This is a genomic window from Actinosynnema sp. NPDC050801, from assembly GCF_040673975.1.
Taxonomy (GTDB): Bacteria; Actinomycetota; Actinomycetes; order Mycobacteriales; family Pseudonocardiaceae; genus Actinosynnema.
Genome location: NZ_JBFAQZ010000001.1, coordinates 169253 through 225941 on the forward strand (window position 1 = coordinate 169253; position 56689 = coordinate 225941).

The following is a 56689-nucleotide window of genomic DNA, read 5'->3' on the forward strand; positions in this document are numbered from 1 at the left end:
CCAGTAGGCCAGCGCGGAGCGCCGCAGCGTCCACAGTGGCCAGTGGCGCACGTTCGGCCCTCCCTCGCCACGGCCTTCGGGCATGATCTTCACCCCCGGAGAGAATCAGACTCCGCGAGATCACGCTCGGTGACTCCCCGCCAGCCTCCCACATGTGTCGGTATCGGAACAGACGGCCACCTGGGGGTTAGCCAGACCACTCCGACACGGCAAGATTGGGCGCGAAGGGGGCACGCCGTGCAGACGAAGCCAGCCGACCAGGGCACATCGGTGATGGAGGACCCCGTCGCCCACCTCTGGCGGGGGACGGTAGCGCTACGGATAGTGACGTTCCTGTTCGCCCTGGGCAACGCGATCGACCAGCGGAACGAGTACGAGCGGCCGTGGCTGGCCTGGGCGACCATCGCCGCGATGGCCCTCTGGTCGGCGTTCACCATCCAGGCCTACAGCCGGGAGGACGGCCGGCGGACCTGGATCGTGGTGGCCGACCTGGTCGTCTCGTGCGGGCTGATGTCGCTGTCGCCGCTGATCATGACCGATGCCCAGTTCCTGTACGACGTCCCGCTGATCACCACGATCTGGGCGTGCGGGCCCGCGGTGGCGGCGGGCGCGCTCGGCGGGCAGGTGGCGGGCGCGGTGGCCGGGTTCGTCGTCGGGTTGAGCACCTACCTCAACCGCGTGGAGCTCACCGTCGACCTGGTGCGGGACGTGGTGCTGCTGTCGGGCGCGGGCTTCGTGGTCGGCATGGCGTCGTCCACGGCGCGCCGTTCGGCGGTGCGGCTGGCGCAGGCGTTGCGGACCGAGGCGGCCACGGCGGAGCGCGAGCGGCTCGCGCGGTCGATCCACGACGGTGTGCTGCAAGTTCTCGCGCGGGTGCGCAAGCGCGGCACGGAGCTCGGCGGCGAGGCGGCCGAGCTCGCCGAGCTGGCGGGCGAGCAGGAGGTGGCGCTGCGGTCGCTGGTGGCCGCCGCGCCGACGGAGTCCACCGTGGACGGTGACGCGGACCTGCGGCCGGCGATGCAGTTGCTCGCCACGTCGCGGTTCCAGGTGTCCACGCCGGCCACGCAGGTGATGCTGCCGGCCGCGACGGCGTTCGAGCTGACCGCCGTGGTGCGCGAGGCGCTGTCCAACGTGGACAAGCACGCGGGCGCGCAGGCGCGGGCGTGGGTGCTGGTCGAGGACCTCGGCGAGGAGGTCGTGATCAGCGTGCGCGACGACGGCCCCGGCATCCCCGAGGGCCGGCTCGCCTCCGCCGAGGCGGAGGGCCGGATGGGTGTCGCCCAGTCCATCCGGGGTCGGGTCGAAGCCCTGCGTGGCACCCTTGAGCTGCAAACGGGGCCGGGGGAGGGCACCGAATGGGAGGTGCGGGTATTCCGATGAGCGTTTCCGTGATGGTGGTGGACGACCACCCGCTGTGGCGCGACGGCGTCGCGCGCGACCTGTCCGAGCGCGGTTTCGAGGTGGTCGCGACCGCCGGTGACGCCGCCTCGGCGGTGCGGATCGCCCGCGCGGTGCGGCCCGACGTGGTGCTGATGGACCTCAACCTGGGCGAGACGACGGGTGTGGAGGCGACCACCATGATCACCGGGGCGCTGGAGGGCACCCGGGTGCTCGTGCTGTCCGCGAGCGGCGAGCACAGCGACGTGCTGGAGGCGGTGAAGGCGGGCGCGTCCGGTTACCTGGTGAAGTCGGCGTCGGCCGAGGAGCTGGTGGAGGCGGTGAACCGGACGGCGGCCGGTGACGCGGTGTTCACCGCGGGGCTCGCGGGGTTGGTGCTCGGCGAGTACCGGCGGATGGCCGCCACGCCGGACGAGGACAAGCCGCAGCTCACCGAGCGGGAGACCGAGGTGCTGCGGCTGGTGGCCAAGGGGCTGACGGCGCGGCAGATCGCCAACCGGCTCGTCATCTCGCACCGCACGGTGGAGAACCACGTGCAGTCCACCCTGCGCAAGCTCCAACTGCACAACCGCGTCGAGCTGGCGCGCTACGCGATCGAGCACGGGCTCGACGTCGAACCGGAGGGCTGAGCCATGACCGACCCCAAGGACTTCCGGGTGTCCGACGCCGAGCGGGAGCACGTCGTCGGCCTGTTGCAGAAGGCGATCGGCCGGGGGCTGATCACGCTGGACGAGTTCACCGAGCGGACCGACACGGCCCTGGCCGCGCGCACCCGCGGCGAGCTGAACGCGGTGCTGATGGACCTGCCCGGCATGGTGCACAACGAGCAGGTCCTGGCCGTGCCGCAGGACCGGCAGGAGCTGAAGGCCACCATGTCCACGGTCAACCGCAAGGGCAACTGGACGGTGCCGCGGCAGCTGGTCGTGCGCAACCGGATGGGGTCGACGGACCTGGACTTCCGCCAGGCCTCCATCCCGCACGCGGTGGTCGACATCGAGCTGGACGTGACCGCCGGGTCGGTGAAGCTGGTGCTGCCGGAGGGTGCGACGGTCAACGCCGAGGGCGTCGAGCTGGCCGCGAGCAACCTGAAGGACAAGGTGGGCACGGGCCTGCACGGGCGGCCGCACTTCGTGGTGCACGGCCACGTGCGCGCGGGCAACGTCGAGATCAAGATGAAGAAGGCCCGCTGGCTGCGGCACGCGTGACGTGCCCCGTCGTGCGGGACGCCTCCCGGCCGACGAGGATCGCGGTGTGCACTGCCTCGTCACCGGAGCGACCGGCTACCTCGGCGGACGGCTCGTGCCCCGGTTGGTCGCGGCGGGTCACCGGGTCACCTGCCTGGTCCGCGATCCGCGCAAGCTGCGCGACGTGCCGTGGGCCGGGCAGGTCGAGGTGGTCCGCGGCGACGTGCTTGACCCGGCGTCGCTGGACGCGGCGATGCGCGGCGTCGACGTCGTGCACTACCTGGTCCACTCGCTGAGCGACCCCGACTTCGCCGACGCGGACCGGCGTGCGGCCGAGAACACGGCGCGCGCCGCGGAGGACGCGGGCGTGCAGCGGATCGTCTACCTGGGCGGGCTGCACCCGGCGGGCGCGGCGTTGTCGCCCCACCTGGCCTCGCGCAAGGAGGTCGGGGACGTGTTCCTGCGCAGCGCGGTGCCCGCCGCGGTGCTCCAGGCGGCGGTGATCATCGGGTCCGGGTCGGCGAGCTTCGAGATGCTGCGCTACCTCACCGAACGGCTGCCGGTCATGGTCACGCCGCGCTGGGTGCGCAACCGGGTCCAGCCGATCGCGGTGCGCGACGTGCTGCGGTACCTGGTCGACGCGGTGCGGCTGCCGGCCGAGCTGAACCGGGCGTTCGACATCGGCGGCCCCGACGTGCTGACCTACCTGGAGATGATGCTCCGGTACGCGCGGGTGGCCGGGCTGCGGCGGCGGCGCGTGCTGCCGGTGCCCCTGCTCACACCCCACCTGTCCGCGCACTGGGTCAACCTGGTCACGCCCGTGCCGCGCTCGATCGCGTCGCCGTTGATCGAGTCGCTGGTGCACGAGGTGGTGTGCCGGGAGCATGACGTCGAGGCGTACCTGCCGGGCCGGAACACCGGTTACGACCGGGCGGTGCGGCTGGCGCTGGCGAAGGTCCGCGACGCGGAGGTGGAGACCCGCTGGTCGGGGGCGTCGGTGCCGGGCGCGCCCGCCGACCCGCTGCCCACCGACCCCGACTGGTCGGGCGGCTCGTCGTACGTCGACGTGCGGGAACGGCGGACCGGCGCCTCGCCCGAGCGGCTGTGGCAGGTCGTGGAGGGCATCGGCGGCGAGCACGGCTGGTACTCGTTCCCGCCTGCCTGGGCGGCGCGCGGGTGGCTGGACCGGCTGGTGGGCGGGGTCGGGCTGCGCCGCGGTCGGCGTGATCCGCGGCGGTTGCAGGTCGGCGAGGCGCTCGACTTCTGGCGGGTGGAGGAGCTCGACCGGGGACGGCTGCTGCGGTTGCGCGCGGAGATGCGGGTGCCCGGTCTGGCGTGGCTGGAGCTGCGCGTCGCGGCGGCGGAGGGCGGTGGGTCGACCTACCGGCAACGCGCGGTGTTCGTGCCGCGCGGGTTGGCCGGGCACGTGTACTGGTGGCTGGTGTGGCCGTTCCACGGGTTGGTGTTCGGCGGCATGGTCCGCAACATCGCCAGTGAAGCTGAACTTACGAGTGAATTCAGAAAGTCCTGATGGACTGCACTAGGGGGCGGGGGCACACTCGCCCGCATGAAGGCACTGGTCAAGACGACCGCCGGACCGGGTCTGTCGTTGACCGACGTCCCGGACCCCGCCCCCGGCCCCGGTGACGTGGTCGTGCGCGTGCTGCGCACCGGCATCTGCGGCACGGACCTGCACATCGACTCGTGGGACGAGTGGGCCGCGCACAACATCCACGCGCCGCTCGTGCTCGGGCACGAGTTCGTCGGCGAGGTGGTGGAGACGGGCGGGTCGGTGACCGGCGTGCACGTCGGTGACCTGGTCAGCGGCGAGGGGCACCTGGTCTGCGGCACGTGCCGCAACTGCAAGGCGGGCCGGCGGCACCTGTGCGCCAACACGCGCGGCCTGGGCGTGCACAGCGACGGGGCGTTCGCGCAGTACGTGGTGCTGCCGGAGCAGAACGCGTGGGTGCACCGTGCACCCGTCGACCTGGACGTGGCGGCGATCTTCGACCCCTTCGGCAACGCCGTGCACACCGCGCTGTCGTTCCCGGTCATCGGCGAGGACGTGCTGATCACCGGCGCCGGCCCGATCGGGATCATGGCGGCGGCCGTGGCCAAGCACGCGGGCGCGCGCAACGTGGTGATCACCGACGTCAGCGAGCACCGGCTGGACCTGGCTCGCAAGGTCGGGGTCGACCTCGCGCTGAACGTCGCCGAGCGGACGATCTCCGAGGCCCAGTCCGAGCTGGGCATGTCGGAGGGCTTCGACGTGGGCATGGAGATGTCCGGCAAGCCGATCGCGTTGCAGGAGATGATCGGCAACATGGCCCACGGCGGCCGGATCGCGATGCTCGGGCTGCCGGCCGAGGACTTCGCGGTCGACTTCGGCAGCGTCGTGCTGAAGATGCTGCACATCAAGGGCATCTACGGCCGGGAGATGTTCGAGACCTGGTACTCGATGTCCGTGCTGCTGCAACGCGGCCTCGACCTGTCGCCGGTGATCACGCACCGGTTCGCCTACACGGCGTTCGACGAGGCGTTCGCGACGGCGCGCGCCGGCAAGTGCGGCAAGGTCATCCTCGACTGGACGGGAGCTCACTGATGTACGGCGCGATGCGCGAGGACCTGCGGACCGGCCTGGACGAGATCCGCGCGGCCGGGCTCTACAAGGCCGAGCGGGTGATCGGCACACCGCAGAACGCCGTCGTCCGGGTGGGCGCCGGCGCCGAGGTGCTGAACTTCTGCGCCAACAACTACCTGGGCCTGGCCGACCACCCGCGGCTGGTCGAGGCCGCGCACGAGGCGTTGGACCGGTGGGGCTTCGGCATGGCGTCGGTGCGGTTCATCTGCGGCACGCAGGAGCCGCACAAGGAGCTGGAGTCCCGGCTGTCGGCGTTCCTGGGCACCGAGGACACGATCCTGTACAGCTCGTGCTTCGACGCCAACGGCGGTCTGTTCGAGACCCTGCTCGGCGCGGACGACGCGATCATCTCCGACGAGCTGAACCACGCGTCGATCATCGACGGCGTCCGGCTGTCGAAGGCACGGCGGTACCGGTACCGCAACCGGGACGTGGACGACCTGGAGCGGCAGCTCAAGGACGCCGCCGACGCCCGGTACCGGCTGATCGCCACCGACGGCGTGTTCTCCATGGACGGCTACCTGGCGCCGTTGGACGAGATCTGCGACCTGGCCGACCGGTACGACGCGCTGGTGATGGTGGACGACTCGCACGCGGTCGGCTTCACCGGGCCGAACGGGCGCGGCACGCCGGAGCTGTTCGGCGTGCAGGACCGGGTGGACATCGTCACCGGCACGCTCGGCAAGGCGCTGGGCGGCGCTTCCGGCGGCTACACGTCCGGGCGGGCGGAGATCGTGGAGATGCTGCGGCAGCGGTCGCGGCCGTACCTGTTCTCCAACTCGCTGGCGCCCTCGATCACGGCCGCCGCGATCGCCGCGCTGGACCTGCTCAGCTCGTCCGGCGAGCTGCTGACCAGGCTGCGCGAGAACACCGCGCTGTTCCGCTCGCGGATGACCGAGGCGGGCTTCGACCTGCTGCCGGGCGAGCACCCGATCATCCCGGTGATGATCGGTGACGCGGCGGAGGCGTCCCGGATGGCCGACCTGCTGCTGGAGCAGGGCATCTACGTGATCGGCTTCTCCTACCCCGTCGTGCCGCACGGCAAGGCGCGGATCCGGACGCAGATGTCGGCGGCGCACTCGACCGAGGACGTGCACCGGGCGGTGGACGCGTTCGTGGCGGCCCGGGACCGGATGTGACCTGGCCCGCGCCTGTGCCTGTGCCTGTGCCGGGGGTGGACGTCGTGACAACGGGCCGGTGATCGATCCGCGGCGGTTGCGGGTGCTGCGCGCGCTCGCCGACCACGGCACCGTGACGGCGGCGGCGCACGCGCTGCACCTCACGCCGTCCGCGGTGTCGCAGCAGCTGGCCGCCCTGGAGTCGGAGGTGGGGCACCCGCTGCTGCGGCGGCGCGGACGGCGGGTGTCGTTGACCGCGGCCGGTGAGCTCCTGGTCCGGCACGCCAACGCGGTGGCCGCGGAGCTGGAACGGGCGCAGGCGACGTTGGCCGCGTTCACGTCCGGCACCACCGGCCGGGTCGAGGTCGGCAGCTTCGCGTCGGCGATCACGCAGGTGGTGGCGCCCGCGTTGGCCGCGCTGCGGGTGTCCGCGCCGGGCGTGACGCTGCGGGTGCGCGACGTGGAGGGGCACGCCAGCGTGCCGCTGCTGCTCGACGGCGAGATCGACCTGGCGATCACCGAGGAGTACCGGCTGCGCACGGACGACCGGCGGCTGACCCGGTTCCCGCTCTACACCGAGCCGTTCGACGTGGTGCTGCCGCCCGCGCACCCGTTGGCCGGTGCGGCCGACGTCGACCTGGCCGACCTCGCGGACGACGACTGGGTCGTGACGCTGCCGGGCAACCCGGTGCGGGACGTGGTGCAACTGGCCTGCGAGCACGCCGGCTTCGCGCCGCGGATCACGCACACGTCCGACGACTTCCGGGCCGTCGACGCCTTGGTCCGGGCCGGGGCCGGCGTGGCCCTGGTCCCGCGCAACGCCGTGCCGGGCGTGCCCGTGCGCGGCACGGCTCCGTTGCGACGGGTGGTCGCGGCGGTGCGCGCGGGCAGCGAGGACCACCCGCTGATCAGGTTGGTCCGCGACGCCCTGCTGGACGCCGTCGGTTAGTGCGGCGCGCGCGCCGCCAGCTTCGCCGAGGCGGGATCGGCGGCGGCCGCCGCACCGCGGGCGGCCAGTTGGCACAGGTCGAAGCTGGTGGAGGCGAGTTTCGCGCCGACGCCCGCCAGCGCGGTGTGGTTCATCGACAGGCTCGTCACGCCCAACCCGGTCAGCACGCACGCCAGCAGCGGGTCGGCGGCGGCCTCGCCGCAGACGCCCACCGGCTTGCCCAGGGCCGTGCCGGCCTCGCCGACCAGCTTGATCAACCGCAGCAGGGCGGGCTGCCACGGGTCGTTGAGCGCGGCCACCGCGCCGACCTGCCGGTCCGCCGCGAACACGTACTGGGCCAGGTCGTTGGTGCCGATGGAGACGAAGTCGACCACGGCCAGGACCTCGTGGGCGACCAGCGCCGCGGCCGGGATCTCGATCATCACGCCCGCGCGCCGGAGCCCGGCCGCACGCGCCCGTTCCACGAACCACGCGGCCTCGGCGGCGGTGGCGACCATGGGCGCCATCACCGACACCTCGGCGTCGGTGTCGGCGGCGGCCAGGGCGATCGCTTCGAGCTGCCGTTCCAGCACGTCGGGACGGTCGAAGGCGACCCGCAGGCCGCGCACGCCCAACGCCGGGTTCGGCTCCGGCTCGGGCGCCAGGAACGGCAGCGGCTTGTCCGCGCCCGCGTCCAGGGTGCGCACCACCACGGGCTTGCCCGCGAACGGCGCGAGCACCGCCGCGTAGGCCTCGCGCTGCTCCTCGACCGAGGGCTCCGACGACGCGGACAGGAAGCAGAACTCGGTCCGGAACAGGCCGACGCCCTCCGCACCACCCGCGGCCGCGGCGACCGCGTCGGCGGGCGAGCCGACGTTGCCGAGCACCTTCACCCGGTACCCGTCCCGCAGCGCGCCGACGCCGTTCCACTCCGCCCGCCCGGCGACGTGGGCCGCGCGGACCGTGCCGTCGGAGGCCTGCACCACGCCGGTGTCGCCGTCCACGAGCAGGGCGGGCGCGTCGAGGTCCAGGATGCCGCGGCACGCGACCACGGCCGGGATGCCGAGCGACCTGGCCAGGATCGCGGTGTGTGAGGTCGGGCCGCCCTCCTCGGTGACCAGCGCGAGCACCATGGCCGGGTCCAGCCCGGCGGTGTCGGCGGGCGCGAGGTCGCGGGCCACCAGGACCGACGGCGAGGACAGTGACGGCACGCCCGGTGCGGCCACGCCGAGCAGTTCGGCGACCAGCCGGTCCCGGACGTCGCGCACGTCGCGGGCGCGTTCGGCCATGTACCCGCCGGCTGCTTCGAGCGCGGAGATGAACCCGGCGGCGGCCTGGTGCACGGCCCGCGCGGCGGGCAGGGACTCCGACGTCACGAGCTTCTCGGCCTGGGACAGCAACGCGGGGTCGGCCGCCATCGCCGCGGTCGTCTCCAGCACGTCCTTCGCCTCGCCGCTGGTGGTGGCGGCCCGTTCCTGCAACCACGCCACGACCGCCTGCGCGGCGGGCCTGATCCGCGCGGCCTCCGCGGCCGGGTCCGCGGGCGCGGGTCCGGCCGGTGGTTCACCCAGGGGTTCGGCCACCCGGACCACCGGACCGGAAGCCCGACCGGAACTCACCCCGACACCGCTCAGCCGCGCGCTCGACATGGTCTAGACCATACCCTTCGGGTCGGCGGGACGTAAGGACAGCCAACGCCACCGGTCCCGAACCCGCTACCCCGGTCCTTGCTCACCCTCACGCACCTGCTCCAGGGTCGGGTACGACGGCTGCGCCCCTGGCGACGTCACCGACACCGCGGCCACGCGCGCGGCGAACCCGGCGGCCTCCACCAGCGACGAGCCGGTCGACAGGCCGAACGCCAGCGCGCCCGCGAACGCGTCCCCGGCGCCGGTGGTGTCCACAACGGACACCTCGGGCGCGCCCACCTCCACCACGCCGGAGGCCGTGACGACGGCCGCGCCGCGTGCGCCCAACGTGACCACGGCCGACTTCGGGCCCAGCTCCAGCAACCCCTCGAACGACGACGCCAGCGACGCGGCCTCGTGCTCGTTCACGATCAGCGGGTCGAGCCCGGCCAGCGTCCACGCCGGCACCTCGACCACCGGCGACAGGTTCAGCACCACCCGCACGCCCCGCGCCGCGGCGGTCCGCACCGCGTGGGCCACCGTCGACACCGGCACCTCCAGCGAGCACACCAGCACCGACACGTCGTCCCAGGTGAGCGCGTCCACATCGGACGTGCCGACGTCGGAGTTCGCGCCGGGGGCGACGACGATCGAGTTCTCGCCGTCCGGGGTCACGGTGATGTACGCCAGGCCGGTGGGTCGCGACGACGTGCGGACGAAGTCGGTCCGCACACCCGACGACGACAGCGAGCCCAGCAGCAGCTCCCCGTACTGGTCCGCGCCGACCGCGCCGACGAGCGCGACCGGCGCGCCGAGCCGGGCGGCGGCGACGGCGGTGTTGGCGCCCTTGCCGCCGGGCAGGACGACCGTGTCGCCGCCGAGCACCGTCTCACCGCCGGCGGGGCGGCGTGGCACCGACACGACGAGGTCCGCGTTGGCCGATCCGAGCACGAGAACAGTCACGGTGGAACTCTGCCAGGCCCCGGTGCGGCCGGCGGCGTGACCAGTTCGGTACCAGCTTGAGTAGTGGTACGGATTCCGGATACACCCGATCGGGGCGACGCTGGTCACATGACCGGGACTGCGCAGGACCCCCTGACGAGGTTGGCCGACGAACTGGGCCACCTGGGCCGCCGCCTGGAGGCGGTGGGTCAGGAACTCCACCGGGTCGGCAGCGTGTCGACGGTGGCCACGGCGACCACGCCTCCCGTCACCAACACGCCCATCACCAGCACGACGGCGCCCAGCACGACAGCAACCACCACGGCGTCAACCACCACGGCAGCGCCCAGCGCGGCGGCACCCAGCGCGGTGACCAGCGCGGCGACCAGCGCCTCCGCCGGTGCACCGAGCGCACCCGCCCCGCGGCCGCACGTCGAGGACCAGGCCGGGGCCCGGCCGACCGGCCCCACCCCGCCGGTCACGGCTTACCCGACCAGCCCGGGACCGCAAGCCCCCACCTACACCGCGGCGCGCGGACCCGCGGTCTACCCGGGTGCTCCGCCGCCGTACGGCCCCGGTCAGCCCACCGGCCCAGGCGCGCCCCCGCCGCCACGGACCGACCAGGGCTGGGGTGCGCCCACGCCCTACTGGACGCCCGCGCCACCGCCGCCGCCCGGCCCCACCCTCTTCGACCGCCTCAGCAAGGACGGGGCGGGGAGCAAGCTCCTCGCCTGGGTCGGTGGCGCGGTCACGCTGCTCGGTGTCGTGCTGCTCCTCGTCCTGGCCGTGCAACGCGGCTACCTCGGCCCGCTGCCCCGCGTCCTCGGCGGCGCCGCGCTGGGCGGTGCGCTGGTGGGCCTCGGCCTGTGGCTGCACCGCACCCCCACCGGCCGCACCGGCGCGTTCGCCCTCGCCGCCACCGGCATCGCCGTGCTCTACCTGGACGTCATCGCGGCCACCTCGATCTACGAGTACCTGCCCGAGGGCGGCGGTCTCGCCGCCGGGCTGCTCATCGCGGGCGGCGGCCTGCTGCTCGCGCTGCGCTGGGACTCGGCCGTCCTGGCCATCGGCGTGGTGGCGGCCTGCGCCCTGTGCGCGCCCGTCCTCACCCAGGGCTTCACGCCGCTGCTCGTCGCGTTCCTGCTGGTCCTGAAGATCGCGGCCAGTCCGGTGCACCTCAAGCGCGACTGGCCGTGGCTCGCGGTCACGGCGGGCGTTCCGCCGCTGATCGCCGCGGTCCTGGTGATCGGGCGCACCGACCAGTACACGTTGGCCGGGCTCGCCCTGCTGGCCGCCGTGATCGGCGTGGCCACCGCGGTGCTCACGATCAGGGCCCGGCCCGGTGACGTCACCGCGCTCGCCCTCGCCGTCGGCTCGCCGATGCCCGCGCTGCTGACCACCGCGGTCCTCGACCCCGACCTCGCCGCCGGTGTGGCCGGTGCGGTCGCGGTGATGATGCTCGCGCTGTGGGCGGCCGGCCGGCGCTCGTTGCCGAAGAACTTCAGCGCGGCGGTCGGCGCGGTCGGCGTGTTCGCGTTGTTCCAGGCGACGGCGTTCGCCCTGGACGGCAGCACGCGCGCGGCGGCGGTGCTGGCCGAAGCGCTGTTGCTGGCGTTCCTGGCCAAGGTCCTCGCGTCACGCGGTCCGCTGCTCGGGTCGCTGGTGTTCGGCGCCATCGGGTTCCTGCTGACCGTCGCCCAGGCCGTGCCGCCGCGACTGCTGCTCGACGAGCCGTGGCGGGCGGAGACCAGTGGTTTCCTGGTGTCCGGCATGCTGACCGCGCTGGTCCTCGGTGTCCTCATGGTCGTGCTGCCGTGGGCGGCCACCAGCCTGGGCGTCCTGGGCAGGCACCCGTTCCCGTGGATCTTGACGGGTGTCGTGCTGCTGTACGCGGCGGCCGGGGTCGTGTTGTGCGGTGCGCTGCTGGTGTCGCAGGACGTGACCGGATTCCTCTTCGGTCACTCGATCGTGACGGTGTCGTGGACGGTCGCCGCACTGGTGCTGCTGGTGCGCGGCATCGACCGGAAGTCCCTGCGGGTGGCCGGATTGGTGCTGGTCGGAGCGGCGGTGGCGAAGTTGCTGCTGTTCGACATGGCCGCACTGGACGGGATCGCGCGCGTGCTCGCGTTCATCGGCGCGGGCCTCGTCCTCCTGACGGCGGGCACCCGTTACGCCAAGCTGGTGGCAACTCGACGAATTTCGGCTGATTCGTAGCTCTCGGGATCCAAAACGCAGCGGACTGCGTCAACCTGGTGTAGAGGTCTACGTCGTCGGGGTTCGACCACCGGTGCTCCGGCACCGGCAGGAGTCCGGCGTCGGTCGTTTCGCCCCCCGAGCGACCGGCGCCGGGCGCACCGCCGCCGATGCCGCCCGTCCCGCCGCCGCGGGCGGCACCCGGGCCGAGACCGCCGTCAGCCCGGCCACGATCACCCGGTCCGGCACAAAAGGCACTCGTCCGTAGGACGAAGGTGGAATCCGACCGCATCGCGGTGTTCCCATCCCAGCCATGTGGGGACGACGCCGCACCGCAGCCCTGGGCACCGCCGCTGTCCTCGTCGCCGCCGCGATCTCCGCCGCGGGGCAGGAGCGCTCGCACGTCGTCACGGTGGCCGGCACACCCGCGCCCAAGGCGTACGTGGTCGCGCACGGCGGGCGGGTGCAGGTGCTCGACACCTCCGACGGCCGGGTCGTGGCGAGCGCGAACACCGGTGCCTGGACCACGGGCGCGGCGGTCGGACCGGGCGGCCACCGGGTGTACGTGGTCAACGGCTGGGCGGGCGTCATCACGGCGGTCGACCCGGTGGCGGGCAAGGTCGTCGGCCGCATCCACGTCCGCGCGCAGCTGGCGCAGGCGGTGCTGCGCCCGGACGGCAAACGCCTCTACGTCACCGGCGGTGGCGCGGTGGCGGTGGTGGACCCGGCGTCGTTCCGCCTGGTCGCCGCGATCAAGGCGGGTGGTCAGCCGCAGGGCATCGCGGTCACGCCCGACGGCCGCCGGCTCTACGTGGCCAACGCCCAGGACGGCACCGTCAGCGTGCTCGACACCGAGACCGCCAGCCCGAAGACCACGATCACCGTCGGCGGCATGCCGCAGCACGTCGCGATCAGCCCGGACGGCAACGCGGTCTACGTCAGCTCGCTCGACCTCGGCGAAGGCCGGGGGACCGTCTCCATGATCGACCCGCGCACCGACGAGGTCCGCTGGTCGACGCCGGTGGGCAAGGGCGCGGGCAGCATCGCGGTCACCCCGGACGGGCGGCGCGTCTACGTCGCGCTCGACCGCCGGGTCGCCGTGGTCGACACCGCGACCCGGGCCGCGAAGACGTTGCGGTTCAGGGCGAAGACCCTCGCCGTCGCACCCGGCGACCGCCGCGTGTTCCTGTCCGGCGGCAACACCGCGACCGTGCTGGACAGCGCGGACAACAGAGTGCTGAGCACGTTCCAGCTGGGCGGCCTGGAGGACGATGGCCGCGGCTTCACGGCCACGGCCATCGCGTTCGAACCGGTCGACCTGTCCTAGGCGGGCTGCGTCACCCGGGCCCGGTCCGCGTCGGCCGTCCCGTCCTCCGGCGCCTCGTCGTGGATCGCCATCCGCTCCTGGATCCGCCGCAGCGGCCCCGGAGCCCACCACGCGGCGTCGCCGAGCAGCTTCATCACCGCGGGCACCAGCAGCATCCGCACCACGGTGGCGTCCAGCGCGAGCGCCAGGATCATGCCGACGCCGACGAACCGCATCATCGTGATCTGCGAGAACGCGAACGCGCCGGTCACCACGATCAGCAGCAGCGCCGCCGCGGTGATCACGCGCCCGGTCTTGGCCAGGCCCGCCGTCACCGCTTCCTCGGTGGACGCGCCACGGCCACGCGCCTCGACCATCCGGGACAGCAGGAACACCTCGTAGTCGGTGGACAGCCCGAAGACCATGGCCGCCATCAGCACCACGATCCCGGACTCCAGCGGCGCGGGCGTGACGCCGAGCAGCGACGCACCGTGCCCGTCCTGGAACACCCACACCAGCACGCCGAACGTGGCCGACAGGCTCAGCGCGCTCATCACCACGGCCTTGATCGGCAGCAGCACGGACCCGAACGCCAGGAACATCAGCACGAACGTCGCGCCGACCAGCAGCAGGATCATCAGCGGCAGCTTCTCGCCGATGGCGTCGAGGCTGTCGGTCACCATCGCCGTGCTGCCGCCGACGAGCACCTCGTCACCGGGGCCGGCCAACGCGCGCACGTCCCGCAGCGCCTGCTTGGACTCGTCGCTCAACGCGTCCTGGTCCAGTCCGGCGTTGACCAGCCACACGCCGTCGGCGGGCTCCGCCGCGACCTGCGCCTCGCCGACACCGGGCACCGCGCCGACCTCGCCGGCGAACCGCTGCACGTCGGCGGGCGACGGGTCGCCGGTGATCACGATCTTGAAGCCGGCGTTGGACAGCGCGGCGAAGTCGTTGTTCACCGTCTCGGCGGCGACGCGGGCCGGGTTGCCCTCGGGCAGCACCTTCTCGGTGACCTCGCCGAACTTCACGCCCAGGAACGGCGAGCCGAGCGCGAGCAGCACCAGCACGATCGGCAGCGCGAACAGCACCGGCCGCTTCATCACGTGGCCGGCCAGCCTGCGCCAGCCGCCCTCCGACGCCGTCTTCTTCTTGCGCCACGGCATGGCGAGCTTGTCCACGCGGTGGCCGAGGACGGCCAGCAGCGCGGGCAGCAGGGTCAGCGACACGATCGCCGCGATCGCCACCGCGGACATGCCGCCGTAGCTCAGGGACTTCAGGAAGCCCTGGGGGAACAGCAGCAACCCGGCGAGCGCGATCACCAGCAGCGTCGCGGAGAACAGCACGGTGCGGCCCGCCGACATGACGGTCCGGCGCACGGCGTCCGGCGTGTCACGGCCCTCGGCCAGCTCTTCGCGGAACCGGCCGACCATGAACAGCCCGTAGTCGATCGCCATGCCGAGGCCGAGCAGGCTGGCCACGTTGACCGCGAACGAGTTCACCTCGGCGACCAGCGAAACGGCGTGCAGCACGCCCAGCGATCCCGCGATCGCCAGGCCGCCGACCACCACCGGCAGCGACGCGGCGACCAGGCCGCCGAAGATGATGATGAGCAGGACGAGCACGATCGGCAGCGAGACGGCCTCGGCCTTGGTCAGGTCGGAGGCGGACATGTCGTTGATCGCCTTCTGGGTCGGCACCAGGCCGCCGACCTGCGTCGCCAGCCCGTCGACCTGGAGCCGGTCGGCGATCTGCTCGTACTGCTTGAGTTGGGTGTTGTTGTCACCCGAGCGCAGCGTGATCACGACGAGCGACTTGCCGCTCTCCGGCGACGGCACCGGCGGCAGCACCCTCAGCACGGCGTCGGTCGGGAGATCGGCGAGCTCCGCGGAGATCCGCTGGAGCTGGGCCGGATCGGTGGTGTCGTAGACCGCCAGGACGTCACCGCCCTGGCGGCCGAACGCGTCCTGCGCGACCTGGTTGGCCCGCGCGGCCTCGCTCGTCGGCGCTTCGTAGCCGCCCTGGCTGAGCCGGTCGAACACGCCCAGTCCCCAGATGCCGCCGACCACCGCCAGTGCCACCGTCGCGATCAACACCACCCACCTGCGGCGGTACGCCAACGACCCCCACTTCGCGAACACGCGTCCTCCCAGGCAGATGGGCTACCGTTGCGTGAATGGCGTCAACTCCGTAAACACCGTTCACTACTCGTCGCGAAGTTATACCCGGGTGAACACCGTTTACAACCTGATTGGGTGAATATGACCGAGGCCACGCGCCGGGAACGGCTACGTGCCGAGACCGAGCGTGATATCCGGCGACAGGCGCGTGCCCTACTCGTGGAGCACGGCCGCGACGCCGTGACTCTGCGTGCCATCGCACGCGAGGTCGGCATCACCGCTCCGGCCCTCTACCGGTACTACGACTCGCGCGAGGACCTGCTCCGCCGGCTCGCCGACGACATCTGCACCGACCTGGCCGCGGAGCTCGACGCCGACCTGGCCGACATCGCCGAGGACGACGTCAGCGCGCAGGTCTACGCGGTGTGCCGCGGCTTCCGCCGCTGGGCGCTCGCGCACCCGCAGGAGTTCACGCTGGTGTTCGCCTCCACCGAGGACACCCTCGGCTCGTGCGCCCCGACCGACGACCGCAGCCAGGTGGGCGACCAGTTCGGCCGGGTGTTCCTGGAGGTCGCGGGCAGGCTGATCGCGAGCCACCCGCTGCCCGACGACCTCGGCGACCTGGACGTGCCGGCGGACCTGCACGCCGACCTGACCGCGTTCCAGCAGGTCCTGCTGGCCACCGTGACCGACCGCGGCGGCGTGGTGGACGAGCACGTGCTGCCGCTCGGCGCGGTCTACCACATCACGCAGTCGTGGGTCCGCATCTACGGTCACGTGGCCCTGGAGGTCTTCGGCCGGTTCCCGTTCGCGGTGTCCAACCCGGAACCGATGTTCGACTCGATGCTGGCGCAGATCCTGGGCGAGATGGGGTTCCGCCACCTGTCGCGCCCGTGAAGCCGGCCCGGCGGGAGAACCCTCCGCAACGGTGAGGTGCGACTTCCGGGCATACCTGCTGGGCCGTTCGAGGGCTTTTCGCGTTCGCACCGCAACCACCGGCGCTCGGGCGGGTTGCATGGGTGGGCCGCACGGCGAGAACGTCTCGGGGCGGGGGGATGGTGGCACGGAAGAGTTCCGACAAGGGATCCGGCGGCGTGGCGTTGGTGGCCGCGGTGCTCGTGGTCCTCGCGGGCGCGGGCGGGGCCGGTGGCGCGGCGCTGAACTCGGGCGCGAGCGGCGGTGGCGGTGCGGCACCGGTGGAGAGCATCGGCGTGCGCAAGTGGGACGCGAAGCGCGCGGCACGCGGTGGTGACGCCGAGGGCGCGATGGGCCACCTCGGTGTCGGGATCAGCAGGCAGGCGCTCAAGCAGGAGCTCGACTGCCTGGGCAACTCGTTCGGCCAGGTGCGGGACTTCTTCGCCCGGACGCCGTGCACCACGCTCGACCGCTTGCTCCTGGCCGTCGGCGACCAGGCGGGCAACGCCGCGCTGGTCTCCGTGGTGTGGGTGACCTTCCCGGGCCGCAACCAGGCCCGGCAGTTCGACCGGGTGATCGACGTCGCGGGCTCCGGCGACGTGCGACCGCTGGGCGGTGGGGTCGTCGGCCTGCCGGACGTCCAGTTCACCGCCGAGCACTACTGGTCGGAGACCAAGGACACCACGATCACGATCGCCGAGTCCGAACCGGCAACCGGGCACGTCGAGCCGGACCTGCTCGACGCGATGACCGAAGTGGCCGCCCAGTTGCCCCGGCCCTAGTCCGGGCCCCCACCGCGCGACGGGCAGCACTATTGCGGAAGATCGCTGGACCTTTCGAGCGGTCCTGACCGGTATCCGCGACACCGCCCCCCACCGCACGCTTGCATGGTCGATCCCCATCAGCCGGGACGACCAGGAGGCGGCATGGCACGCAGGATCGGTGGCCCTGGTGGCGGCTCCGACAAAGGAGCAGGCAAAGGCGGCGCGGTGGTCGCGGCGGCCGTGGTGGCTCTGGCGGGCGCGGCCGGTGTCGCCGGTGAAGCGGCGTTGTCCACGAGCACGGCGACGAGCGGGTCGACACCCGGGCTCAACGCGCGCAAGGCGGACGGCAAGAAGAACGCGCGCGACGGTGACGCCGACGGCGCGGTGAACCGCCTGGGCACGCGCATCCGCCGGAAAGCGGTCAAGCAGGACCTGGAGTGCCTGTCGAACTCGTTCGGCCAGGTCCGCGAGTTCTTCGTGCACACGCCGTGCACCGCGCTCGACCGCTGGATCTTCGCGACCGACGACGGTGCGGGCAACACCGCCGTCGTGTCGGTGGTGTGGGTGTCCTTCGGCGACCGCGCCCGGACCAAGCGGTTCGAACGGCTCATCGACGTCCACGGCACCGGTGACGTGAGACCGCTCGGCAGCTCCCTGCTGGGCATGGCGGACATCCGCTTCACCGCCCGCCACTACTGGTCGGAGACCAGGGGGAACACGATCACGATCGCCGAGTCCGAACCGGCAACCGGGCACGTCGAGCCGGACCTGCTCGACGCGATGACCGAAGTGGCCGCCCAGTTGCCCCGTCCGTGAACCCGCTCGTGGGCCCGCTCCTGCGAACCCGTTGTCCGTGAACCCCGCTACAGCACGACGTTGACCAGCCGGCCGGGTACGACGATCACCTTGCGCGGCGTGCCGCCGTTCAGCAGTTCGGCCACCTTCTCGTCGGCCAGCGCCGCCGCCTCGACCTGGTCCGCGGACGCCGACGCGGGCACGACCACCCGCGCCTTCACCTTGCCGTTGACCTGGATCGGGTACTCCACGGTGTCCTCGACCAGGTACTTCTCCTCCGCCGCCGGGAACGGGCCGTGCGCCAGCGAGTCGGTGTGGCCCAGCTTCGACCACAGCTCCTCGGCGACGTGCGGGCTCAGCGGCGCCAGCATCAGCACCATCGGCTCGGCCACCGCGCGGGGCGCGCCGCCCGGGAAGTGCTTGGTGACGTGGTTGTTCAGCTCGATCAACTTCGCGCCCGCCGTGTTGTAGCGCAGGTTCGCGAAGTCGTCGTGCACGCCCGCGATCGTCTTGTGCAGCAGCCGCAGGGCGTCCTCGCCCGGGTCGACGTCGACCACCCGCGGCTCGCCCGTGGTCTCGTCGACCAGGTTGCGCCACAACCGCTGCAGGAACCGCTGCGCGCCGACGACGTCCTTGGTCGCCCACGGCCGCGAGACGTCCATCGGACCCATCGACATCTCGTACAGCCGGAACGTGTCCGCGCCGTACTTCTCGCACATCTCGTCCGGCGTGACGACGTTCTTCAGGCTCTTGCCCATCTTGCCGTACTCGCGCCGCACCTCCTCGCCCTCGAAGAAGTACTTGCCGTCGCGCTCCTCCACCTGCTCGGCGGGCACGGGGGCGCCGCGCGAGTCGCGGTACGCGTACGCCTCGATGTAGCCCTGGTTGAACAGCCGCCGGTACGGCTCGTCGCCGGACACGTGACCCAGGTCGAACAGCACCTTCTGCCAGAACCGCGCGTACAGCAGGTGCAGCACCGCGTGCTCCACGCCGCCGATGTACAGGTCCACACCGCCCGGGTCGGACGCGCCGTGCTCGGCCGGGCGCGGGCCCAGCCAGTACCGCTCGTTCTCCGCGTCGACGAACCGGTCCTGCTCGGTCGGGTCCACGTACCGCAGCTGGTACCAGCACGAGCCCGCCCAGTTGGGCATGGTGTTGGTCTCGCGCCGGTACTGCTTCGGCCCGTCGCCCAGGTCCAGCTCGACGGTGACCCAGTCCTCGGCGCGCGACAGCGGCGGCGACGGCTCGGAGTTCGCGTCCTCCGGGTCGAAGGTGCGCGGCGAGTAGTCGTCCACATCGGGCAGTTCGATCGGCAGCATCGACTCCGGCACCGCGATCGGCGTGCCGTCGGCGTCGTAGACGATCGGGAACGGCTCGCCCCAGTACCGCTGCCGGGAGAACAGCCAGTCGCGCAGCTTGAACTGGACGGTGCCCTCGCCCCGCCGCTGCTCCTCCAGCCAGGCGATGATCTTCTTCTTGGCCTCGTCGACGTCCAGGCCGTCCAGGCTGACGCTGCTCTCGTGGCTGGAGTTCACCGCCGGGCCGGTGCCGGTGTACGCCTCGCCGTCGAAGTCCGCGGGCGGCTGCACGGTCCGGACGATCGGCAGGTCGAACGCCTTGGCGAAGTCCCAGTCGCGCTGGTCCTGGCCGGGCACCGCCATGATCGCGCCGGTGCCGTAGCCCATCAGCACGTAGTCGGCCACGTACACCGGGATCAGCGCGCCGTTGACCGGGTTCGTGGCGTGCGCGCCGGTGAAGACGCCGGTCTTGTCCTTGTTCTCCTGCCGGTCCAGTTCGGACTTGCGGGACACCTCGGCGCGGTAGGCCGCGATCGTGTCGGCCTGCTCGGCGGACGCGATCACGTCCACCAGCGGGTGCTCGGGCGCCAGCACCATGTACGTCGCGCCGAACAGCGTGTCCGGCCGGGTGGTGAACACCTCGATGTCGACGCCGTCGTGCCCGGCCACGGCGAACTTGACCCGGGCGCCGTGCGAGCGCCCGATCCAGTTGCGCTGCATCGCCTTGATCTTGTCCGGCCAGTCCAGCCGGTCCAGGTCGTCGATCAGCCGGTCGGAGTACGCGGTGATCCGCATCATCCACTGGCGCAGCGAGCGCCGGAACACCGGGAAGTTGCCGCGCTCGCTGCGGCCGTCCGCGGTGACCTCCTCGTTGGCCAGCACGGTGCCCAGGCCGGGGCACCAGTTCACCGGCGCCTCGGACAGGTACACCAGGCGGTGCTGCCCCAGCAGCTTCTCCCGCTCCGGCCGGGTCAGCTCCGCCCACGGCCGGTCCGGCGTGGGCCGCTCACCCGAGGCGAACTGCGCCTCCAGCTCGGCGATCGGCCTGGCCCGGCCCGCCGCCGGGTCGTACCAGGAGTTGAAGATCTGCAGGAAGATCCACTGGGTCCACTTGTAGTAGTCCGGGTCGATGGTCGAGATCCGGCGCCGCTCGTCGTGGCCCAGGCCCAGCCTGCGGATCTGCCGCAGGTAGGTCTGGATGTTGTCCTCGGTGGTCTTGCGCGGGTGCTGCCCGGTCTGCACCGCGTACTGCTCGGCGGGCAGGCCGAACGCGTCGAAGCCCATCGTGTGCAGCACGTTGCGGCCGTTCATCCGGTGGTACCGGGCGAACACGTCGGTGCCGATGAAGCCCAGCGGGTGGCCGACGTGCAGGCCGGCGCCCGACGGGTACGGGAACATGTCCTGCACGAACAGCTTGTCGGCGGGCACGTCGCCCTTGAGCGGCCCGACGGGGTTGGGCGCGTGGAAGGTGCCCTGCTCCTCCCAGTGCCGCTGCCAGCGCCGCTCGATCTCGCCGGCCAGCTCGGCGGTGTAGCGGTAGGCGGGCGTCGCGTCCGCCGCGTCGGTGCTCATCGGGATGTCCCTCTCCATCGGTACCTGCCCCTGACATGACGAAACCCCCCAGCCCGGAAGGGCATGAGGGGTTGCCGCGCGGACCTGGCTGTCGAGGTCTGCGCGGCTAGCTAAGGAGCAGGCGGGCCTTGCTCATGTCGTCAACGGTATCAGCGCAGCGCAAGCGCGATGAACCGGGTGAACTCCTCGGCCGCGAAGTTGTCGTCGCTGACCAGCAGCAGGGTGCGCTCACCGGAGGGCAGGCGCGGGCCCCACGTCAGGCCCTCGACGTTGTCGATCACGGGCAGCGGGAAGTCGTGCAGGTCGGCGAGCTGCTTCTTGCGGACCGGGCGCACGTCGTCGGCGAGCACGTCCTGGTCGCGCACGTCCGTCGCGCCCGCGATGTCGACCTGGAAGAGGCGCACCTTGTAGTCCGCGCCGGGCACCCAGCTGCGTTCGAGCGCGTAGTAGCGGCCGGGCACCTTCGGGTCGGCGAGGATCGCGGGCACGCCGGTGTCCGGACCCCACGGGCCGGGCTCGGGCTCGGCGAACAGCGGTTCCAGCGGGTAGGCGTGCTGGCGCACGACCGCGCCGTCCCGGGTCTGCACGGTGAGGCGGGTGAGCGCGCCCCGGTCGACGGTCGGCAGGTCGCCGTCCTGCAGGAGCGGTCCCTCGACCACGCTGGTGAGCAGCACGCCGTCGGGGGAGAACGTGATCGCCTCCAGGGCGAGGTTGCGGCGCGGGCCGCGGTCGGGCGTGTAGGCGTAGTTCCCGGGCAGCGGCAGGCTGCTCACGTAGCCGCCGTCGCGGTCGGCCCGCTGGATCGAGGGCTGGACCACGACCGGTCCGGCGGTCCTGGGCCGCTCGCCCTCCTGGCTCCACCAGTAGTCGCCGGTCACCGGGTCGACCCGGATCTCCTCGGGGTCGACGGTGCGGCCGTCGTCCAGGGCCGGTGGCGAGTAGGTGCCGCCGTCGGCGTGGCGCAGGGCGCGCGTGCCGGTGATCCGGACGTCGTGCACGCCGGAGGCGTCGACGCGCAGGTCGGCGGTGTAGAAGCGGGCCGGGGTCGTGTACGAGCGATCGTCGCTGATCAGGACGTACCCGCCGGTGGTCGGGTCCCGGTCGACGCCGGACAGGCCACCGACCGTCGTGCCCTCGAACTGCATGGCGTTCGGCAGGGTGGTGTGGCCGAGGAAGCGGACGCCGGGCGCCGCGGAGGCGGCGGGCGCGGCCGAGACGAGCGCGGCGACGACCACCGACCCGGCCAGCCAAGATCGAATTCCCATGGTGACGAGCTTTCCGACCGGACCGGCCGTCCGTAAGACCACGATCGAGTGAAGCCGGGGCTGGTGCCACCAAGATCGGATCACCCGCCTACCCTCGGTGGGGTGAACATCGTGCTGCCTGTGGTGCTGGGTCTGATCGGGGTCGCGTTCGCGGCGGTCGGCTTCCTCGGCGTGCGGGGCCGCCTGCACCGCAACCGCTTCTTCGGCGTGCGCACCAAGGCCACGCTGCGCGACGACGAGACGTTCGCACTGGCCAACAAGATCGCCGGCGTGCCCAACCTGACGGCGGGCGCCATCGCCGTCGTCGCGGCCGTCGCGGCGGCGGTGAACCCGGCGTTGACGCTGGTCATCGGCCTGGTCGGGCTGGTCGGCAGCGTGGTCGTCGCGAGCGCGGGCGGCGTGCTCGGCCACCGGGCCGCCGACGCCCTGCCCGAGCAGGCCCCCGCCGGCTGCGGCGGGTGCGCGTGCTCCGGCGCCGGCGGCGGCTGCGGCGTGCTCAGCCGGGCCTGAGGCTAGTTCCGGCGGATGTCGGTCGGGAAGGTGGCGAGCAGTGCCGTCGGCATCCCCTGCCGGCGCAGCACCCGTCCCCACAGGTCGACGTTCGGCGGCGTCATGACGTCGTCGGGCAGGCCCTTCACCACGATCCAGTCGCCGCGCCCGACCTCGTTGCCCAGCTGGCCCTCGCCCCAGCCCGAGTAGCCCGCGAACACGCGCATCCCGCGCACCTTCGCCACCAGCGCGTCCGGGTCCGCGTCCAGGTCGACCAGGGCCACCGGGCCGTGCACGCCGACCACCCCTTCGAGCGACGCGAGGTCCTCGCCCGTGCGCAGCGCGGCCAGGCACAGCGCCGTCTTCTGCTCCACCGGCCCGCCGATGTAGACCGCCTGCGGTCGGCTCACGTGCGGCCCCCAGGCGGGCAGCACGTCGTGGACGGCGACCTCGCTCGGCCGGTTCAGCACCACGCCCAGGCTGCCTTCGTCGCGGTGGTCGATGACGTAGACCACCGTCCGGCGGAAGTTGGGGTCGGTCAGGCTCGGTGCCGCGACCAGCAGCGAACCCGGTTCGACGTCGGCATCAGGGCGCACACCGAGCATGATCCCAGACAACGCGCGTGTCCCAGGCGACAGCGGCACCTCCGCCGCGCCGGAACATCCGGGTTACCGTGTTCGTTGCAAGGAACGTCAGGCGCCATCGAGTCCCCCGGGCCCACTGAAACGCCTACGCGGAATACCGTCCGGCTGGAGCCGCGTAGTGCCACCCGCCGAGAGGCGACCGGGCGCCTGGCACCAGGGAGGCCGGACCCCACGCGGGTCCGGCCTTCGTGGTGGACGCCCCAGGAGGCATAGGCTCACCACGTGACCACGGCCGGCTCCACCGCGGCGAAGCACCACCTCGGTGTCCGGAAGCTCCTCGCGGTGGCGGACTTCCGCAGGCTGCTGGCCTCCAGGCTGGCGGCCCAGTGGGGCGACGGCCTGTTCCAGGCGGGCCTGGCCGGCGCGGTCCTGTTCAACCCCGAGCGCCACACCGACCCGCTCGCCGTCGCGGCCGGGTTCGCCGTGCTGCTGCTCCCGTACTCGGTGATCGGACCGTTCGCGGGCGCCCTGCTGGACCGGTGGGACCGCCGCCGGGTGCTGGTGGTGGCGAACCTCACGCGCGCCGTGTTCATCCTGCTCACCGCGACGGCCGTCGGCCTCGGGCTCGGCGGCGTGCCGCTGTACGCCTCGGCGCTGTTCGTCACCGGTGTCAGCCGGTTCGTCGGCTCCGGCCTGTCCGCCTCCCTGCCGCACGTGGTCGAGGGCGACCACCTGGTGGAGGCGAACGCGTTCGTCACCACGCTCGGCGCGCTGACCGCCGTGCTCGGCGCGGGGTGCGCGGTGGGGCTGCGGTCGGTGCTCGGCTCCGGTGACGGCGGCTCGGCGTGGACCACGACGTTCGCCGTCGCGGGGTCGTTGGGCGCCGCGTTCCTGGCCTCCCGCTTCGCGCGTGGAGCCCTCGGACCCGACGAGGTGGACGAGCCCAACCGGACGCTCACCGCGGTCGCCATGGGTCTGCTGGACGGCGCGCGGGCCGCGTGGCGCGCGCCCGGCGTGGCCGCCGCCCTGCTGGCGCTGCTCGCGCACCGGGCCGCGTTCGGGGCGTCGTTGCTGCTGACGTTGCTGCTGATGCGCAACACGTTCACCGACCACGGGCCGTTCAAGGCGGGCATGGCGGGGCTCGGCGAGGTCGCGGTCGCCGGTGGCGCGGGCATCCTGCTCGCGGGACTGGTGACCGACCGGGTCGTCGACGTGCTCGGCCGGCGCGGCACGGTCTGCGGCGCGCTGCTGCTGGCCGCGGCCACCCAGCTCGGCCTCGGCCTGCCGATGCTGCTGCCCACCATCCTGGCCGCGTCGTTCGTGCTCACGTTCGCGGGCCAGGTGGTGAAGCTGTGCGTGGACGCGGCCGTGCAGGGCGACATCGGCGACGAGGTCCGCGGCCGGGTGTTCGCCCTGTACGACACGCTGTTCAACGTCACGCAGGTGGCAGCCGTCACCGCCGCGGCGGCCGTCGTCCCCCTGGACGGGAGGGCGCCGGCTCTCGTGATCGCCGCGACGGTGGCGTACCTGCTCGGCCTGCTCGGTTACCTGCTGCTGGTCAGGAGGTCAGCGCGGCAGGGGTAGTCGGATGATCCCCGTCTCGTGCGCGTAGACCACGGCGGCCATCCGGTCGCGCAGGTTCAGCGCACGCAGGATCTCCGACACCACCGCCCCCACCTGGTGCTGGCTCAACGCCAGCACCCGCGCTATCTCGTGGTCCGCGAGCCCCCTGGCCAGGCAGCGGAGCACGGCCCGCTGCCGGTCCGACAACTCGTCCAACCCCTGAGCCCGGGTGCCCCCCTCGGACAATCCCCAAGCGTTCATACGACACCACCCCCAGTGCGCGTTCGACGCACACAGTCATGGTCCCGCAACGGGGTGTCACTGGCCAAGCCCACAGCACCAGATTGCTCACTTGGTGTCAGTCACGCGGTGGCTCGACGCCCTCCGCGCGGGCCCATTCGAGCAGCTCGGCGACCGCCTCGTCGTGGTCGAGCGGACCGCGGTCCAGGCGCAACTCCTTGAGGAACTTCCACGCCCGGCCGACCACCGGCCCCGGCGGCACGCCCAGCAGCCGCATGATCTCGTTGCCGTCGAGGTCCGGCCGGACCCGCTGGAGGTCCTCCTCGGCGGCGATCCGCTCGATGCGGCGCTCAAGGTCGTCGTACGTGCGCTGCAGGGCGTTGGCCTTGCGCCGGTTGCGGGTGGTGCAGTCGGCGCGGACCAGCTTGTGCAGGCGGGGCAGCAGGTCGCCCGCGTCGGTGACGTAGCGGCGCACCGCCGAGTCGGTCCACTCGCCGCTGCCGTAACCGTGGAAGCGCAGGTGGAGGTACACGAGCTGGGCGACGTCCTCGACGATCTCCTTGGCGTACTTGAGGGCGCGCAAACGCTTGCGGACCATCTTCGCCCCGACCACCTCGTGGTGGTGGAACGACACCCCGCCGCCCTCCTCGAACCGCCGGGTGTCCGGCTTGCCGATGTCGTGCAGCAGCGCGGCCAGCCGCAGCACGAGGTCCGGTTCCGGGGTCTCCTCCAGGTCGATGGCCTGGTCGAGCACGACCAGCGAGTGGTGGAACACGTCCTTGTGCTGGTGGTGCTCGTCGATCTCCAGCTTCATCGCGGGCAGCTCGGGCAGCACCACGTCGGCGAGCTTGGCCTCGACCATCAGCTCGACCCCGGCCCGCGGGTGCGCGCCGGTGAGCAGCTTGGACAGCTCCGCCTGCACGCGCTCGGCGGTGATGCGGCTCAGCTCGCCGGACATGGCCGCCATGGCCTCGCGCACGCGGGGCGCGACGGTGAAGCCGAGCTGGGACACGAACCGGGCCGCGCGCAGCATCCGCAGCGGGTCGTCGGAGAACGACTCCTGCGGGGTCGCCGGGGTGTCCAGGACCCCGGTCCGCAGCGCCTCCCGCCCACCGGTCGGGTCGACCAGCCGCCGGTCGACCACGTCGTAGGCCATCGCGTTGACGGTGAAGTCGCGACGGACCAGGTCGCCCTCGATGCTGTCGCCGAAGGTCACCTCGGGGTTGCGCGTCACGCCGTCGTAGCTGTCCGCGCGGAACGTGGTGACCTCGACGGTCTGCCCGTGCTTGGTCGCGCCGACGGTGCCGAAGGCGATGCCGGTGTCCCAGATCGCGTCCGCCCAGCCCTTGAGCAGCGCCATGACCTGCGGCGGCCGCGCGTCGGTGGTGAAGTCGAGGTCGCCGGACAGCCGTCCGAGCATGGCGTCCCGCACGCTGCCGCCCACGAGGTACAACCGGTGGCCGGCCGCGGCGAAGCGGGCGGCCAGCTCGTCGGCGACGGGGAGTGCGCTCAGCAGTTCCACCACGGCATCGTCCTGCCCGGGAGAAGTGGCGGCGGAGGCGATCGGTACGGACACGAAGAGCCAGCCTACTGGTCGGCGGGGTGCGACCCGAACGAGTTGTCCACAGGGGCCGGTCGCTGTTGATCACTTCCGGCAACCCCGCTGTCACGTCCCGTAATCGCTGGTCGCCACTACCATCAGGGCATGCCCCAGTCGTCCGGTCGCTCCGGCGGTCCCAAGCCGAGGCGCCGGAACCGGCGTCGCGGTCGGCGGCTGAAGACCGTCGACGAGACGTCGGCGGGCGGACTGGTGCTGGACTTCGAGCAGCACGTCGCCGCGATCATCGGGCGGCTCGACCGCCGCGGCCGGCTGCTGTGGTCGTTGCCCAAGGGTCACATCGAGGCCGGTGAGACCGCGGAAGAGACCGCGGTGCGCGAGGTCGCCGAGGAGACGGGTATTCATAGCAAGGTCCTGCGCCCGCTCGGCTCGATCGACTACTGGTTCGTCGCCGAGGACCGGCGGGTGCACAAGACCGTCCACCACTTCCTGCTGGAAGCGGTGGGCGGCGAGCTTTCCGACGAAGACGTGGAGGTCACCGAGGTGGCGTGGGTGCCCCTTGGCGAACTGGACGACCGGCTCGCCTACGCGGACGAGCGTCGACTGGTGCGCCGAGCCGCCGAACTGCTCTCCGAGTACCAGACGGACGGAGCGGAGTCGGCGTGAAACGGCTGCTGTCCGCACTAGCGGCGGCGGGGGTCCTGGTCGTGACGTCCGCGTCCGCGGCCCCCGCGGCACCCGTCGACAGCGGGCGGCTGCCCGTCCGACCGGCGCCCGCGACCCAGGTCTGGGCGACCAGGGCGCTGTCCAGCCAGCCCGGCCAGCAGTCGCAGGTGTGGCTGCGCCTGGACGTCGAGGAGATGACCCCGCGGGTGATCACCTCCGACGGGCCCGACTCGATCACCATCTCCGGCAAGGTCGTCAACGTCGGCGACCGGGCGCTGGAGGACATCGAGCTGCGCCTGGAACGCGGACAGCCGCTGACCAGCGAGGACGAGGTCCGCAAGGCGTTGCGCGAGCCGACCGACGCGGAGTTCGTGCAACCGAACTTCACCCCGGTCACCGACCGCCTGGAGCAGAACGAGTCGAAGCCGTTCCGGCTCACCGTCCCCCTGGGCGGCACCGACCCCACCTCGCTGCGGATCACCGAACCCGGCATCTACCCGGTCCTGGCCAACATCAACGGCGTGCCCGCGTACGGCGGCCGGGCCCGGCTGGCCGCGTTGAGCACCCTGCTGCCGGTGCTCGCGATGCCCGGCGGGCAGGCGCCGACCCCGCCCGCGAACCCGGCCAAGCTCACCCTGCTGTGGCCGCTGGCCGACCGGCCGCGCATCGTCACCGCGAACCCGACCGTGCTGACCGACGACGAGCTGGCGGGCTCGGTGTCCATGGGCGGTCGGCTGTACGGCCTGCTCATGGCCTACGAATCGGCGTTGACGAGCCCGCTGGCCGCCGGCGTGTGCCTGGCCGTCGACCCCGACCTGCTGCGCACGGTCGCCGCGATGGCCCAGGGCTACGAGGTGCGCGGCCAGGGCGCGGGCAAGGGCCGCAGCGGGGCCGAGCTGTGGCTGGACCGGTTGCGCCTGCTGGTCGCCGGTCGGTGCGTGATCGCGCTGCCGGACGCGGACGCCGACCTCGTGGCGCTGTCCCGCGCCGAGCTGGGCGGCCTCGGCGACCTCGCGCTCGACGGCACCGAGGTGATCCGCGACATCCTCCGCGTGCAGCCGACCCAGGGCCTGACCTGGCCCGAGGACGGCGTGCTCGACCAGCAGACGCTGGCGGCGCTGACCGGGCGGGGCGTCACGTCCCTCGTGCTCGACCAGTCGGCCGTGGCGGGCACCCCCGGCACGGGGCCGGTCCGGTTCGACGTGGCCGACGGCAAGCCGGTCACGGCCGTGCGCATCGACGGCATGGTGTCCGACGCGCTGCAGGGCACGGCGGCGACCCGGCCGGTCGCGGGCGTGACCACGCCGAGCGAGACCCGGCCGGTGTCGGTGCAGAACGCGCTGGCCGCGCTGACGTTCCGGGCCGGGTTCCAGAGCACCGGCCAGAACGTGGTCATCGCGCCGCCGCGCCGCTGGAACGCGCCGACCGGTGAGGTCGACACGCTGCTGCGCACGACGAAGTCCCTGGTCGCCGGGGGGTTCGCGACCCCGGTCGCGCTGGAGTCGCTGCTGGCGGCCCCGCCGGAGCAGACGGCGGCGCTGAGCTACCCGGTCGAGGCGGGCGCGCGCGAGGTGCCGCCCGCGGTCACCGCGTCGGTGGCGGACTCGTGGCGGCGGTTGCAGCAGCTGTCGGAGTCGATGAGCCAGCCGGACGCGGCGTCCGCCGAGCCGCGCGACCTGATCGACCCGCTGCGGATGACCCTGCTGCGCGCGGTGTCGGGCGCGTGGCGCGGCAACGAGGACGGGGCGCGTGGCGCGCTCGCGGTCGGCCGTGAGCAGATCGACGGGTTGCAGGGCCAGGTCACGGTGACCGAGCCGAACAGCCCGATCCTGCTCGGCTCCGGCGACAGCCCCATCCCGCTGTCGATCAAGAACCGGCTCGACGTGCGGATCACGGTGCGGATCGTGATCGAGGACACGCCGGGCATCGTGGCCAAGGAGCTGGCCGACGTCGAGCTGCCCGCGCGCGGCGACCGCCTGGTGCGGGTGCCGGTCGAGGTGCAGCGGTCCGGGCGGTTCCCGGTGCACATCCGCCTGGTCACCACCAGCGGCGTGGAGCTGGGCGAACGGGCCCGGTTGGAGGTGTCGTCCTCGGCGTACGGGACGATCACCGTGGTCATCACCGGCCTGGCCGCGGCCGCGCTGGTGCTGTTGTCCGCCCGCCGCATCTACCGTCGGGTGCGGGCCGCGCGGGCCGCCACGGCACAGGTGCCGGACGATGCGAGCGGGGTCACGCCGGAGAGGTCGAGCACGAGTTGAGCGGAACAACCACGGTGACGCAGGAGCAGCCCCAGGGCCCGTCGCTGGCGCGGGCCAGCGGTTCGATGGCCGTCGCCACGATCGTCAGCCGCGCCTCCGGGCTGCTGTCCAAGCTGCTGCTGATCGCGATCGTCGGCGTCGACGTGCTCAACGACTCCTACCAGGTCGCCACGACGCTGCCGACGATGATCAACGAGCTGCTCCTCGGCGGCGTGCTGACCAGCGTGGCGATCCCGCTGCTGGTGCGCGCCGAGAAGGAGGACGGCGACCGCGGCGAGTCCTACGCGCAGTGGATGATCACCATGTCGGCGGTGGTCCTCGGCATCGGCACGATCATCGCGATCGCGTGCGCGCCGCTGCTGACGGCGCTGTTCATCGACTCGTCCGACGCCAAGCCCGAGCTGGTCACCGCGTTCGCCTACCTGGTGCTGCCGGGCATCGTGTTCTACGGGCTGTCCGCGCTGATCGGCGCGATCCTCAACACCCGGCACGTGTTCGGCCTGCCCACGTGGGCGCCCGTGCTGAACAACCTCGTGGTGATCGCGACCCTGGTCGTGTACTGGCTGATGCCGGGGGAGATCTCGCTCGACCCGGTCCGGATGGGCCAGCCGAAGCTGCTGGTGCTCGGCCTCGGCACGATGCTCGGCGTGGCGTTGCAGGCCTCCGTGCTGGTCCCCGCGCTGCGGCGGACCGGGTTCCGGTTCCGCTGGCGGTGGGGCTGGGACCGGCGGCTGTCGGAGTTCGGCGGCCTCGCGTTCTGGGTGCTGCTGTACGTGGCGCTCGGCTTCGTCAGCATGGTCGTGCTGACCAAGGTCGCCACGCACGACCGCGGCGCGATCACCGTCTACAACATGCAGTGGCTGATCGCGCAGGTGCCGTACGGGGTGCTCGGCGTGTCGCTGCTCACCGCGCTGATGCCGAAGATGAGCCGCGCGGCGGCCGCGCACGACACCGGCGCGCTGGTCGGCGACCTGGCGTTCGGCAACCGGATGTCGGCGATCCTGCTGATGCCGTTCAGCGCGTTGATGACGGTCTCCGGCGTCTCCATCGGCCTGGCGCTGTTCTCGTTCGGCAAGTCCGACGTCGGTGGCGGCGAGGAGATCGGCACGGCGCTGGCGCTGTCGGCGTTCGGCCTGGTGCCGTACGCGATCACGTTGCTGCAGCTGAGGGTGTTCTACGCGTTGAAGGACGCCCGGACGCCGACGATCATCCAGGGGATCATCGTGGTGGTGCGGATCGCGCTGCTGTACGGGTTCCTGGCGATCGCGCCGCCGGACAAGCTGGCGGTCGGCGTGTCGGTCGCGATGTCGCTGAGCTTCGTGGTCGGCGCCCTGGTCGGCCAGCTGTGGCTGCGGATCAGGCTCGGCCGGCTGCGCACCGGTTACACCGCGTGGACGATCTGCCTCACGGTCGTGGCGTCCGCGATCGCCTTCGCGGCGGCGACCGGGCTGGCGTGGCTCGCCGTCCGCGTGCTGGGAATCGAGTCCCGCGTGGCGGGTGCCTGGGTGGAGGTGGTGGTCCAGGCGATCGTCGGTCTACCACTGAGCTTCCTCCTGCTCGCCCTGTTCCGGGTACCGGAAGTGAAGCCCGCGATCGGCAAGATCAGTCGTTTGGTGGGTCGCCGATGACCCCTCTGACCCGACCCGGTCACGTACCCTCGGCCCCGTGAGCAGCGGTCCGATCCAGAACACCTCGCTGGTGCCCGGCGGGGTGATCGGCGACGGCCGGTACCGGCTGCTGGCGCGCTCCGGGGTGGACCGGCGGTGCGACGCGCACCTGTGGCGGGCCAGGGACGGGCAGCTCAACCGGGACGTGGCGCTGACCGTGCTGGTGGGCAACCCGGCCGACCACGCCGCCGCGGCGCGGGCCAAGCGGACCGCCGAACGCGCCATGCACGCCTCCAGCTTCACCCACCCGGGCGTGGCCCGGGTGATCGACGTGTTGACACCCGGGGCGGGGATCAGGCCCGACGAGGGCATCCTCGGCGTGATCGTGGCCGAGTGGACCCAGGGCACGGACCTGCTCGACCTGATCGCCGAGGGCCCGCTGCCGGCGGGTGCGGCCACGCGGTTGCTCGAACCGCTCGGCGCGGCGATCGAGGGCGCGCACCACGCCGGTCTCGTGCTCGGCGCCGACCACCCGCAGCGCATCCGGGTGACGTCGGACGGCAGGCTCCGGCTGGCGTTCCCCGGCCCGCGGCCCGACGCGATCGCCCGTGACGACGTCAAGGGCCTCGGCGCGATCCTGTACCTGCTGCTCACCGGGAAGTGGGCGCTGCCCGACGGCCCGGACGGCGTGCCCGCCGCGCCCACGGGGCCGGACGGCGCGGTGCTCGCGCCGAGCGCGTTGCACCCCTACGTGCCGCACGAGCTGTCGTCGGTCGCGGTGCGCAGCCTGGAGGACACCAGCGTCGGCGGGATCCGGACCAGTGCCGCGATCCTCCAGGTGCTCGACCAGATCACCCGGTCCGAGGCGCAGACCGCGCTGATCCGGCCGGTCCAGGACGACGCGGCGGACGACGGCGCGGTGTGGACCACGCAGCGCCCGGTCCGCGACAAGGACCGCAAGCACAAGCTGATGATCAGCGTGGCCGTGCTCGCGGTGGCCACGCTGGCCGTGGTCGTCTGGCTCGGCGTGCAGATCGTGAGCTTCTTCAGCGACGAGCCGTCGGGCGGCGGCGGACCGACGGTGGTGATCGGCCAGTCCACCGCGCCGGGGCAGAGCGGCCAACCCGCGCCGCCCGCGCCCCAGCCCGCCGGTCCCGTGCAGCCCGCGTCCGTCGGCGTGTACGACGTGACCAACCAGCCCGACAACGCCAACCGGGCCAGCCGCGCGGCCGACAACAACCCGACCACGGTGTGGCAGACGGAGAACTACTTCCAGCCGTTCCCGGCGCTCAAGCCCGGCATCGGGCTGATGGCCGGGTTCGCCGAGCCGGTGAAGCTGTCGTCGGTGACGATCACCTCGCCCAGCGAGGGCACGGTGGTGGAGATCCGCGTCGCGGGTGCCGCCGGCGCGCCGCTGGAGGAGACGAAGGTCATCGCGAACGCGACCCTGTCGGCGGGGCAGACCCAGATCCAGCTGGGCGACCACGAGCCGACCCAGCACCTGCTGGTGTGGATCACCAAGCTCACGGGCAGCGGCAAGAACAACCGCTCCGAGATCGCCGAACTGGTCTACACCCGCGCGCAGTAGCCCTCAGGTGCGGGTCGCGTAGCCGCCCAGCGCCGGTTCGAGCAGGTCGAAGACGCGGTGCGCGGACCGCGTGACGGTGGCCGCGATGTCGGCGTTGTCGTGCCCCTCCACGGTCAGCCGCAGCACTTCGCCGAACAGCAGCCGGTGCGCGCCCCCGAGCTGGGTGGCGACCGCCCGGGGCGTGATGTCGTCGGGCTCGGCGGCGGTCTCGGCGGCCAGGGCGGCGGCCAGGGCTTCCTCGCGCGCCTCGTGCAGTTCGCGCAGGCGCGCGGTCAGGGTGGGGCTGTCCACGACCATCCGGGCGAACGGCAGGCCGGAGAACCCGATCACCGGGTCGTGCCCGGCCGCGGCCTCCAGGAACGCCGTGCGCAGCGCGGCCAGCGCCGATTCGCCGACGGCCCGTGCGGCGACCGTGCGGGCGAGGCCCGCGGTGAACTCCTCGTGCTGGTCGAGGGCCAGGTCCTCCTTGCGCGCGAAGTAGTTGGTGACGGTCTTCTTGGCCACCCGCGCCGCCTCGGCGATGTCGGCGATCGTCGTCTCCTCGAACCCGCGCTCGATGAACAACCGGGTGGCGTGGTCGGAGATCGCCTGCCGGGTCTCCTGCTTCTTCTGCTCCCGCAGGCCGGTATTCGTGCTGGTCATGGCCCCACCTTGGCAGATTCGTACGTCGGGAGCAAACTTCGTCTTGACGTTAGGTAGTACGAATGTATAATTGCACTCGTAGCAAGAACAACGGAGGAGCCACCTTGCGACGAGAGCACCGGAACCACCGCCCGACCCGCGTCGACCGCAGGCCGCTGCCCGGCAAGCACCAGCCGGCCAGGCCGACCCGCGCCACCGGCGTGCCGCGCCGCCGCTCGTACTGATCCACCGATCCCGCACCGAGGAGACCGCTTGATCACCAAGTCCACGCTGTCGCTCAACGTCGACGACGTCACCGCGTCCAGCACCTTCTTCACCACGCACTTCGGCTACACCGAGCAGATGGCGGCCGACGGGTTCGCGTCGCTCGGCCACGAGGACGCGGTCGACCTGGTGCTGCTGCGCCGGGGCACCGAGGTGCTGCCCGAGGGCTTCCGCGACCAGCACGCCGCCGGGCTGATCGTCGCCTTCACGGTCGCCGACCTGACCGCCGAGCACGACCGGCTGCGCGCGGCGGGCGTCGAGATCACCATGCCGCTGCGCGAGGAACCGTGGGGTGAGCGCCTGTTCCAGGTGACCGACCCGAACGGCGTCATCGTCCAGCTCGTCGAATGGGTGAACTTGTGACGCGCGGTCGCGGCGGGCGAGTGCCGGGGCGTCGGCACTCGCCCGTGCAGGGGAAGAGGAGCGGGGTTGCCCGAGCCCGATAGGCTCCCGGCGTGACCGCCGCAGCCAGCTCGGACGCAGACCTCATCGCGGCGCACGCCGCGGGTGACCCGCACGCCTTCTCCGAGCTCGTGCGCAGGCACCGGGATCGCATGTGGGCCGTCGCGCTGCGCACGTTGCGCGATCCGGAAGAAGCCGCGGACGCGTTGCAGGAGGCGTTCATCTCGGCCTTCCGCGCGGCGGCGAGCTTCCGGGCCGAGTCGCAGGTGACCACCTGGCTGCACCGAATAGTCGTCAACGCCTGCCTCGACCGGATGCGCAGGCGGCAGACCAGGCCGACCGTCCCCCTGCCCGAGGCGGGCCCCGGCGAGCCGGTGGCGCCCCGCGACGCGATGGCCGAGCGCGAGACCCGCCTGGTGGTCCAGGCCGCCCTCAACGAGCTGCCGGAGGAGCAGCGCGCCCCGATCGTGCTGGTCGACGTGGAGGGCTACTCGGTGGCCGAGACGGCGCAGCTCCTGGGCATCGCGGAGGGCACCGTCAAGTCCAGGTGCGCCCGCGGGCGGGCCAAGCTCGCCAAAGTTCTGGGACACCTCCGGAACCAGAGTGCAGATGCGAACGTCCCAGTGAACGATGTGCAGGTGCAACAGGGACGTCAGTTGGAGGAACGATGACCGGCAATGCGCGGCGTTCAGGGCCGCCGTGGTCCGTCGACCTGCTGGCTGATCTGCACGCGGGGGCTCTGGACCCGCGGACCGAGGCCGAGCTGCGGCCGCTGGTCGAGAACGACCCCGAGGCCCGCGAGATCCTCGCCGCCCTCGACGCGACGCTCGACGACCTGCGCGACCTGCCGCCGATCCCCATGCCGCGCCACGTGGCCGAGCGGATCGACGCGGCCCTCGCCGACGAGGCACGACCGACCGCCCCGGTGATCGACTTCGCGCAGGCCAAGGCCCGGCGCGCCAAGCGGCTCGGCTGGGGCGCGGGCCTGCTCGCGGCGGCCGCGGTCGCCGTCGGCGTCGCGGTGGTGGCGATCCCCCGGGACAACACCGCCGGCGACGGCGGCGTGGCGCAGGGGGACAAGACCTCGACCACGCCGGCCAGCGCGACCGCCCTGCCGCCCGGTGGCGACAAGATGCCCGCGGTGCGCGGCGAGAACTTCGGCCCGGTGTTCGGCGACGTGCTCAAGGCGCAGAACTACGGCCCGCTGGAGAACCAGGAGCAGCTGGCCGACTGCCTGCGCGGCGCGAACATCACGGCGGGCAAGCCCCTCGGTGTCAGCCCCATCACGTTGGACGACAAGCCCGCCGTGATGGCGATCCTGCCCGGCGGCACGCCCGGCGCGTACCGCATCGTGGTGGTCGACCCCCAGACCTGCGGCCCGGACAACCCCGAGGGCGTCCTGGCGAACAGCACCATCGAGCCGTAGCCGAGCCGTGTAGCCGAACTCACCGCGAACGCGCGGAATTACCGCACCCTACGATCCGTTGTGCGAAGAGCCGGGCCGGGTGATCCAGGTCCGGGAGCGACTAACGGAGGTCGAGGGTGTCGGACGTTCGGAACCTGATCGTCGTGGGATCGGGGCCCGCCGGGTACACCGCGGCGGTCTACGCGGCGCGTGCCCAGCTCGAACCACTGGTGTTCGAGGGCTCGCAGTACGGCGGCGCGCTGATGACCACGACCGAAGTCGAGAACTACCCCGGTTTCCGCGACGGCATCATGGGCCCCGACCTCATGGAGCAGATGCGGGAGCAGGCCAAGCGCTTCGGCGCCGAGCTGCGCGCGGAGGACGTCGACGCCCTGGAGCTCGACGGCCCGGTGAAGTACGTCACCGCGAACGGCACCCGGTACGCCGCCCGCGCGGTCGTCCTCGCCATGGGCGCGGCGGCGCGCTACCTGCACGTCCCCGGCGAGCAGGAGCTGCTCGGCCGCGGTGTGTCGGCCTGCGCCACCTGCGACGGCTTCTTCTTCCGCGACCAGGACATCGCGGTGATCGGCGGCGGCGACTCGGCGATGGAGGAGGCGACGTTCCTGACCAAGTTCGCCCGGACCGTCACGATCATCCACCGCCGCGAGGAGTTCCGCGCCTCCAAGATCATGCTGGAGCGCGCGCGGAGCAACGAGAAGATCAAGTGGCTGCTCAACGCCGAGGTGGTCGAGGTGCTGGGCCAGAGCGCGGGTTCGGTGTCCGGGGTGAAGACCCGCGACACCCGCACCGGTGAGGTCACCGAGCACCCGTTCACCGGCTTCTTCGTCGCCATCGGCCACGACCCGCGCAGCGAACTGGTCAAGGGCCAGGTCGAGGTGGACGGCGAGGGCTACGTCCAGGTCGTCGGCCGGACCACCCACACGAACGTGGACGGCGTGTTCGCCGCGGGCGACCTCGTCGACCACACCTACCGCCAGGCGATCACCGCCGCCGGCTCGGGCTGCGCCGCCGCGATCGACGCGGAGCGCTGGCTCGCCGAGCACGGGACCACGGAGGCCGCCGTCACCGCCGAGCACGTCGGCGGCGGCTACGGCGAGCCCGTCTCCACCAGCTGAACCCACACTTTCCGCAAGGGAGATACAACATGGCAGGCTCCACCGTGGTCACGTCCGCGCAGACCTTCACCGACGACGTCCTCACCAGCGAGAAGCCGGTGCTGGTCGACTTCTGGGCCACCTGGTGCGGCCCGTGCAAGATGGTCGCCCCGGTGCTCGAGGAGATCGCCGCCGAGCACTCCGAGAAGATCACCGTCGCGAAGCTCGACATCGACGCGAACCCGTCGATCGCGCGGGACTACCAGATCATGTCCGTGCCCACCATGATCCTGTTCCAGGGCGGGAAGCCGGTGAAGCAGATCGTCGGCGCCAAGCCGAAGGCCGCGCTGCTCAAGGACCTGTCCGACGTGCTCTGAGCGCAACCCGAACGGGTGACCCGTCCGTCTTTTGCAGAGGCGGACGGGTCACCCGTTTGTGGATCCGTGACCACTCGCAGTAGCCCCGTCCGTGGCGTCGGCCGGAGCAAGGCACAATAGGGCGTCAAGGTTGCGTCGACGGATGTCGGCGCCTTAGTGAGCGAGGGGTGCATGCTGCTACTCCGCCGCGGGGATTTCGGTCCGGACGTCGCCGAGGTCAGGGCAACGCTGACGAAGCTCGGTCTGCTGTCCGATCCGCAGCCGTCCCAGGTGTTCGACCTGCCGGTCGAGCACGCTGTGCGCGCGTTCCAGCAGCAGCGGGGTCTCATCACCGACGGCATCGTCGGCCCGGCCACGTACCGCGCGCTGCGCGACGCGACCTACCGACTCGGCGACCGCCCGCTCGCGTTCCTCATCGCGCAGCCGGTGACCGGTGACGACGTGTCCGCGTTGCAGGAGCGCCTGCTGGAGCTGGGCTACGACGCCGGTCGGGCCAACGGCGAGTTCGGTCAGCAGACCGAACTGGCGTTGCGGAGCTTCCAGCGCGACTACGGCTTGATCGTCGACGGCATGTGCGGTCCGGACACGGTCCGCGCGCTGCGCCAGCTCCAGCCCAAGGTGCGCGGTGGGCGGCCGGTGTTCCTGCGCGAGCAGGAGCGGGTCCGCCGGGCCGGGCCGAGGCTCTCCGGCAAGCGGATCATCATCGACCCCGGTCACGGCGGCGCGGACCGCGGCGTCGTGGTCGACGGCGTGTCCGAGGCCGACGTCATGCTCGACCTGGCCAGGCTGCTCGAGGGCAAGATGGCCGCCACCGGCATGGAAGCCCTGCTCACGCGCGGGCCGAACCACAACCCGGACGAGGGCGAGCGCGCGCGCTTCGCCAACGAGGCGGGCGCCGACCTGATCCTGTCGCTGCACGCCGACCGCAACGACTCGCCGCTGGCCAGCGGTGTGGCGACGTTCCACTTCGGCACGGGCAACGGCACGTCGTCCACGGTCGGCGAGGCGCTGGCCGGGTTCATCCAGCGCGAGATCGTGGCGCGGACCGGGATGCTGGACTGCCGCACGCACCCCAAGACGTGGGACATGCTGCGGATGACCCGCTGCACGGCGGTCCGGGTCGAGGTCGGCTACCTGACCAACCCGGGCGACCGGCAGCGGCTGGCGAACCCGTCCTTCCGCGACGTCGTGGCCGAGGGCATCCTCGTCGCGGTGAAGCGCCTGTACCTGCTGGGCAAGGACGACCAGCCGACCGGCACGTTCACCATGGACGACCTGCTGCGGCACGAGGTCGCCACCGGCAAGATCCGCTGACCCCACCGGGCCCACCCGCCAGCTCCGACTTCTGAAGCGCGGAGCTTCGCCACGGCCGCCGGGTAGGGCGCCTACCAGCCCGTCAGCACGTCCAGCACCTCGGCGACGGCGTCCTCGTCGTCCGCGCGGTTCTGGGCCCGCAGGTCCAGCATCAGGTCGGTCAGCTCGTCCACCAGGTGCTCGCGCGGGATGCCCTCGGCCTGCCACCCGTCGAGCAGTGTGCGAATCTTCTCGAAGTCCCGCGATCCCTCGATGATCGCGAGTACCTTGCCCTGGATCTCCACCCCCACGTCCACGAGTCGATCTTATTGGCCGGCGCCGCCGGTGAGGAGCACGATGGAGTTCTACCGCCTCGAACCCGAGGTCGCCGGTGTGTTGGGCGAGGGCACGGTGATCGACGCCGCGGCGCACCCGCCGCGCATCGAAGCGGTGCACTACGAGATCACCGACTGGTCGGGTGACGACCTGGTCGAAGCGTTCCCGGTGTACCTGGTCACGGACGACCTGGCCGACACCCTGGTCGACAGCGGTCTGGACGCGTTCCGCATCCGGCGCGCCACGGTGACCCTCTCCGACGAGGCGCAGGAGATGCTGGAGGGCACGGAGCTGCCGACCTTCCACTGGCTGGAGGTGACCGGCCAGGCGGGCGTCGACGACCTCGGCGTCACCGACCAGGGCCAGCTCGTGGTCAGCGAGCAGGCGCTCGACCTGTTCCAGGGCGGCACGCTGGAGAGCTGCGACGTCGACCGCTACTAGCGGGCCGGCATCTCCCACGGGATGCCCGGCAGCACGTGACCGGTCTCCAGCAACGACTTCAGGTTCGACAGCACGGCCGCCCAGCCCGACGCCGCACCCGCGCGATCGGCCTCGTCGGCCAGGCCGGTGTGGGTGACGGTCAGCCGCACGATCTCGCCGTAGGCCTCGATCAGGAACGTCACGGTGGACGTCACCGACGGCTCGGCCGGGTCGGCCCACGTGGTCACCAGTCGGCGCGGCGGCTCGGCCTCGACGACGTGGCCCACCACGTCGTCGACGTCCGACCCGTCCGTGCGCCGGTGCGCCCAACCGGACCCGACCTGCCAGTCCGACACGTTGCGGTGGCCCCAGTACTCGGCCGTCACATCGGCGTCGGTCAGGGCCTGCCACACCCGTTCGGGCGTGCTCTCGATGTACGTCACGTACACGAACTCCGGCTTCACCGGTTCCTCCGCTCGTCGTTTCACGTCGCTGAGCAGCCGCAGCCGCGGCCGCTCGAACTTGTCGATCCACCGCTCCTGCACCTCGTGCAGCGGCACCGGGTTGAGGTAGTGGAGCTTCTCCCTGCCCCGGCGGGCGGTGCTGACCAGGTTCGCCGCCTCCAGCACGGCCAGGTGCTGGGTGACGGACTGCCTGGTCATGCCCAGCCGCGCGCACAGCTCACCGAGGGTCTGGCCGTTCTCCTCGTGCAGCCGGTCCAGCAGGAAGCGGCGCGTCTCGTCGGCCAGGGCTTTGAACACCTTGTCCACACCGCACGTTATGCAGGCAAATACCTGCATGTCAACTCGCGGCGAAGAAACCGCAGGTCAGGACGGGTGTCAGACAGGCTTGAGACTGGGCTCCGCCGCTGCCGCCGTGGACACGGTCACCGAGCTGAGCAACCGCTCCAGCGCCGCCTCCACGTCTTCCTTCCAGGAGGACGCGCTGCGCAGCTCAAGCCGCAACCGCGGCCAGCGGGGGTGCGGGCGGACGGTCTTGAAGCCCACCTGGAGCAGGAAGTCGGCCGGCGTGACGCAGCTGGGCCCGTCGACCTCCGGCCGGTTGTCGCCGAACGCCTCGATCGCCTTCACGCCGCGTCGGGTGAGGTCCTTGGCCACCGTCTGCACCAGCACCCGGCCCAGGCCGCCACCGCGGAACTCCGGCAGTACCTCGAGGCCGGTCATCAACACGGCGTCGGGGCTGGCGGGGGAGGTGGGGAACGCCAACGACCTCGGCACGGCCGCGGGCGGCGCGTAGAACACCGAACCGGCGGGAATCCCGTCGGCGTAGATGATCCGACCGCAGGAACCCCACTCCAACAGCACGCTGGAGACCCAGGCCTCCTTCTCGAACTCGGTGTCCCCGAACTCCTCGGCCTGCTCCTTCAGGTGCGGCGCGAGCTCCCAGAACACGCAGGTACGACTGTGCTTGGAGAGGTTCTCCAGGTTGTCCAAGGTGACGCCCACGACACGACGCGACACCCCGACCTCCAAGCCCCCGAAAACACGTCCCCCCACGAGGATAGGCGGATGTGACCCCCGCCCGGAAGGCAGATGCCCCGAACGGGACGGCCGTTACACTCGGGCGGGAACAAACCCGCCGGTAACGCCCCACCTACGGAGTTTCCCGTGAACCTACCCGGACAGCCCCCCAAGCAGGGAGCCAGAAGCCTCGACCCCCACCTGCGCCGGTACGCGGCGCGGACGGCGGGCATGACGGCATCGGAGATCCGGGCGCTCTTCGCGGTGGCGAGCAGGCCTGAGGTGGTGTCCCTGGCGGGAGGGATGCCCCACCTGGCAGCACTGCCGCTGGACTCCCTCAGCGCGGAAGTGGCCGATGTGGTGGCCACGGAGGGCCTCGTGGCGCTCCAGTACGGCAGCGCGCACGGCGTGCCCGAGCTGCGTGAGCAGATCTGCGAGGTCATGGCGCTGGAGGGCATCAAGGCCCACCCGGACGACGTCGTGGTGACCGTCGGCTCCCAGATGGGCCTGGACATGGTCACCCGGATCTTCTGCGACCCCGGTGACGTCGTGCTGGCCGAGGGGCCGTCCTACGTGGGCGCGCTGGGCTCCTTCACCGCCTACCAGGCCCAGGTCGTCCACGTGGGCATGGACGCCGACGGCCTCATGCCGGAGGCGCTGCGCGAGGCCATCGCCGCCGTCGAGCGGTCCGGCAGGCGCATCAAGTTCCTCTACACGATCCCGAACTTCCACAACCCGGCCGGCGTGACGCTCGCCGTCCAGCGCCGGGCCGAGGTCCTCGACATCTGCCGCACCCACGGCATCCTCGTGGTCGAGGACAACCCGTACGGCCTGCTGGGCTTCGACGGCGTCACCTACCCGGCGCTGCGGTCGGCCGACCCGGACAACGTGGTCTACCTGGGCTCGTTCTCCAAGACCTTCGCCGCGGGCCTGCGGGTCGGCTGGGTCCTCGCGCCGCACGCGGTGCGCGAGAAGCTCGTGCTGGCCGCCGAGTCCGCGACCCTGTGCCCGCCGACGCTCAACCAGCTCATCGTGTCGCGCTACCTGACGACGCACGACTGGAAGGGCCAGATCAAGACCTACCGCGAGGCCTACCAGGAACGCCGTGACGCGGCGATCTCCGCGCTCGAACAGCACATGCCGGTTGGTTCCACGTGGAACAAGCCGAACGGCGGCTTCTACGTCTGGGTGACCGTGCCCGAGGGCATCGACACCAAGGCGATGCTCCCGCGCGCGATCACCCAGCGCGTCGCGTACGCCTCGGGCACCGGCTTCTACGCCGACGGCCTCGGCAGCCGCCAGCTGCGCATCTCGTACTGCTACCCGACGCCCGAACGCATCCGCGAGGGCGTGCGGCGGCTCGCGAACGTCATCAAGGACGAGATCGAGCTGCACGAGACGTTCGGCCCCACCGTGGGCCGCGCCATCACGGGTAACCCGTTCTCGGGCACGAACAGCCCGTCGCCCGATACCGCTTGATCAGGAGTAGAGAGTTGTCCAACCGCTGGGTCGCAGTCCTGTCCGGGGGCCTTTCGCACGAGCGGGAGGTGTCCTTGCGGTCCGGTCGCAGGTTGTCCGCGGCGTTGCGCGGGGTCGGCCTGGTCGTGGAGGAGTGGGACGCCGACGGCAACCTGCTCACCCGCCTCAAGGAACACCGGCCGGACGCCGTCGTGGTCGCGCTGCACGGCGGCGAGGGTGAGAACGGGTCGGTGCAGACGATCCTGGAGCTGATGGACGTCCCGTTCGTCGGCACCGACTCGCGCGCCTGCCGCCGTGCCTGGGACAAGCCGACCGCCAAGGGCGAGCTGGCCCGTGCCGGCCTGACCACCCCCGAGTGGGCCGTGCTGCCCCACGCCACGTTCCGCGAGCTGGGTGCCCAGCCGGTGCTGGACGCCATGGTCGATCGCCTGGGGCTGCCGCTGATGCTCAAGCCGGACCAGGGCGGCTCGGCACTGGGCGCCCAGGTGGTGCGGGACGCGGCCGAACTCCCCACCGCGATGGTCGGCTGCCTGGCGTACGGCGACACCGTGCTCGCCGAGCGGTTCGTCGAGGGCGTCGAGGTCGCCGTGGCCGTGGTCGACGGACCGGACGGGCCGTACGCCCTGCCGCCGGTCGAGATCGTCCCGGAGAACGGTGTCTACGACTACACCGCCCGGTACACGGCGGGCCTGACCGACTTCCACGCCCCGGCCCGCCTGGACGAGAAGGCCGCACAGGCGGTCGGCGAGCTCGCCGTCGCCGCCCACCGCCTCCTCGGGCTGCGGGACGTGTCGCGCACCGACGCGATCGTCGCCGCGGACGGCACGGTCCACTTCCTCGAAGTGAACGTCTCGCCGGGCTTGACCGAGACCTCGCTGCTGCCGATGGCCGTCGAAGCCGCCGGCAAGTCCCTCGGTGAGATCTACGCCGGCCTCGTCGAGCGAGCGGTAAACCGTTAGACCCTCTCACTTATTGGTGACGGCCCGTGTCCGATCGGACGCGGGCCGTCATCGTCACCGTGACATAAGGCCCCGGGGTGATCCCTTGCGGGCCGCACGAATCCCATTTGTCCGATTTTTGGGTCCGTCGCTATCGTGGTCGTCATCCGGCCGGATCGGCGGTGGTGCGGGGTGGAAACGGACGACGACGACCGTTCGCGGCACAACGTGACGGCCGGATTGGTGACGTTCGCCGGTATCTTCGGCGCCGCTTTCAGCGTGGCGGCGTTCCTGCTGCCGGCCGGGGACGTGGGTCGCAAGCTCGTGCTCGCCGTGTTGCTCGCGAGCCTGTCCGCGCTCCTGTGGCGCGGGGTGGTGGCGTTCGCCCGCGGCCGGCTGGACCCGGTGTTCGCGGCGTTGACTGCGGCGAGCCTCGCCCTGGTGACCTGGTACGCGGTGCTGGCGGTGGGGGAGCGGGATCGGCAGCTCGACGCCCTCCGCTCCTCGACCGGTCCGACGCCGAGCGCGACGACCGCGACGGCCAAGTCCGCCACCTCCGGCACGACCACCCCGGCGGGACCCACCACGACGACCGCGGCGGGCCTCGGCGAGTTCGCGCCCTCGACCGAGGAGATCTACAGCAGCGGCGTGGTCGAGATCGAGCTCGACCGGTACGGGTTGATCTTCGACTCCCACCGCCGGTGGGGCACGTCCAGCGGGTGGGGCGGTTCGACGGACGGCAACGGCAGCGACATCTTCTTCAGCGAGTCCGGGATCATCGGCCGGGACGGCACCGGCTTCGCGCCGGTCGGCGCGGACGAGCCGAAGAGCTTCGAGCGCTGCCGGGACCAGGCGGACTGGGCCGGCTCGCTGACGTGGCAGCAGGTGCGGAAGGGCAGCTTCGTGTGCCTGCGCGCCGACAGCGGCCGGCGCGGGCTGCTCCGCGTGGACGAGATGCCCGACCCGGGCGCGGACCGCAAGCGCGTGACCGTGACCGGGATGGTCTGGGCGACCGTGAACCGCTAGTCGAGCGTCGACCACGTGCGTCCGGCGGGACGTCAGGTGGTCGACGCCGCCCCTACTCCGCCGCGCGTCCTCGCTGCGCCGCTTCCGGCGACATGAGCTGGATGATCCGTTCGAGGTCGTCCACCGACCCGAACTCGACCACGATCCGACCCTTCCGCTGCCCCAGCTCGACCTTCACCCGGGTGTCGAAGTTGTCCGACAGCCGCTCCGCCAACTCCTGCAGGCCGGGCGCCTGGATCGGCTTGCGCCGGGCCGCCTTCGCCTTCGCCGGCTCCGCGCCCTTGGCGAGCGTCACCGCTTCCTCGGTCGCCCGGACCGACATCCCCTCCGCGACGATCCGGGTGGCCAGCTCCTCCTGCACACCGGGATCCTCGATCCCCAGCAACGCGCGCGCGTGGCCGGCCGACAGCACGCCCGCCGCGACCCGCCGCTGCACGGGCAGCGGCAGCTTCAGCAACCGGATCGTGTTGGTGACCACCGGCCGGCTGCGCCCGATCCGGTCGGCCAGCTCTTCGTGCGTCACGCCGAACTCCTCCAGCAGCTGCTGGTAGGCCGACGCCTCTTCCAACGGGTTCAGCTGGACGCGGTGGATGTTCTCCAGCAGCGCGTCGCGCAGCATCACGTCGTCGGCGGTGTGCCGCACGATGGCCGGGATCGTCTTCAGCCCCGCCAGCTGGGTCGCCCGCCACCGCCGCTCGCCCATGACGAGCTCGTAGTGGTCGGGCCCGATCGCGCGCACCACGATCGGCTGCATCAGCCCGAACTCGCGGATCGAGTGCTCCAGCTCCCGCAGCGCTTCCTCGTCGAAGACCTGGCGCGGCTGCTTCGAGTTCGTGCGGATCGAGTTGACCGGCAGCTCCTGGTACACCGCGCCGGCCACCTCCCCGGTCGGCGCCGAGGAGGAGGGCGCAGGGGCGGACGACCCGTTGGCCGCCGACCGGGCCGGCGACGCCGCCGGTGTGCCCGGAGGCGGGCCGCTGGGGATCAGGGCCGCGAGCCCGCGGCCGAGGCCACCCTTGCGCTGTTCCGTCATGCCGACCCCATCTCCGCGCCGAACTCGGCGATCTCCCGTGCCGCGTCGAGGTAGCTCATCGCGCCCCGTGAGCCGGGATCGTAGGTGAGCACCGTCTGACCGAATCCTGGTGCCTCGGAGACCTTCACGCTGCGCGGGATCACCGTTTTGAGGACCGTGTCGCCGAAGTGACCGCGCACCTCGCTGGTCACCTGGTCGGCCAGCTTCGTGCGGCCGTCGTACATGGTGAGCAGGATGGTGGACACGTTCAGCGTCGGGTTCAGGTGCGCCTGCACCAGTTCGATGTTGCGCAGCAGCTGCCCCAGGCCTTCCAGCGCGTAGTACTCGCACTGGATCGGGATCAGCACCTCCTGCGCGGCGACCATCGCGTTGACGGTCAGCAGGCCGAGCGACGGCGGGCAGTCGATGAACACGTAGTCGGGCTTGATCGGGTCCAGCGCCTCGGGGCTGAGCGCCTCCTTCAACCGCGACTCGCGGGCCACCATCGAGACCAACTCGATCTCCGCGCCGGCCAGGTCGATTGTGGCGGGCACGCAGTACAGGTTGGGGGACTGGTTGCTGACCTGGGCCGCCTCGGCGACGGAGATCTCACCGATCAGCACCTCGTAGACCGACGGCGTGCCGGAGCGGTGCTCGACGGCCAGTGCGGTGCTCGCGTTGCCCTGCGGGTCGAGGTCGATGACGAGGACCTTGAGCCCGTGGATGGCGAGTGCGGCGGCCAGGTTCACCGTGCTGGTGGTCTTGCCGACGCCGCCCTTCTGGTTGGCGACCACCATGACGCGGCGGCGGTCCGGGCGGGGGAGTTGGAGGGAGTCGGGGTGCAGGACGCGGGTGGCGCGTGCCGCTTCTTCCGCGATGGGGGTCCACACGGTGCTGTCTCCTGCCGGTTCCACGTTGGTTGCCAAGTTCGGGTCGTGCGCGGGACGGAGCACCTCGCCGGCGCCCACCACACCTTCGGGCTCGGTTTCACGTGAAACACCGGCCGCTTGGAACACCGGTTGCAGGGGGTCGGGGTACACGTTCACCGATCCTTCCTTCTGCGACGCCCGCCTTCACGGCGGCTCGCCTGCTCGTCGCGCTCCACGAGCACGACCGTCGTCGGCAGTTCGAGTACTTCGCCACCGCAGGTGATGACGCGCGGTCGGATCCCTCCGGCCCGGCGCACCGCCTCGGCGTCGCGTTCCAGTTCTTCCGCGGCGCTCTCCCCCTTGAGAGCGACCAGACGTCCACCGGGCCGCAGCAGCGGCAGGCACCACCGCGTCAGCCGTTCCAGCGGAGCCACCGCCCGAGCGGTCACGACGTCGCTGTCGGACAGCTGGTCGAGCACCGGCCCTTCCTCGGCCCGCCCGCGCACGACGGTGACCTTCAGATCGAGGGCTTCGACGCATTCGGTCAGCCACGCCACGCGGCGCGCCATCGGCTCCAGGAGCGTGAGGTCGAGATCCGGCCGTGCGATCGCCAGGGGGATGCCCGGCAGGCCCGCGCCCGAGCCTACGTCCACGACCCGCGCGCCTTCGGGAAGCAACTCCGCCACGACGGCCGAATTCAGGATGTGGCGCTCCCAGAGCCGCTCGACCTCCCGAGGACCGATGAGCCCGCGCTCGACGCCGTGCTCGGTCAGCAGTGCCGTGAAGGCGACCGCCTTGTCGTAGTGGTCACCGAAGACCCTCTTCGCGCGGTCTTCCACCTCTGCGGCCATGTCTCCGTCCGGGACGTTTCACGTGAAACCACACCAGACGCCGGCGGCGGCCGGGTGTGGGCGATGGGGTTGGGCGTCTCGCCGAGGAGGCGGTGAGCCCCACGAGATGTGCCGGTCCCCACTATGACGGATCACCCCGGCGACACGCCAAATCGAAGTGACCAGATCCGCGTGTTTCACGTGAAACTGGCGATCCGTCCATCCTTCGGCAGCACGCGGAGGAGTTCGAGCGCGTAGTCGACCGACTCGACGTGATCCAGACCCGGCACCTCGTCGAGCGGGAACCACGCCGCCCGGTCCGTGCTGCCGCCCACCTCGTAGGTGAGCTCGCCGCCCACGACATGCGCCTCGTACAGGATCCGGATCCGGTGGTAGTCGACCTCGACCTGGTCGCGGATCATCGGCCCGTGGACGTTCTGGATGCCGAGCAACCGGTCGACCTCGGCGCGGTAGCCGGTCTCCTCGAACACCTCGCGGACCACCGCGTCGTACGGGTCCTCACCGTGGTCCAGCCCGCCGCCGGGCAGGATCCACATCGGCCGGTCCGGACCCAGCCACCGGGAGAGCAGCAACCGGCCGTCTTCGATGATCACGGCGTAGGCGGCGACGCGGAGCTTCCGGATGATCTCAGTCATGCCGCGACCGTTTCACGTGAAACGTGACGAGGGGAAGGGATTGGCGATGTACACGATCCGACCGGGGGTGTTGAGCACCATGGGACACCCGCACAGCCTCCGACACCTCGCCGACCTGGCGGCCGCCGGCGTGGAGGTGGTCGTGTGCGCCCTGACCGACGCCGAACTCGCCGAGCTCGACCTGACGGACGAGGCCGACGCGGCCCGTGACGCCGGCCTGGCGTTCCACCGGGTGCCGATCCCGGACTTCGACGTGCCCGCCGCCGCACTGGAGCTGGAGCCGGTGCTCCAGGACCTGCGTGCCGGGCGGCACGTCCTGGTGCACTGCTGGGCCGGGATCGGTCGGTCGTCGTTGGTGGCGGGCGCCCTGCTGGTGATGGACGGCGCGTCGCCCGAAGCGGCGTGGCAGGCGATCGCCGAGGCGCGCGGGCGGGACGTGCCCGAGACCGACCGGCAGCGCGAGTGGCTGACCACGTTCGCGCGGTCGCGGTTCTGGGACGACCGGGCGGCGACGTTCGACGAGGACGCCGACCACGGGCTGCGGGACCCGGACGTCCGGCGTGCGTGGGCCGACCTGCTCCTGCCGTTGCTGCCGCCCGCCCCCGCGTCCGTGGTCGACCTCGGCTGCGGCACGGGCAGCCTCACCGCGTTGCTCACCGACGCCGGCCACCACGTGCGCGGGCTCGACCTGTCCGAGCGGATGCTCGCCGCGGCCCGGGAGAAGGTGCCCGGCGTGGAGTTCCGCCAGGGCGACGCCGCCGACCCGCCGTACCCGCCGGCGTCGTTCGACGTGGTGCTGGTGCGGCACGTGCTGTGGGCGTTGCCCGACCCGGCCGCCGCGCTGGACCGGTGGCGGGCGCTGCTCAAGCCGGGCGGGCGCCTGGTCCTGGTGGAGGGCCGCTGGTCTACCGGCGCCGGTCTGACCGCTGCCGAGTGCGTCGCGCTGCTGGGGGAGGGGGACGTCCGGCCGCTGACCGACCCGGCGCTGTGGGGCCGCGAGGTCGACGACGAGCGCTACCTCGTGCTGGCCCGCTGACACCGCCGGGAAGCGGAACGGCCCCGGTCCACCAGGGACCGGGGCCGTTCCACGTGGAGCCCGTTCAGGGCTTGGGCAGCACCACGACGCGGCGCTGCGGCTCCTCGCCCTCGCTCTCGCTGTGCACGCCCGCCACGGCGGCGACGGCGTCGTGCACGACCTTCCGCTCGAACGGCGTCATCGGGTGCAGCCGCACCTTCTCACCGGTCGCCACCACCTTCTCCGCGGTCGTCCGGCCGAGATCGGCGAGTTCGGCACGTCGTCCGGCGCGCCACCCGGCGATGTCCAGCATGAGGCGGCTGCGCACGCCCGTCTCCTGCTGGACGGCGAGCCGGGTCAGTTCCTGCAACGACTCCAGGACCGTGCCGCGGGGACCGACCAGCTTCTCCAGGTCGTCACCACCGTCGATGCTCACGATCGCCCGACCCGCCTCGACGTCGAGGTCGATGTCGCCGTCGTAGTCGAGCAGGTCCAACAACCGCTCCAGGTAGTCCCCGGCGATGTCGCCCTCCTGGACGAGCAGGTCCTCCGAATTCCCCGACCGCGCCGGCGGGACCTCGTCGGCCTCCGGTGCGTCCACGTCGGCCGCCTGCAACGTCTCCGACACGATGTCTCCTCTCCAGGGTCAACGACGCTTCTTGTTGCCCTGCTTCTTGCTTGGGGATCGGTCTGGGCTCAGACCGGGAATCTCGGTGGACGGCTTCGCGGTCCCGGTGGACTCGGCGCCGTCCGTCGCCGGCTGCGCGCCGGCAGCCGGCTCGATGTCCGCCGGCTGCGCACCCGCGGGCTTGGTGCCGGCCGGTTGGGTGCCCGCGGGCTTGCGGGGCTGCGGCTTCTGACCGGGCTTCGGCTTGGTCGCGGGCTTCACGCCCGGCTTCGGCGCGAGCGCCGAGCGCTGCTGGGTCGCCTCGACCTTCTTCGCCTCTTCCTCGCGGTCGATGCGGTGGTACACGACGTACTGCTGACCCAGCGTCCACGCGTTGTTGCTCAGCCAGTAGAGCAGGATCGCGATGGGGAAGAAGAGGCCACCGACGAGCACGCCGATCGGGAAGATGTAGAGCGTCAGCTTGTTCATGATCGCGGTCTGCGGGTTGTCCGCCGCCGCCTGCGTCTGCCGGGCCACCGAGTGGCGCGCGGTGAAGTGCGTCGCGATCGAGGCGATGATCATCAACGGGATGGACACCAGGAGCACCGAGTTGCGGCTGGTGTCGCCCAGCGCCTCCAGCTCGTTGCCGGGCATCGTGATGAACGTCGACAGGTTCGCGCCGAACAGCTTCGCGTTGACGAAGGACTCGACGCCCTGGGCGTCGAAGAAGTAGACCTCGCCCCACCCGGGCTTGAACGAGCGCAGCACGTGGAACAGGCCGATGAACACCGGGATCTGCACCAGCATCGGCAGGCAGCCGCCCAGCGGGTTGACGCCGTGCTCCGACTGGAGCTTCTGCATCTCCTGCGCCTGGCGCTGCTTGTCGTTGCCGTACTTCTTCTTGATCTTCTGCAGCTCGGGCGCGAACTCCTGCATCTTGCGCATCGAGCGGACCTGGCCGACGAACGGCTTGAACAGGATCGCGCGCAGCGTGAAGACGAGGAACACCACCGCCAGGGCCCACGCGAACCCGCTCGACTCGCCGAAGACGTGGCCGAACACCCAGTGCCAACACCACAGGATGAAGGACACCGGGTAGTAGATGAAGTTGAGCACTAGCTACTCCTCGGCAGGAAGGTCGGGGACCGCGTTTCGCCTCGGCGGAACCGGGTCCAGGCCACCAGGGTGCCAGGGTCCGCAGCGGCCCAGCCGGCGCAGGGTCAGCCAGGAACCGCGCAGCGCACCGTGGACGGTCAACGCCTCCACCGCGTAGGCACTGCAACTCGGGTGGAAACGGCAGGTCGGGGGCAGCGCCGGTGAGATGAACTTCCGGTAGAAGCGCACCGGCAGCAGCAGCGCCCGGACGACGGGGCTCACCTGGACGGTCGTCATCGCAGCACCTTGTTCAGCGCCGCGTCGAGGTCCCGGCCGAGCTCGGCGCTGTCCGCATCGGCTGACGGTGCCAACGCGCGCACCACGAGCGAAGTTCCGGGCGGCAGCGCGTCGAGGCGCTCGCGCACCACGTGCCGGAGCTTGCGGCTCACCCGGTGCCGGACGACGGAGTTGCCCACGGCCTTGCTCACGACGAAGCCCACCTTGGACGGGTCCAAGGTGGGCTGCGCCGAGGTGCGTTGCTCCGCCGTGGTGGGTTGTCCCGCCGGAACGCCATCCGATGCGGTCGAGGTGGGTCGCCCCGTCGAACCGCCGTCGGGTGCCGTCGCCACCAGGACGTGCACCACCAGCCGGGACCGGCCGGCCCGGCGGCCTCGGCGGACCACCAGGCCGAAGTCCTGGCTGCGGGTCAGCCGATTGGCCGCGGGTAGCACGGCGCTGCGGCGATCAGGCGGACAGCTGCTTGCGGCCCTTGCCACGGCGCGCGGCCAGGATGGCGCGACCGGCGCGGGTGCGCATGCGCAGCCGGAACCCGTGCGTCTTCGCACGGCGACGGTTGTTGGGCTGGAAGGTGCGCTTACCCTTGCTCACGGTCGGACTCCCGGTGCTTAACTGCCAAGCAGGTCTGTGGTTGTCCCCAGCGAACTAGCCTTAGGCGCGCGAAAAGCACCCCACGCAAGCGGGAGACGGTTACGAGGGTACGCAGCCCCGGGGGCGCGGTTCAAATCGGGGTCGCACCCGGGCACGGGACGCGGCGTTCGGCGCACGTAAAGGGCTTGCACGGCGGTACGCCTTGTGGCAGGGCCCGCACCTTGTTAGCGTGCTGCCTTCGCGGGTGGATGCGGGTAGTGCGGGAGGACCCGGAGGGGGTCGAGCCGCCGCCACGCTGGCCGCAGGTGCTCGGGAGCAACGGGGGGAGCCGCTGCGCTCCGGGCCACGTTCGTGCACAGTTGTGGATAACTCTGTGGATGCCTCTATTCTCCGTGTCCACGTCGTGGAAGTTCCCCGGGGGACTGACCGCGGAGCCGTCACGAGGGGAGGGGAGCGCGGAGGTGTCCGACCACCAGGCCGATCTGGGTCTCGTGTGGGAGCAGGTCGTGCAGGAGCTCGCAGCCAGCACGTTGTCTCCCCAACAGCGCGCGTGGATGCGCGTGACCCGACCCATCGGGCTGCTCGACGGGACCGCGCTGCTCGCCGCGCCGAGTGACTTCGCGAAGGAAGCCATCGAGCGCGCGCTGCGCGAGCCCATCACCGCCGCCCTGTCCCGTCGACTGGGCCGGGCCGTCTCGCTGGCCGTGAAGGTCGACTCGCCCGATCCCCTGACCACGCCGATCCCGGTGCCGGGCGCCGTGCCCGTGCCGGTCCCCGGTCCGGCCGCGGTGTCGGTCAACGGCGGGCTCGCGGTCGAGGCGGAGACCGAGGGCGACACCGACGACGAGGTCGACGAGGAGGGCGAGGCGCTCGCCGCCGTCACCGAGATCTGGCCGACGTTCAGCGGTGGTCACGCCGCGCCGAGCGGCATGCCGTACACCCGGCCGGCCAACCCGGTGGCCTCGCAGACCAGGCTGAACGAGAAGTACAACTTCGACACGTTCGTCATCGGCGCGTCCAACCGCTTCGCGCACGCCGCCGCCGTGGCCGTGGCCGAGGCGCCCGCCCGCGCGTACAACCCCCTGTTCATCTGGGGCGAGTCCGGGCTCGGCAAGACGCACCTGCTGCACGCGGTCGGGCACTACGCGCAGCGGCTGTTCCCCGGGATGCGCGTGCGGTACGTGTCGACCGAGGAGTTCACCAACGACTTCATCAACTCCCTGCGCGACGACCGCAAGGTCGCCTTCCAGCGCCGGTACCGGGACATCGACGTGCTGTTGGTCGACGACATCCAGTTCCTGGAGGGCAAGGAAGGCACGCAGGAGGAGTTCTTCCACACGTTCAACACGCTGCACAACGCGAACAAGCAGATCGTGGTCTCCTCCGACCGGCCGCCCAAGCGGCTGGAGACGTTGGAAGACCGGTTGCGCACGCGGTTCGAGTGGGGCCTGATCACCGACATCCAGCCGCCGGAGCTGGAGACGCGCATCGCCATCCTGCGCAAGAAGGCCGCGCAGGACCGGCTGGCCGCGCCCGCCGAGGTGCTGGAGTTCATCGCGGCGCGGATCGAGCGCAACATCCGCGAGCTCGAAGGCGCCCTGATCCGGGTGACGGCGTTCGCGTCGCTGAACCGGCAGCCGGTGGACGTGCAGCTGGCGGAGATAGTCCTGCGGGACCTCATCCCGGACTCGCACGCGCCCGAGATCACCGCGCCGACGATCATGGCCGTGACGGCGGAGTTCTTCAGCGTGTCCATAGACGATCTCTGCGGCCCGGGTAAGACGAAGGTGCTGGCGCAGGCACGGCAGATCTCGATGTACCTGTGCCGGGAGCTCACCGACCTGTCGCTGCCGAAGATCGGCCAGACGTTCGGCGGCCGCGACCACACCACGGTCATGCACGCGGACAAGAAGATCCGCAAGGAGATGGCCGAGCGCCGCCGGGTGTACGAGCAGGTGCAGGAGCTGACGTCGCGCATCAAGCAGCGCGCCCGCCACACGCCCTGACCCGTCACGTCCCCTGACACCCCGCAAACGCTTGCGCCTTTCCGGCTGACCGCACCCCGCACACCTTCGGGTGGTGATCGGCGGCTCGCCGTGCCCGCGCTCGGCCGTGCCCGGACCCTCCAGGCGGGACCGGCCGCCGAACCGACTGCCGCCCGCCGAACCCGCACCCGTCGGCTCGGCCGTCCCGCGTCCGTCGGTTCGACCGTCCCGCGTCGGTCGGCTCGGCCGTCCCCCACCCGTCGGCTCGGCCGAGCCCGCGTCCGTGGTTCGGTCGAGCCCGCGCCCGTCGAGTCGCGCCCGGTCCTCCTCGGCACGAGCCGGGGTCGTCGTCCGAGCGGGCCTCCGCTCGGGTCGGACCGCCCACCGCCACACCCGGGTGCCCGCGCTCGCCCCCGGGTGCCCGCCGTCGCACCCGGGGGCGAGCCGCACCGCACCCGGGTGCCGTCCGGGTCCGCCGCCGCCACCCGGGTGCCGTCCCCGCCGCGGGCCGCCCGGAGCCGTCTGGGCGGTGTCCGCACCCGGGCGTGGACACGGGGCCGGTGGGGGTCGTTTCGTGTCACCCGTGTGAGGTACCCATGCCCCTGTGGGGCGTGGTCGAGGGCGTTTCCGGCCCACCCCAGGGGATGCGTCGCACGTCCCGGAGCAGGTGAACGACCGGCTACGAGTTGTCCACAGGCTCAGAAAAGTGCCCCGTCGGGGGAGATTCGGCCCACCATCACCCTGTGCAGCACCCGGGTACAACTCGGCCCACACCCGGGGATTAACCCGGGGACAACTCGGCCTTCCTGTGGACCGAACGGACGAGCCCGGTAGTTCTCCCCGGGTGCGCCGACTTGTCCCCGGGTGACACCCCGTGTCCGTCCACACCTCCAAGCGGGCGACGAGCTGCGAGAACAGGGGTTGTCCACACAATCCACAGGCCCTACTGCTGTTGCTGTTGTCTTCCCTTGAAGAGAAGAACAAAAGAAAAACAGGCGGTGGTCGGGCCCGGGGACGAACGCTCGGCAGCGCCCCGCCCCGGGTGTGGCCCCGAGGTGACGAACTCGACCCCGACGCTCTACGGTGGGGAGCCTCCGCGCCGAGGGTCGGAAGATCCGGCGAGGGCCGCGGCTCCCCAACCCCCACCGCAACGCATGCTGTTGTTGGTCATGCCGACTTGAGGAAGGACGCCTCATGAAGATCCGCGTCGAGCGCGACGGCCTGGCCGACGCCGTCGCCTGGGTCGCCCGCAGCCTGCCGTCCAGGCCGCCTGTCGCGGTGCTCGGCGGAATCCTGCTCGACGCCGGGGCGGAGGACGGCTCCGGCGAGGCGCTGACCGTCTCCGGGTTCGACTACGAGGTGTCCGCCCAGTGCGGCGTCCCGGCCACGATCGCCGACGGCGGCAAGGCGCTCGTCAGCGGTCGGTTGCTGGCCGACATCACCAAGGCCCTGCCCAACCACCCGGTCGAGATCGCGGTCGACGGCTCCCGGATGACGATCTCGTGCGGCAGCGCCCGCTTCAGCCTGCCGACCATGCCGGTCGAGGACTACCCGCAGCTGCCGTCCATGCCGCAGCTCGCCGGCGAGCTCCCGGGCGACGTCTTCGGCGAGGCCGTGGCCCAGGTCGCCGTCGCGGCGGGCAAGGACGACACGCTCCCGATGCTGACCGGCGTGCGGCTGGAGATCGGCGAGGGCAAGGTGACCCTGGTGGCCACCGACCGCTTCCGGCTCGCCATGCGCGAGTTCCCGTGGGAGCCCAACGAGTCCCTCGGCGAGGTCGCCGTGCTCGTCCCGGCCAAGACCCTCAACGACTCGGCGAAGACGCTGGGCGCGTCCGGCGCGAAGATCGCGCTGTCCCTCGCCGCGAACGACGGTCTGCTCGGCCTGTCCGGCACGGGCCGCCGCACGACCACCCGCCTGCTCGACGCCGACTTCCCGAAGTACCGCCAGCTGCTGCCCACCGAGCACTCGGCCGCCGCGATCATCGAGGTCGACGCGCTGGTGCAGGCGATCAAGCGCGTATCGCTGGTCGCCGAACGCGGCACGCAGGTCCGGCTGGAGTTCGTGGACAACGGCCTGCGCCTGTCCGCGGGCGGCGACGACGAGGGCAGCGCCGAGGAAGAGCTCCCGGTCGACTACACCGGCGACGCGGTCACCATCGCGTTCAACCCGACGTACCTGCTGGAGGGCCTGCAGGCCGTCCGCACGCCGAGGGCGCACTTGTCCTTCACCACACCCAGCCGGCCCGCACTGCTCAAGCCGGTGGACGAGGATGGGAACGTGGCGCCGGGCTACCTCTACCTGCTGATGCCCGTGCGCCTGCCCGGCTGATCCACAACGCCATCCACAGACGCTAGGGAAGAGGGAACGACCGTGCAGCTCGGACTCGTCGGCCTCGGCAAGATGGGCTTCAACATGCGCGAGCGGATCCGCCGCGCGGGGCACGAGGTGGTCGGCTACGACCGCAACCCCGAAGTCACCGACGCCGACTCGCTCGCCGACATGGTCGGCAAGCTCGACGCACCGCGCCTGGTGTGGGTGATGGTGCCCGCCGGCGACATCACCCGGCAGACCGTCGCCGAACTCGGCGACCTGCTGGAGCCCGGCGACCTCGTGATCGACGGCGGCAACTCGCGCTTCACCGATGACGAGATCAACGCCAAGGCGTTGGGCGACAAGGGCATCGGCTACGTCGACGCCGGCGTGTCCGGTGGCGTGTGGGGCCTGGAGAACGGCTACGGGCTCATGGTCGGCGGTGACGCCGAGCACGTCGAGCGCGCCATGCCGATCTTCGACGCGCTGCGCCCGGAGGGTCCGCGCGAGGAGGGCTTCGCGCACGCGGGCTCCGTCGGCGCCGGCCACTTCGCCAAGATGGTGCACAACGGCATCGAGTACGGCCTGATGCAGGCCTACGCCGAGGGCTTCGAACTGCTGGAGGCCTCGAAGCTGGTGGAGAACGTGCCCGCCACGATCAAGGCCTGGCAGCGGGGCACCGTGGTCCGCTCGTGGCTGCTGGACCTGCTGGTGCGCGCGCTGGACTCGGACCCGGAGCTGGACGACCTGCGCGGTCACGTCGAGGACTCCGGCGAGGGCCGGTGGACCGTCGAGGAGGCGATCAAGCACGCGGTGCCCGCGCCGGTGATCTCCGCCGCGCTGTTCGCCCGGTTCGCGTCCCGGCAGGACGACTCGCCCGCGATGCGCGCGGTCGCCGCGCTGCGCAACCAGTTCGGCGGGCACGCCGTGCAGGCCGCGGGTCCTTCGTCCGGTTCCGGCAGCACGCAGAGCTGACGAGTTGTACGTCCGGCACCTGCAAGTCACCGACTTCAGGTCGTGGGAGCACGCGGACCTGGTGTTCGAGCCGGGCGTGAGCGTGCTGGTCGGGCGCAACGGCCAGGGCAAGACGAACCTGGTCGAGGCGCTGGGGTACGTGGCCACCCTCGGTTCGCACCGGGTGGCCACGGACGCCCCGCTGGTCCGGCACGGCGCCGCGCGCGCGGTGGTCCGCACGGCGGTGGTCAACGAGGGGCGCGAGCTGCTGGTCGAGCTGGAGATCACGCCGGGCAAGGCGAACCGGGCGCGGATCAACCGCGGCCCGGTGCCGCGCCCGCGTGACGTGCTGGGCATCCTGCGCACGGTGCTGTTCGCGCCGGAGGACCTGGCGCTCGTGCGCGGCGACCCCGGTGAGCGCCGGCGATTCCTGGACGAGCTGCTGACCACGCGCGCGCCGCGCTACGCCGGGGTGCGCAGCGACTACGAGCGCGTGCTCAAGCAGCGGGGCGCGTTGCTCAAGAGCGTGCGCGCGTCGCGCAACGCCGACATCAGCACGCTCGACGTCTGGGACGGGCACCTGGCCCGGCACGGCGCCGAGCTGCTGGCCGCGCGGCTGGACCTGGTCGCGGACATCGCGCCGCACGTGGCCGCGGCGTACGCGGAGGTG

The 56689-nt window shown here is 71.9% G+C and carries 55 protein-coding genes (2 of these 55 cut by a window edge); 33 read left to right on the forward strand and 22 right to left on the reverse strand.

Annotated features, from left to right (window positions below):
* Positions 1–84 carry the beginning of a diguanylate cyclase gene (locus tag AB0K14_RS00810; RefSeq protein WP_360448692.1) on the reverse strand. The gene continues 1146 nt to the left of window position 1, outside the view, so the window shows 84 of its 1230 coding nt (coding positions 1–84); the start codon lies at positions 82–84; the stop codon falls past the left edge of the window.
* Positions 85–273: 189 nt separating this feature from the next.
* Between AB0K14_RS00810 and AB0K14_RS00815 the strand changes: the two genes are divergently transcribed.
* Genes AB0K14_RS00815 through AB0K14_RS00845 form a run of 7 tightly spaced genes read left to right on the forward strand, consistent with a single transcriptional unit; the run spans position 274 to position 7290 of the window.
* On the forward strand, positions 274–1380 hold the full coding sequence (locus AB0K14_RS00815) for a DUF5931 domain-containing protein (RefSeq protein WP_360449082.1): 1107 nt from the start codon (positions 274–276) through the stop codon (positions 1378–1380).
* Positions 1377–2027: a response regulator transcription factor gene (locus AB0K14_RS00820; protein WP_360448689.1), complete on the forward strand. Its 651-nt coding sequence runs from the start codon at positions 1377–1379 to the stop codon at positions 2025–2027. Before AB0K14_RS00815 ends, AB0K14_RS00820 begins: the two co-directional genes overlap by 4 nt.
* A 3-nt stretch (positions 2028–2030) precedes the next feature.
* Positions 2031–2603, forward strand: coding sequence for a DUF1707 domain-containing protein (locus AB0K14_RS00825; RefSeq protein ID WP_360448686.1), 573 nt, complete (start codon positions 2031–2033; stop codon positions 2601–2603).
* 46 nt (positions 2604–2649) lie between these two features.
* Positions 2650–4113, forward strand: coding sequence for an SDR family oxidoreductase (locus AB0K14_RS00830; RefSeq protein WP_360448684.1), 1464 nt, complete (start codon positions 2650–2652; stop codon positions 4111–4113).
* Between the two features lie 36 nt (positions 4114–4149).
* The gene (gene tdh, locus AB0K14_RS00835) at positions 4150–5184 is read left to right on the forward strand and encodes an L-threonine 3-dehydrogenase (RefSeq protein ID WP_360448682.1); all 1035 of its coding nucleotides are present in this window, start codon (positions 4150–4152) and stop codon (positions 5182–5184) included.
* Complete coding sequence (locus AB0K14_RS00840) at positions 5184–6362, forward strand: glycine C-acetyltransferase (RefSeq protein ID WP_360448679.1); 1179 nt, start codon at positions 5184–5186, stop codon at positions 6360–6362. The genes tdh and AB0K14_RS00840 overlap by 1 nt, the downstream gene beginning before the upstream one ends.
* A 58-nt stretch (positions 6363–6420) precedes the next feature.
* Positions 6421–7290 (forward strand): LysR family transcriptional regulator, encoded by an 870-nt coding sequence (locus tag AB0K14_RS00845; protein ID WP_360448676.1) that lies wholly within the window; start codon positions 6421–6423, stop codon positions 7288–7290.
* On the opposite strand, the gene ptsP is transcribed toward AB0K14_RS00845, so the two are convergent.
* Both ptsP and AB0K14_RS00855 read right to left on the reverse strand, forming a co-directional pair.
* Positions 7287–8918 (reverse strand): phosphoenolpyruvate--protein phosphotransferase, encoded by a 1632-nt coding sequence (ptsP, locus tag AB0K14_RS00850; protein WP_360448673.1) that lies wholly within the window; start codon positions 8916–8918, stop codon positions 7287–7289. The two genes, AB0K14_RS00845 and ptsP, sit on opposite strands and share 4 nt — an antisense overlap.
* A 66-nt stretch (positions 8919–8984) precedes the next feature.
* A complete protein-coding gene (locus AB0K14_RS00855) occupies positions 8985–9860 on the reverse strand; it encodes a ribokinase (protein ID WP_360448671.1) in 876 nt (291 codons plus the stop codon).
* 108 nt (positions 9861–9968) lie between these two features.
* On the opposite strand from AB0K14_RS00855, the gene AB0K14_RS00860 reads away from it, so the two are divergent.
* Positions 9969–12053: a DUF2339 domain-containing protein gene (locus AB0K14_RS00860; RefSeq protein ID WP_360448668.1), complete on the forward strand. Its 2085-nt coding sequence runs from the start codon at positions 9969–9971 to the stop codon at positions 12051–12053.
* Between the two features lie 292 nt (positions 12054–12345).
* Positions 12346–13359, forward strand: a complete 1014-nt coding sequence (locus AB0K14_RS00865; protein WP_360448666.1) for a YncE family protein — start codon at positions 12346–12348, stop codon at positions 13357–13359.
* Here the strand turns inward: AB0K14_RS00865 and AB0K14_RS00870 are convergent.
* Positions 13356–15476 (reverse strand): MMPL family transporter, encoded by a 2121-nt coding sequence (locus AB0K14_RS00870; RefSeq protein ID WP_360448663.1) that lies wholly within the window; start codon positions 15474–15476, stop codon positions 13356–13358. The two genes, AB0K14_RS00865 and AB0K14_RS00870, sit on opposite strands and share 4 nt — an antisense overlap.
* Positions 15477–15596: 120 nt before the next feature.
* Between AB0K14_RS00870 and AB0K14_RS00875 the strand changes: the two genes are divergently transcribed.
* From AB0K14_RS00875 to AB0K14_RS00885, 3 genes are all read left to right on the forward strand, one after another.
* Positions 15597–16352, forward strand: a complete 756-nt coding sequence (locus AB0K14_RS00875; protein ID WP_360449080.1) for a TetR/AcrR family transcriptional regulator — start codon at positions 15597–15599, stop codon at positions 16350–16352.
* Between the two features lie 197 nt (positions 16353–16549).
* Positions 16550–17152 carry a hypothetical protein gene (locus tag AB0K14_RS00880; protein ID WP_360448660.1) on the forward strand — a complete coding sequence of 201 codons (603 nt, stop codon included), beginning with the start codon at positions 16550–16552 and terminating at the stop codon, positions 17150–17152.
* A gap of 144 nt (positions 17153–17296) precedes the next feature.
* Positions 17297–17950 (forward strand): hypothetical protein, encoded by a 654-nt coding sequence (locus AB0K14_RS00885; RefSeq protein ID WP_360448658.1) that lies wholly within the window; start codon positions 17297–17299, stop codon positions 17948–17950.
* Between the two features lie 47 nt (positions 17951–17997).
* On the opposite strand, the gene leuS is transcribed toward AB0K14_RS00885, so the two are convergent.
* Both leuS and AB0K14_RS00895 read right to left on the reverse strand, forming a co-directional pair.
* Positions 17998–20799, reverse strand: a complete 2802-nt coding sequence (leuS, locus tag AB0K14_RS00890) for a leucine--tRNA ligase (RefSeq protein WP_360448655.1) — start codon at positions 20797–20799, stop codon at positions 17998–18000.
* Between the two features lie 149 nt (positions 20800–20948).
* Entirely contained in the window at positions 20949–22064 is a 1116-nt protein-coding gene (locus AB0K14_RS00895; protein WP_360448652.1) for an esterase-like activity of phytase family protein, read from the reverse strand.
* Between the two features lie 102 nt (positions 22065–22166).
* On the opposite strand from AB0K14_RS00895, the gene AB0K14_RS00900 reads away from it, so the two are divergent.
* On the forward strand, positions 22167–22574 hold the full coding sequence (locus AB0K14_RS00900) for an SdpI family protein (RefSeq protein ID WP_360448649.1): 408 nt from the start codon (positions 22167–22169) through the stop codon (positions 22572–22574).
* Between the two features lie 2 nt (positions 22575–22576).
* On the opposite strand, the gene AB0K14_RS00905 is transcribed toward AB0K14_RS00900, so the two are convergent.
* Positions 22577–23158: a YqgE/AlgH family protein gene (locus AB0K14_RS00905; protein WP_360448646.1), complete on the reverse strand. Its 582-nt coding sequence runs from the start codon at positions 23156–23158 to the stop codon at positions 22577–22579.
* Positions 23159–23419: 261 nt separating this feature from the next.
* Here AB0K14_RS00905 and AB0K14_RS00910 point away from each other — a divergent pair, with 261 nt between their 5' ends.
* Positions 23420–24721 (forward strand): MFS transporter, encoded by a 1302-nt coding sequence (locus AB0K14_RS00910; RefSeq protein ID WP_360448643.1) that lies wholly within the window; start codon positions 23420–23422, stop codon positions 24719–24721.
* Here the strand turns inward: AB0K14_RS00910 and AB0K14_RS00915 are convergent.
* Together AB0K14_RS00915 and AB0K14_RS00920 are read right to left on the reverse strand one after the other, a co-directional pair.
* A complete protein-coding gene (locus AB0K14_RS00915; RefSeq protein ID WP_158073877.1) occupies positions 24704–24946 on the reverse strand; it encodes a LuxR C-terminal-related transcriptional regulator in 243 nt (80 codons plus the stop codon). The two genes, AB0K14_RS00910 and AB0K14_RS00915, sit on opposite strands and share 18 nt — an antisense overlap.
* A 112-nt stretch (positions 24947–25058) precedes the next feature.
* The gene (locus AB0K14_RS00920) at positions 25059–26516 is read right to left on the reverse strand and encodes a CCA tRNA nucleotidyltransferase (protein ID WP_360448640.1); all 1458 of its coding nucleotides are present in this window, start codon (positions 26514–26516) and stop codon (positions 25059–25061) included.
* A gap of 129 nt (positions 26517–26645) precedes the next feature.
* On the opposite strand from AB0K14_RS00920, the gene AB0K14_RS00925 reads away from it, so the two are divergent.
* The 4 genes from AB0K14_RS00925 to AB0K14_RS00940 are packed head-to-tail and all read left to right on the forward strand — an operon-like array spanning position 26646 to position 32617.
* A complete protein-coding gene (locus AB0K14_RS00925; RefSeq protein ID WP_360448638.1) occupies positions 26646–27164 on the forward strand; it encodes an NUDIX hydrolase in 519 nt (172 codons plus the stop codon).
* Positions 27161–29422 carry a DUF6049 family protein gene (locus tag AB0K14_RS00930; protein ID WP_360448634.1) on the forward strand — a complete coding sequence of 754 codons (2262 nt, stop codon included), beginning with the start codon at positions 27161–27163 and terminating at the stop codon, positions 29420–29422. The genes AB0K14_RS00925 and AB0K14_RS00930 overlap by 4 nt, the downstream gene beginning before the upstream one ends.
* On the forward strand, positions 29419–31050 hold the full coding sequence (murJ, locus tag AB0K14_RS00935; protein WP_360448631.1) for a murein biosynthesis integral membrane protein MurJ: 1632 nt from the start codon (positions 29419–29421) through the stop codon (positions 31048–31050). Before AB0K14_RS00930 ends, murJ begins: the two co-directional genes overlap by 4 nt.
* A gap of 37 nt (positions 31051–31087) precedes the next feature.
* Positions 31088–32617 carry a protein kinase family protein gene (locus AB0K14_RS00940; protein WP_360448628.1) on the forward strand — a complete coding sequence of 510 codons (1530 nt, stop codon included), beginning with the start codon at positions 31088–31090 and terminating at the stop codon, positions 32615–32617.
* 3 nt (positions 32618–32620) lie between these two features.
* Here AB0K14_RS00940 and AB0K14_RS00945 read toward each other — a convergent pair whose 3' ends face one another.
* Positions 32621–33259: a helix-turn-helix domain-containing protein gene (locus AB0K14_RS00945; protein ID WP_360448625.1), complete on the reverse strand. Its 639-nt coding sequence runs from the start codon at positions 33257–33259 to the stop codon at positions 32621–32623.
* Between the two features lie 252 nt (positions 33260–33511).
* Here AB0K14_RS00945 and AB0K14_RS00950 point away from each other — a divergent pair, with 252 nt between their 5' ends.
* The 6 genes from AB0K14_RS00950 to AB0K14_RS00975 all read left to right on the forward strand — a co-directional run bounded on the left by AB0K14_RS00950 (position 33512) and on the right by AB0K14_RS00975 (position 38136).
* The gene (locus AB0K14_RS00950; protein ID WP_360448622.1) at positions 33512–33886 is read left to right on the forward strand and encodes a VOC family protein; all 375 of its coding nucleotides are present in this window, start codon (positions 33512–33514) and stop codon (positions 33884–33886) included.
* A 92-nt stretch (positions 33887–33978) separates the two neighbouring features.
* Positions 33979–34596, forward strand: coding sequence for an RNA polymerase sigma factor SigM (gene sigM / locus AB0K14_RS00955; protein WP_077010621.1), 618 nt, complete (start codon positions 33979–33981; stop codon positions 34594–34596).
* On the forward strand, positions 34593–35351 hold the full coding sequence (locus tag AB0K14_RS00960) for a hypothetical protein (protein WP_360448619.1): 759 nt from the start codon (positions 34593–34595) through the stop codon (positions 35349–35351). The genes sigM and AB0K14_RS00960 overlap by 4 nt, the downstream gene beginning before the upstream one ends.
* Positions 35352–35467: 116 nt before the next feature.
* Entirely contained in the window at positions 35468–36466 is a 999-nt protein-coding gene (gene trxB / locus AB0K14_RS00965) for a thioredoxin-disulfide reductase (protein WP_360448616.1), read from the forward strand.
* Positions 36467–36495: 29 nt separating this feature from the next.
* Positions 36496–36822 carry a thioredoxin gene (trxA, locus tag AB0K14_RS00970; protein ID WP_360448613.1) on the forward strand — a complete coding sequence of 109 codons (327 nt, stop codon included), beginning with the start codon at positions 36496–36498 and terminating at the stop codon, positions 36820–36822.
* A 171-nt stretch (positions 36823–36993) separates the two neighbouring features.
* Complete coding sequence (locus tag AB0K14_RS00975; RefSeq protein ID WP_360448610.1) at positions 36994–38136, forward strand: N-acetylmuramoyl-L-alanine amidase; 1143 nt, start codon at positions 36994–36996, stop codon at positions 38134–38136.
* 71 nt (positions 38137–38207) lie between these two features.
* On the opposite strand, the gene AB0K14_RS00980 is transcribed toward AB0K14_RS00975, so the two are convergent.
* On the reverse strand, positions 38208–38432 hold the full coding sequence (locus tag AB0K14_RS00980) for a hypothetical protein (RefSeq protein ID WP_360448607.1): 225 nt from the start codon (positions 38430–38432) through the stop codon (positions 38208–38210).
* A gap of 40 nt (positions 38433–38472) precedes the next feature.
* On the opposite strand from AB0K14_RS00980, the gene AB0K14_RS00985 reads away from it, so the two are divergent.
* A complete protein-coding gene (locus tag AB0K14_RS00985) occupies positions 38473–38892 on the forward strand; it encodes a hypothetical protein (RefSeq protein WP_360448604.1) in 420 nt (139 codons plus the stop codon).
* Here the strand turns inward: AB0K14_RS00985 and AB0K14_RS00990 are convergent.
* Complete coding sequence (locus AB0K14_RS00990) at positions 38889–39641, reverse strand: metalloregulator ArsR/SmtB family transcription factor (protein WP_360448601.1); 753 nt, start codon at positions 39639–39641, stop codon at positions 38889–38891. The two genes, AB0K14_RS00985 and AB0K14_RS00990, sit on opposite strands and share 4 nt — an antisense overlap.
* Before the next feature lie 69 nt (positions 39642–39710).
* Positions 39711–40352 (reverse strand): GNAT family N-acetyltransferase, encoded by a 642-nt coding sequence (locus AB0K14_RS00995; RefSeq protein ID WP_360448598.1) that lies wholly within the window; start codon positions 40350–40352, stop codon positions 39711–39713.
* Positions 40353–40499: 147 nt separating this feature from the next.
* Here AB0K14_RS00995 and AB0K14_RS01000 point away from each other — a divergent pair, with 147 nt between their 5' ends.
* From AB0K14_RS01000 to AB0K14_RS01010, 3 genes are all read left to right on the forward strand, one after another.
* Complete coding sequence (locus AB0K14_RS01000; RefSeq protein WP_360448595.1) at positions 40500–41831, forward strand: PLP-dependent aminotransferase family protein; 1332 nt, start codon at positions 40500–40502, stop codon at positions 41829–41831.
* A 14-nt stretch (positions 41832–41845) separates the two neighbouring features.
* The gene (locus tag AB0K14_RS01005) at positions 41846–42790 is read left to right on the forward strand and encodes a D-alanine--D-alanine ligase (protein ID WP_360448592.1); all 945 of its coding nucleotides are present in this window, start codon (positions 41846–41848) and stop codon (positions 42788–42790) included.
* A 171-nt stretch (positions 42791–42961) separates the two neighbouring features.
* Positions 42962–43795, forward strand: coding sequence for a hypothetical protein (locus tag AB0K14_RS01010; RefSeq protein ID WP_360448590.1), 834 nt, complete (start codon positions 42962–42964; stop codon positions 43793–43795).
* Between the two features lie 52 nt (positions 43796–43847).
* Here AB0K14_RS01010 and AB0K14_RS01015 read toward each other — a convergent pair whose 3' ends face one another.
* The 4 genes from AB0K14_RS01015 to AB0K14_RS01030 form a co-directional block, all read right to left on the reverse strand.
* A complete protein-coding gene (locus tag AB0K14_RS01015) occupies positions 43848–44828 on the reverse strand; it encodes a ParB/RepB/Spo0J family partition protein (RefSeq protein WP_360448588.1) in 981 nt (326 codons plus the stop codon).
* Entirely contained in the window at positions 44825–45697 is an 873-nt protein-coding gene (locus AB0K14_RS01020) for a ParA family protein (RefSeq protein WP_360448585.1), read from the reverse strand. The genes AB0K14_RS01015 and AB0K14_RS01020 overlap by 4 nt, the downstream gene beginning before the upstream one ends.
* A 152-nt stretch (positions 45698–45849) precedes the next feature.
* Complete coding sequence (gene rsmG, locus AB0K14_RS01025; protein WP_360448583.1) at positions 45850–46527, reverse strand: 16S rRNA (guanine(527)-N(7))-methyltransferase RsmG; 678 nt, start codon at positions 46525–46527, stop codon at positions 45850–45852.
* A 176-nt stretch (positions 46528–46703) separates the two neighbouring features.
* On the reverse strand, positions 46704–47162 hold the full coding sequence (locus AB0K14_RS01030) for an NUDIX hydrolase (protein WP_360448580.1): 459 nt from the start codon (positions 47160–47162) through the stop codon (positions 46704–46706).
* Between the two features lie 46 nt (positions 47163–47208).
* On the opposite strand from AB0K14_RS01030, the gene AB0K14_RS01035 reads away from it, so the two are divergent.
* Positions 47209–48198: a methyltransferase domain-containing protein gene (locus AB0K14_RS01035; protein WP_360448577.1), complete on the forward strand. Its 990-nt coding sequence runs from the start codon at positions 47209–47211 to the stop codon at positions 48196–48198.
* Positions 48199–48262: 64 nt separating this feature from the next.
* On the opposite strand, the gene AB0K14_RS01040 is transcribed toward AB0K14_RS01035, so the two are convergent.
* Genes AB0K14_RS01040 through rpmH form a run of 5 tightly spaced genes read right to left on the reverse strand, consistent with a single transcriptional unit; the run spans position 48263 to position 50767 of the window.
* A complete protein-coding gene (locus AB0K14_RS01040) occupies positions 48263–48778 on the reverse strand; it encodes a R3H domain-containing nucleic acid-binding protein (RefSeq protein ID WP_360449077.1) in 516 nt (171 codons plus the stop codon).
* A gap of 45 nt (positions 48779–48823) precedes the next feature.
* Complete coding sequence (yidC, locus tag AB0K14_RS01045) at positions 48824–49900, reverse strand: membrane protein insertase YidC (RefSeq protein WP_360448574.1); 1077 nt, start codon at positions 49898–49900, stop codon at positions 48824–48826.
* 3 nt (positions 49901–49903) lie between these two features.
* Positions 49904–50176 (reverse strand): membrane protein insertion efficiency factor YidD, encoded by a 273-nt coding sequence (gene yidD / locus AB0K14_RS01050; protein ID WP_053714550.1) that lies wholly within the window; start codon positions 50174–50176, stop codon positions 49904–49906.
* Positions 50173–50610: a ribonuclease P protein component gene (rnpA, locus tag AB0K14_RS01055; RefSeq protein WP_360448571.1), complete on the reverse strand. Its 438-nt coding sequence runs from the start codon at positions 50608–50610 to the stop codon at positions 50173–50175. The genes yidD and rnpA overlap by 4 nt, the downstream gene beginning before the upstream one ends.
* 13 nt (positions 50611–50623) lie before the next feature.
* A complete protein-coding gene (gene rpmH, locus AB0K14_RS01060; protein WP_073897783.1) occupies positions 50624–50767 on the reverse strand; it encodes a 50S ribosomal protein L34 in 144 nt (47 codons plus the stop codon).
* A gap of 461 nt (positions 50768–51228) precedes the next feature.
* On the opposite strand from rpmH, the gene dnaA reads away from it, so the two are divergent.
* The 4 genes from dnaA to recF all read left to right on the forward strand — a co-directional run.
* The gene (dnaA, locus tag AB0K14_RS01065; protein ID WP_360448569.1) at positions 51229–52773 is read left to right on the forward strand and encodes a chromosomal replication initiator protein DnaA; all 1545 of its coding nucleotides are present in this window, start codon (positions 51229–51231) and stop codon (positions 52771–52773) included.
* 1173 nt (positions 52774–53946) lie between these two features.
* The gene (gene dnaN, locus AB0K14_RS01070) at positions 53947–55083 is read left to right on the forward strand and encodes a DNA polymerase III subunit beta (protein WP_360448566.1); all 1137 of its coding nucleotides are present in this window, start codon (positions 53947–53949) and stop codon (positions 55081–55083) included.
* A 42-nt stretch (positions 55084–55125) separates the two neighbouring features.
* Positions 55126–56040, forward strand: coding sequence for a phosphogluconate dehydrogenase (NAD(+)-dependent, decarboxylating) (gnd, locus tag AB0K14_RS01075; RefSeq protein WP_360448563.1), 915 nt, complete (start codon positions 55126–55128; stop codon positions 56038–56040).
* 4 nt (positions 56041–56044) lie between these two features.
* A protein-coding gene (recF, locus tag AB0K14_RS01080; protein WP_360448560.1) for a DNA replication/repair protein RecF crosses the window boundary here: on the forward strand, positions 56045–56689 show its 5' portion. It continues 471 nt past the right edge of the window; 645 of the gene's 1116 nt are visible here — the first part of the coding sequence; the start codon lies at positions 56045–56047; the stop codon falls past the right edge of the window.

What these genes read in the sequence shown, in the direction of transcription:
- AB0K14_RS00905 (WP_360448646.1), bottom strand. Translation starts at nt 23,158, where the DNA reads ATGCTCGGTGTGCGCCCTGATGCCGACGTCGAACCGGGTTCGCTGCTG.
- AB0K14_RS00860 (WP_360448668.1), top strand. Translation starts at nt 9,969, where the DNA reads ATGACCGGGACTGCGCAGGACCCCCTGACGAGGTTGGCCGACGAACTG.
- tdh (WP_360448682.1), top strand. Translation starts at nt 4,150, where the DNA reads ATGAAGGCACTGGTCAAGACGACCGCCGGACCGGGTCTGTCGTTGACC.
- AB0K14_RS01030 (WP_360448580.1), bottom strand. Translation starts at nt 47,162, where the DNA reads ATGACTGAGATCATCCGGAAGCTCCGCGTCGCCGCCTACGCCGTGATC.
- trxA (WP_360448613.1), top strand. Translation starts at nt 36,496, where the DNA reads ATGGCAGGCTCCACCGTGGTCACGTCCGCGCAGACCTTCACCGACGAC.
- dnaN (WP_360448566.1), top strand. Translation starts at nt 53,947, where the DNA reads ATGAAGATCCGCGTCGAGCGCGACGGCCTGGCCGACGCCGTCGCCTGG.
- AB0K14_RS00865 (WP_360448666.1), top strand. Translation starts at nt 12,346, where the DNA reads ATGTGGGGACGACGCCGCACCGCAGCCCTGGGCACCGCCGCTGTCCTC.
- AB0K14_RS00960 (WP_360448619.1), top strand. Translation starts at nt 34,593, where the DNA reads ATGACCGGCAATGCGCGGCGTTCAGGGCCGCCGTGGTCCGTCGACCTG.
- AB0K14_RS00925 (WP_360448638.1), top strand. Translation starts at nt 26,646, where the DNA reads ATGCCCCAGTCGTCCGGTCGCTCCGGCGGTCCCAAGCCGAGGCGCCGG.
- AB0K14_RS00945 (WP_360448625.1), bottom strand. Translation starts at nt 33,259, where the DNA reads ATGACCAGCACGAATACCGGCCTGCGGGAGCAGAAGAAGCAGGAGACC.
- AB0K14_RS00975 (WP_360448610.1), top strand. Translation starts at nt 36,994, where the DNA reads ATGCTGCTACTCCGCCGCGGGGATTTCGGTCCGGACGTCGCCGAGGTC.
- AB0K14_RS00985 (WP_360448604.1), top strand. Translation starts at nt 38,473, where the DNA reads ATGGAGTTCTACCGCCTCGAACCCGAGGTCGCCGGTGTGTTGGGCGAG.
- leuS (WP_360448655.1), bottom strand. Translation starts at nt 20,799, where the DNA reads ATGAGCACCGACGCGGCGGACGCGACGCCCGCCTACCGCTACACCGCC.
- AB0K14_RS00815 (WP_360449082.1), top strand. Translation starts at nt 274, where the DNA reads ATGGAGGACCCCGTCGCCCACCTCTGGCGGGGGACGGTAGCGCTACGG.
- rsmG (WP_360448583.1), bottom strand. Translation starts at nt 46,527, where the DNA reads ATGGCCGCAGAGGTGGAAGACCGCGCGAAGAGGGTCTTCGGTGACCAC.
- yidD (WP_053714550.1), bottom strand. Translation starts at nt 50,176, where the DNA reads ATGACGACCGTCCAGGTGAGCCCCGTCGTCCGGGCGCTGCTGCTGCCG.
- AB0K14_RS00825 (WP_360448686.1), top strand. Translation starts at nt 2,031, where the DNA reads ATGACCGACCCCAAGGACTTCCGGGTGTCCGACGCCGAGCGGGAGCAC.
- AB0K14_RS00875 (WP_360449080.1), top strand. Translation starts at nt 15,597, where the DNA reads ATGACCGAGGCCACGCGCCGGGAACGGCTACGTGCCGAGACCGAGCGT.
- AB0K14_RS00895 (WP_360448652.1), bottom strand. Translation starts at nt 22,064, where the DNA reads ATGGGAATTCGATCTTGGCTGGCCGGGTCGGTGGTCGTCGCCGCGCTC.
- AB0K14_RS00840 (WP_360448679.1), top strand. Translation starts at nt 5,184, where the DNA reads ATGTACGGCGCGATGCGCGAGGACCTGCGGACCGGCCTGGACGAGATC.
- ptsP (WP_360448673.1), bottom strand. Translation starts at nt 8,918, where the DNA reads ATGTCGAGCGCGCGGCTGAGCGGTGTCGGGGTGAGTTCCGGTCGGGCT.
- AB0K14_RS01015 (WP_360448588.1), bottom strand. Translation starts at nt 44,828, where the DNA reads ATGACGGAACAGCGCAAGGGTGGCCTCGGCCGCGGGCTCGCGGCCCTG.
- AB0K14_RS01035 (WP_360448577.1), top strand. Translation starts at nt 47,209, where the DNA reads ATGTACACGATCCGACCGGGGGTGTTGAGCACCATGGGACACCCGCAC.
- AB0K14_RS00885 (WP_360448658.1), top strand. Translation starts at nt 17,297, where the DNA reads ATGGCACGCAGGATCGGTGGCCCTGGTGGCGGCTCCGACAAAGGAGCA.
- AB0K14_RS00820 (WP_360448689.1), top strand. Translation starts at nt 1,377, where the DNA reads ATGAGCGTTTCCGTGATGGTGGTGGACGACCACCCGCTGTGGCGCGAC.